Annotated in this window: 68 protein-coding genes, 2 rRNA genes and 2 other annotated features (2 of these 72 cut by a window edge); all 70 genes read left to right on the plus strand. The window is 52.2% G+C overall.

The genetic code is table 11. The features are described from left to right. A 23S ribosomal RNA gene (locus BJQ97_RS00485) occupies positions 1-2,038 on the plus strand (it extends 892 nt beyond the left edge of the window). A 276-nt stretch (positions 2,039-2,314) separates the two neighbouring features. Continuing rightward, positions 2,315-2,431: ribosomal RNA gene (gene rrf / locus BJQ97_RS00490) — 5S ribosomal RNA — on the plus strand. 265 nt (positions 2,432-2,696) lie between these two features. Beyond that, a complete protein-coding gene (gene ctsR / locus BJQ97_RS00495; protein ID WP_160155131.1) occupies positions 2,697-3,158 on the plus strand; it encodes a transcriptional regulator CtsR in 462 nt (153 codons plus the stop codon). Positions 3,159-3,173: 15 nt separating this feature from the next. Continuing rightward, entirely contained in the window at positions 3,174-3,722 is a 549-nt protein-coding gene (gene mcsA / locus BJQ97_RS00500; RefSeq protein ID WP_160155132.1) for a protein-arginine kinase activator protein McsA, read from the plus strand. Between the two features lie 5 nt (positions 3,723-3,727). Next, a complete protein-coding gene (gene mcsB / locus BJQ97_RS00505) occupies positions 3,728-4,819 on the plus strand; it encodes a protein-arginine kinase McsB (RefSeq protein ID WP_160155133.1) in 1,092 nt (363 codons plus the stop codon). Continuing rightward, entirely contained in the window at positions 4,816-7,248 is a 2,433-nt protein-coding gene (gene clpC, locus BJQ97_RS00510; protein WP_011229593.1) for an ATP-dependent protease ATP-binding subunit ClpC, read from the plus strand. The genes mcsB and clpC overlap by 4 nt, the downstream gene beginning before the upstream one ends. A 76-nt stretch (positions 7,249-7,324) precedes the next feature. Then, complete coding sequence (gene radA / locus BJQ97_RS00515) at positions 7,325-8,698, plus strand: DNA repair protein RadA (RefSeq protein WP_160155134.1); 1,374 nt, start codon at positions 7,325-7,327, stop codon at positions 8,696-8,698. Positions 8,699-9,200: 502 nt separating this feature from the next. Then, complete coding sequence (locus BJQ97_RS00520) at positions 9,201-10,295, plus strand: PIN/TRAM domain-containing protein (RefSeq protein ID WP_160155135.1); 1,095 nt, start codon at positions 9,201-9,203, stop codon at positions 10,293-10,295. A 21-nt stretch (positions 10,296-10,316) separates the two neighbouring features. Beyond that, positions 10,317-11,003, plus strand: coding sequence for a 2-C-methyl-D-erythritol 4-phosphate cytidylyltransferase (ispD, locus tag BJQ97_RS00525; RefSeq protein WP_160155136.1), 687 nt, complete (start codon positions 10,317-10,319; stop codon positions 11,001-11,003). Between the two features lie 14 nt (positions 11,004-11,017). After that, positions 11,018-11,494: a 2-C-methyl-D-erythritol 2,4-cyclodiphosphate synthase gene (gene ispF / locus BJQ97_RS00530; protein ID WP_160155137.1), complete on the plus strand. Its 477-nt coding sequence runs from the start codon at positions 11,018-11,020 to the stop codon at positions 11,492-11,494. A 201-nt stretch (positions 11,495-11,695) separates the two neighbouring features. Further along, positions 11,696-13,168, plus strand: coding sequence for a glutamate--tRNA ligase (gltX, locus tag BJQ97_RS00535; protein WP_160157506.1), 1,473 nt, complete (start codon positions 11,696-11,698; stop codon positions 13,166-13,168). A gap of 72 nt (positions 13,169-13,240) precedes the next feature. Then, positions 13,241-13,476: a binding site (T-box leader), on the plus strand. After that, entirely contained in the window at positions 13,474-14,211 is a 738-nt protein-coding gene (gene cysE / locus BJQ97_RS00540) for a serine O-acetyltransferase (protein WP_074043608.1), read from the plus strand. It overlaps the preceding feature by 3 nt. Continuing rightward, positions 14,189-15,589 carry a cysteine--tRNA ligase gene (gene cysS, locus BJQ97_RS00545; RefSeq protein ID WP_160155138.1) on the plus strand — a complete coding sequence of 467 codons (1,401 nt, stop codon included), beginning with the start codon at positions 14,189-14,191 and terminating at the stop codon, positions 15,587-15,589. The genes cysE and cysS overlap by 23 nt, the downstream gene beginning before the upstream one ends. 6 nt (positions 15,590-15,595) lie before the next feature. Then, entirely contained in the window at positions 15,596-16,021 is a 426-nt protein-coding gene (locus BJQ97_RS00550) for a Mini-ribonuclease 3 (protein WP_160155139.1), read from the plus strand. After that, complete coding sequence (rlmB, locus tag BJQ97_RS00555; protein ID WP_201451715.1) at positions 16,021-16,758, plus strand: 23S rRNA (guanosine(2251)-2'-O)-methyltransferase RlmB; 738 nt, start codon at positions 16,021-16,023, stop codon at positions 16,756-16,758. The genes BJQ97_RS00550 and rlmB overlap by 1 nt, the downstream gene beginning before the upstream one ends. A 3-nt stretch (positions 16,759-16,761) precedes the next feature. Further along, entirely contained in the window at positions 16,762-17,274 is a 513-nt protein-coding gene (locus tag BJQ97_RS00560) for an NYN domain-containing protein (protein WP_160155141.1), read from the plus strand. Positions 17,275-17,310: 36 nt separating this feature from the next. After that, entirely contained in the window at positions 17,311-17,994 is a 684-nt protein-coding gene (gene sigH / locus BJQ97_RS00565; protein WP_201451643.1) for an RNA polymerase sporulation sigma factor SigH, read from the plus strand. 92 nt (positions 17,995-18,086) lie between these two features. Continuing rightward, complete coding sequence (gene rpmG / locus BJQ97_RS00570; RefSeq protein ID WP_160155143.1) at positions 18,087-18,236, plus strand: 50S ribosomal protein L33; 150 nt, start codon at positions 18,087-18,089, stop codon at positions 18,234-18,236. A 40-nt stretch (positions 18,237-18,276) separates the two neighbouring features. Further along, the gene (gene secE, locus BJQ97_RS00575) at positions 18,277-18,459 is read left to right on the plus strand and encodes a preprotein translocase subunit SecE (protein ID WP_012820481.1); all 183 of its coding nucleotides are present in this window, start codon (positions 18,277-18,279) and stop codon (positions 18,457-18,459) included. Positions 18,460-18,571: 112 nt separating this feature from the next. Then, positions 18,572-19,105, plus strand: coding sequence for a transcription termination/antitermination protein NusG (gene nusG, locus BJQ97_RS00580; protein WP_012820482.1), 534 nt, complete (start codon positions 18,572-18,574; stop codon positions 19,103-19,105). A gap of 237 nt (positions 19,106-19,342) precedes the next feature. Next, complete coding sequence (gene rplK, locus BJQ97_RS00585) at positions 19,343-19,768, plus strand: 50S ribosomal protein L11 (RefSeq protein WP_011229608.1); 426 nt, start codon at positions 19,343-19,345, stop codon at positions 19,766-19,768. 179 nt (positions 19,769-19,947) lie between these two features. Further along, entirely contained in the window at positions 19,948-20,649 is a 702-nt protein-coding gene (gene rplA, locus BJQ97_RS00590; protein WP_012820483.1) for a 50S ribosomal protein L1, read from the plus strand. Positions 20,650-20,696: 47 nt separating this feature from the next. Further along, positions 20,697-20,860, plus strand: a sequence feature (ribosomal protein L10 leader region). Between the two features lie 47 nt (positions 20,861-20,907). Next, complete coding sequence (gene rplJ, locus BJQ97_RS00595; protein ID WP_011229610.1) at positions 20,908-21,408, plus strand: 50S ribosomal protein L10; 501 nt, start codon at positions 20,908-20,910, stop codon at positions 21,406-21,408. Positions 21,409-21,462: 54 nt separating this feature from the next. Further along, positions 21,463-21,831, plus strand: coding sequence for a 50S ribosomal protein L7/L12 (rplL, locus tag BJQ97_RS00600; protein ID WP_012820484.1), 369 nt, complete (start codon positions 21,463-21,465; stop codon positions 21,829-21,831). Positions 21,832-21,942: 111 nt separating this feature from the next. Further along, the gene (locus tag BJQ97_RS00605; protein ID WP_160155144.1) at positions 21,943-22,545 is read left to right on the plus strand and encodes a class I SAM-dependent methyltransferase; all 603 of its coding nucleotides are present in this window, start codon (positions 21,943-21,945) and stop codon (positions 22,543-22,545) included. 413 nt (positions 22,546-22,958) lie between these two features. Then, positions 22,959-26,531, plus strand: a complete 3,573-nt coding sequence (gene rpoB, locus BJQ97_RS00610; protein ID WP_160155145.1) for a DNA-directed RNA polymerase subunit beta — start codon at positions 22,959-22,961, stop codon at positions 26,529-26,531. 92 nt (positions 26,532-26,623) lie between these two features. After that, the gene (gene rpoC, locus BJQ97_RS00615; protein ID WP_160155146.1) at positions 26,624-30,223 is read left to right on the plus strand and encodes a DNA-directed RNA polymerase subunit beta'; all 3,600 of its coding nucleotides are present in this window, start codon (positions 26,624-26,626) and stop codon (positions 30,221-30,223) included. A 134-nt stretch (positions 30,224-30,357) separates the two neighbouring features. Further along, entirely contained in the window at positions 30,358-30,606 is a 249-nt protein-coding gene (locus BJQ97_RS00620; protein WP_011229615.1) for a 50S ribosomal protein L7ae-like protein, read from the plus strand. Between the two features lie 96 nt (positions 30,607-30,702). Then, positions 30,703-31,125: a 30S ribosomal protein S12 gene (gene rpsL, locus BJQ97_RS00625; protein WP_011229616.1), complete on the plus strand. Its 423-nt coding sequence runs from the start codon at positions 30,703-30,705 to the stop codon at positions 31,123-31,125. A 39-nt stretch (positions 31,126-31,164) separates the two neighbouring features. Next, positions 31,165-31,635, plus strand: coding sequence for a 30S ribosomal protein S7 (gene rpsG / locus BJQ97_RS00630; protein ID WP_011229617.1), 471 nt, complete (start codon positions 31,165-31,167; stop codon positions 31,633-31,635). Positions 31,636-31,814: 179 nt separating this feature from the next. Then, positions 31,815-33,893, plus strand: coding sequence for an elongation factor G (gene fusA, locus BJQ97_RS00635; RefSeq protein ID WP_160155147.1), 2,079 nt, complete (start codon positions 31,815-31,817; stop codon positions 33,891-33,893). 128 nt (positions 33,894-34,021) lie between these two features. Then, complete coding sequence (gene tuf, locus BJQ97_RS00640; protein ID WP_011229619.1) at positions 34,022-35,209, plus strand: elongation factor Tu; 1,188 nt, start codon at positions 34,022-34,024, stop codon at positions 35,207-35,209. A 296-nt stretch (positions 35,210-35,505) separates the two neighbouring features. Continuing rightward, entirely contained in the window at positions 35,506-35,814 is a 309-nt protein-coding gene (gene rpsJ / locus BJQ97_RS00645) for a 30S ribosomal protein S10 (RefSeq protein ID WP_008881945.1), read from the plus strand. A 20-nt stretch (positions 35,815-35,834) separates the two neighbouring features. Continuing rightward, positions 35,835-36,476, plus strand: a complete 642-nt coding sequence (gene rplC, locus BJQ97_RS00650; protein WP_011229620.1) for a 50S ribosomal protein L3 — start codon at positions 35,835-35,837, stop codon at positions 36,474-36,476. 29 nt (positions 36,477-36,505) lie between these two features. Further along, complete coding sequence (rplD, locus tag BJQ97_RS00655; protein WP_160155148.1) at positions 36,506-37,129, plus strand: 50S ribosomal protein L4; 624 nt, start codon at positions 36,506-36,508, stop codon at positions 37,127-37,129. Then, positions 37,129-37,416 (plus strand): 50S ribosomal protein L23, encoded by a 288-nt coding sequence (gene rplW / locus BJQ97_RS00660; RefSeq protein ID WP_011229622.1) that lies wholly within the window; start codon positions 37,129-37,131, stop codon positions 37,414-37,416. Before rplD ends, rplW begins: the two co-directional genes overlap by 1 nt. Positions 37,417-37,443: 27 nt before the next feature. Beyond that, positions 37,444-38,274 (plus strand): 50S ribosomal protein L2, encoded by an 831-nt coding sequence (gene rplB / locus BJQ97_RS00665; RefSeq protein WP_011229623.1) that lies wholly within the window; start codon positions 37,444-37,446, stop codon positions 38,272-38,274. Between the two features lie 33 nt (positions 38,275-38,307). Next, entirely contained in the window at positions 38,308-38,586 is a 279-nt protein-coding gene (gene rpsS / locus BJQ97_RS00670) for a 30S ribosomal protein S19 (RefSeq protein WP_011229624.1), read from the plus strand. Between the two features lie 18 nt (positions 38,587-38,604). Next, on the plus strand, positions 38,605-38,946 hold the full coding sequence (rplV, locus tag BJQ97_RS00675) for a 50S ribosomal protein L22 (protein ID WP_011229625.1): 342 nt from the start codon (positions 38,605-38,607) through the stop codon (positions 38,944-38,946). Between the two features lie 3 nt (positions 38,947-38,949). After that, the gene (gene rpsC, locus BJQ97_RS00680) at positions 38,950-39,606 is read left to right on the plus strand and encodes a 30S ribosomal protein S3 (RefSeq protein ID WP_160155149.1); all 657 of its coding nucleotides are present in this window, start codon (positions 38,950-38,952) and stop codon (positions 39,604-39,606) included. A 2-nt stretch (positions 39,607-39,608) separates the two neighbouring features. Next, entirely contained in the window at positions 39,609-40,034 is a 426-nt protein-coding gene (gene rplP / locus BJQ97_RS00685) for a 50S ribosomal protein L16 (RefSeq protein WP_011229627.1), read from the plus strand. After that, positions 40,034-40,234 (plus strand): 50S ribosomal protein L29, encoded by a 201-nt coding sequence (gene rpmC / locus BJQ97_RS00690; protein WP_011229628.1) that lies wholly within the window; start codon positions 40,034-40,036, stop codon positions 40,232-40,234. The genes rplP and rpmC overlap by 1 nt, the downstream gene beginning before the upstream one ends. A gap of 24 nt (positions 40,235-40,258) precedes the next feature. Next, a complete protein-coding gene (gene rpsQ, locus BJQ97_RS00695; protein ID WP_011229629.1) occupies positions 40,259-40,522 on the plus strand; it encodes a 30S ribosomal protein S17 in 264 nt (87 codons plus the stop codon). A gap of 49 nt (positions 40,523-40,571) precedes the next feature. Beyond that, positions 40,572-40,940 carry a 50S ribosomal protein L14 gene (gene rplN / locus BJQ97_RS00700; RefSeq protein WP_011229630.1) on the plus strand — a complete coding sequence of 123 codons (369 nt, stop codon included), beginning with the start codon at positions 40,572-40,574 and terminating at the stop codon, positions 40,938-40,940. 36 nt (positions 40,941-40,976) lie between these two features. Beyond that, positions 40,977-41,288 carry a 50S ribosomal protein L24 gene (gene rplX, locus BJQ97_RS00705; RefSeq protein WP_011229631.1) on the plus strand — a complete coding sequence of 104 codons (312 nt, stop codon included), beginning with the start codon at positions 40,977-40,979 and terminating at the stop codon, positions 41,286-41,288. Positions 41,289-41,315: 27 nt separating this feature from the next. After that, the gene (gene rplE / locus BJQ97_RS00710) at positions 41,316-41,855 is read left to right on the plus strand and encodes a 50S ribosomal protein L5 (protein WP_012820489.1); all 540 of its coding nucleotides are present in this window, start codon (positions 41,316-41,318) and stop codon (positions 41,853-41,855) included. Between the two features lie 29 nt (positions 41,856-41,884). After that, positions 41,885-42,070: a type Z 30S ribosomal protein S14 gene (locus BJQ97_RS00715; protein ID WP_003247599.1), complete on the plus strand. Its 186-nt coding sequence runs from the start codon at positions 41,885-41,887 to the stop codon at positions 42,068-42,070. Positions 42,071-42,103: 33 nt separating this feature from the next. Continuing rightward, positions 42,104-42,502, plus strand: coding sequence for a 30S ribosomal protein S8 (rpsH, locus tag BJQ97_RS00720; protein ID WP_012820490.1), 399 nt, complete (start codon positions 42,104-42,106; stop codon positions 42,500-42,502). 32 nt (positions 42,503-42,534) lie between these two features. Continuing rightward, positions 42,535-43,071, plus strand: coding sequence for a 50S ribosomal protein L6 (gene rplF, locus BJQ97_RS00725; protein ID WP_011229634.1), 537 nt, complete (start codon positions 42,535-42,537; stop codon positions 43,069-43,071). 33 nt (positions 43,072-43,104) lie between these two features. Further along, a complete protein-coding gene (gene rplR, locus BJQ97_RS00730; protein WP_011229635.1) occupies positions 43,105-43,467 on the plus strand; it encodes a 50S ribosomal protein L18 in 363 nt (120 codons plus the stop codon). A 19-nt stretch (positions 43,468-43,486) separates the two neighbouring features. Beyond that, entirely contained in the window at positions 43,487-43,987 is a 501-nt protein-coding gene (rpsE, locus tag BJQ97_RS00735; protein WP_011229636.1) for a 30S ribosomal protein S5, read from the plus strand. 13 nt (positions 43,988-44,000) lie between these two features. After that, the gene (gene rpmD, locus BJQ97_RS00740) at positions 44,001-44,189 is read left to right on the plus strand and encodes a 50S ribosomal protein L30 (RefSeq protein ID WP_011229637.1); all 189 of its coding nucleotides are present in this window, start codon (positions 44,001-44,003) and stop codon (positions 44,187-44,189) included. 20 nt (positions 44,190-44,209) lie between these two features. Beyond that, positions 44,210-44,650 (plus strand): 50S ribosomal protein L15, encoded by a 441-nt coding sequence (rplO, locus tag BJQ97_RS00745; protein WP_011229638.1) that lies wholly within the window; start codon positions 44,210-44,212, stop codon positions 44,648-44,650. Next, entirely contained in the window at positions 44,650-45,942 is a 1,293-nt protein-coding gene (secY, locus tag BJQ97_RS00750) for a preprotein translocase subunit SecY (RefSeq protein WP_160155150.1), read from the plus strand. Before rplO ends, secY begins: the two co-directional genes overlap by 1 nt. Before the next feature lie 43 nt (positions 45,943-45,985). Beyond that, positions 45,986-46,639: an adenylate kinase gene (locus BJQ97_RS00755; RefSeq protein WP_160155151.1), complete on the plus strand. Its 654-nt coding sequence runs from the start codon at positions 45,986-45,988 to the stop codon at positions 46,637-46,639. Then, positions 46,636-47,418: a type I methionyl aminopeptidase gene (gene map / locus BJQ97_RS00760; protein ID WP_160155152.1), complete on the plus strand. Its 783-nt coding sequence runs from the start codon at positions 46,636-46,638 to the stop codon at positions 47,416-47,418. Before BJQ97_RS00755 ends, map begins: the two co-directional genes overlap by 4 nt. A gap of 81 nt (positions 47,419-47,499) precedes the next feature. Beyond that, the gene (gene infA, locus BJQ97_RS00765) at positions 47,500-47,718 is read left to right on the plus strand and encodes a translation initiation factor IF-1 (RefSeq protein WP_011229642.1); all 219 of its coding nucleotides are present in this window, start codon (positions 47,500-47,502) and stop codon (positions 47,716-47,718) included. Positions 47,719-47,754: 36 nt separating this feature from the next. Beyond that, entirely contained in the window at positions 47,755-47,868 is a 114-nt protein-coding gene (rpmJ, locus tag BJQ97_RS00770; protein WP_011229643.1) for a 50S ribosomal protein L36, read from the plus strand. A 20-nt stretch (positions 47,869-47,888) separates the two neighbouring features. Then, positions 47,889-48,254, plus strand: coding sequence for a 30S ribosomal protein S13 (gene rpsM / locus BJQ97_RS00775; RefSeq protein ID WP_015373728.1), 366 nt, complete (start codon positions 47,889-47,891; stop codon positions 48,252-48,254). Between the two features lie 25 nt (positions 48,255-48,279). Further along, positions 48,280-48,669 (plus strand): 30S ribosomal protein S11, encoded by a 390-nt coding sequence (rpsK, locus tag BJQ97_RS00780; protein WP_011229644.1) that lies wholly within the window; start codon positions 48,280-48,282, stop codon positions 48,667-48,669. A 150-nt stretch (positions 48,670-48,819) separates the two neighbouring features. Further along, the gene (locus BJQ97_RS00785; RefSeq protein WP_011229645.1) at positions 48,820-49,764 is read left to right on the plus strand and encodes a DNA-directed RNA polymerase subunit alpha; all 945 of its coding nucleotides are present in this window, start codon (positions 48,820-48,822) and stop codon (positions 49,762-49,764) included. Positions 49,765-49,864: 100 nt separating this feature from the next. Beyond that, positions 49,865-50,227: a 50S ribosomal protein L17 gene (gene rplQ / locus BJQ97_RS00790; RefSeq protein WP_011229646.1), complete on the plus strand. Its 363-nt coding sequence runs from the start codon at positions 49,865-49,867 to the stop codon at positions 50,225-50,227. A gap of 123 nt (positions 50,228-50,350) precedes the next feature. Then, positions 50,351-51,190: an energy-coupling factor ABC transporter ATP-binding protein gene (locus BJQ97_RS00795; RefSeq protein WP_160155153.1), complete on the plus strand. Its 840-nt coding sequence runs from the start codon at positions 50,351-50,353 to the stop codon at positions 51,188-51,190. Further along, a complete protein-coding gene (locus tag BJQ97_RS00800) occupies positions 51,166-52,038 on the plus strand; it encodes an energy-coupling factor ABC transporter ATP-binding protein (RefSeq protein ID WP_160155154.1) in 873 nt (290 codons plus the stop codon). The genes BJQ97_RS00795 and BJQ97_RS00800 overlap by 25 nt, the downstream gene beginning before the upstream one ends. Then, positions 52,031-52,828 (plus strand): energy-coupling factor transporter transmembrane component T family protein, encoded by a 798-nt coding sequence (locus BJQ97_RS00805; protein WP_160155155.1) that lies wholly within the window; start codon positions 52,031-52,033, stop codon positions 52,826-52,828. The genes BJQ97_RS00800 and BJQ97_RS00805 overlap by 8 nt, the downstream gene beginning before the upstream one ends. Positions 52,829-52,840: 12 nt before the next feature. After that, complete coding sequence (gene truA / locus BJQ97_RS00810; RefSeq protein ID WP_160155156.1) at positions 52,841-53,617, plus strand: tRNA pseudouridine(38-40) synthase TruA; 777 nt, start codon at positions 52,841-52,843, stop codon at positions 53,615-53,617. A 178-nt stretch (positions 53,618-53,795) separates the two neighbouring features. Then, on the plus strand, positions 53,796-54,233 hold the full coding sequence (rplM, locus tag BJQ97_RS00815) for a 50S ribosomal protein L13 (protein ID WP_008881912.1): 438 nt from the start codon (positions 53,796-53,798) through the stop codon (positions 54,231-54,233). A 22-nt stretch (positions 54,234-54,255) separates the two neighbouring features. Continuing rightward, positions 54,256-54,648 carry a 30S ribosomal protein S9 gene (gene rpsI, locus BJQ97_RS00820; RefSeq protein ID WP_160157507.1) on the plus strand — a complete coding sequence of 131 codons (393 nt, stop codon included), beginning with the start codon at positions 54,256-54,258 and terminating at the stop codon, positions 54,646-54,648. A 119-nt stretch (positions 54,649-54,767) separates the two neighbouring features. After that, positions 54,768-55,208 carry a YbaK family protein gene (locus BJQ97_RS00825; protein WP_160155157.1) on the plus strand — a complete coding sequence of 147 codons (441 nt, stop codon included), beginning with the start codon at positions 54,768-54,770 and terminating at the stop codon, positions 55,206-55,208. 66 nt (positions 55,209-55,274) lie between these two features. After that, positions 55,275-55,350 carry the 5' portion of an N-acetylmuramoyl-L-alanine amidase CwlD gene (cwlD, locus tag BJQ97_RS00830; RefSeq protein WP_160155158.1) on the plus strand. The gene runs 641 nt beyond the window's last position, so the window shows 76 of its 717 coding nt (coding positions 1-76); its start codon is at positions 55,275-55,277; the stop codon falls past the right edge of the window.

Consider the following 55,350-nt stretch of genomic DNA (forward strand, 5'->3'; position numbering starts at 1 on the left):
TTAAGAGTGTTGGAGGTAGAGCACTGATTGGGCTAGGGGCCCAAACCGGGTTACCGAACCCAGTCAAACTCCGAATGCCAACGACTTATGCCCGGGAGTCAGACTGCGAGTGATAAGATCCGTGGTCGAGAGGGGAACAGCCCAGACCGCCAGCTAAGGCCCCGAAGTGCACGTTCAGTGGAAAAGGATGTGGAGTTGCAAAGACAACCAGGATGTTGGCTTAGAAGCAGCCACCATTTAAAGAGTGCGTAATAGCTCACTGGTCGAGTGGCTCTGCGCCGAAAATGTACCGGGGCTAAACGTGCCGCCGAAGCTGCGGGATGACCGTTGGTCATCGGTAGGGGAGCGTTCTAAGGGCAGAGAAGCCAGACCGGAAGGACTGGTGGAGCGCTTAGAAGTGAGAATGCCGGTATGAGTAGCGAAAACAGAGGTGAGAATCCTCTGCGCCGAAAGCCTAAGGGTTCCTGAGGAAGGTTCGTCCGCTCAGGGTTAGTCGGGACCTAAGCCGAGGCCGAAAGGCGTAGGTGATGGACAACAGGTGGAGATTCCTGTACCACCTTCTTCCCGTTTGAGCGATGGGGGGACGCAGGAGGATAGGGCGAGCAGGCGGCTGGAAGAGCCTGTCCAAGCCGTGAGGCTGATCCGCAGGCAAATCCGCGGGTCGCTAAGGCCAAGCGGTGACGGCGACGGAGCATTCCGGAAGTCCCTGATTCCACACTGCCAAGAAAAGCCTCTAGCGAGGGAAGAGGTGCCCGTACCGCAAACCGACACAGGTAGGCGAGGAGAGAATCCTAAGGCGCGCGGGAGAACTCTCGTTAAGGAACTCGGCAAAATGACCCCGTAACTTCGGGAGAAGGGGTGCTCTTTCGGGTGAAGAGCCTGGAAGAGCCGCAGTGAAAAGGCCCAAGCGACTGTTTATCAAAAACACAGGTCTCTGCGAAGCCGAAAGGCGACGTATAGGGGCTGACACCTGCCCGGTGCTGGAAGGTTAAGGGGAGCGCTTAGCGGAAGCGAAGGTGCGAACCGAAGCCCCAGTAAACGGCGGCCGTAACTATAACGGTCCTAAGGTAGCGAAATTCCTTGTCGGGTAAGTTCCGACCCGCACGAAAGGTGTAACGACTTGGGCGCTGTCTCAACGAGAGACCCGGTGAAATTATACTACCTGTGAAGATGCAGGTTACCCGCGACAGGACGGAAAGACCCCGTGGAGCTTTACTGCAGCCTGATATGGAATTTTGGTATCGCTTGTACAGGATAGGTGGGAGCCTGGGAAGCCGGAGCGCCAGCTTCGGTGAAGGCGGCGGTGGGATACCACCCTGGCGGTATTGAAATTCTAACCCGCACCCCTTAGCGGGGTGGGAGACAGTGTCAGGCGGGCAGTTTGACTGGGGCGGTCGCCTCCCAAAAGGTAACGGAGGCGCCCAAAGGTTCCCTCAGAATGGTTGGAAATCATTCGGAGAGTGCAAAGGCACAAGGGAGCTTGACTGCGAGACGGACAGGTCGAGCAGGGACGAAAGTCGGGCTTAGTGATCCGGTGGTTCCGCATGGAAGGGCCATCGCTCAACGGATAAAAGCTACCCCGGGGATAACAGGCTGATCTCCCCCAAGAGTCCACATCGACGGGGAGGTTTGGCACCTCGATGTCGGCTCATCGCATCCTGGGGCTGTAGTCGGTCCCAAGGGTTGGGCTGTTCGCCCATTAAAGCGGTACGCGAGCTGGGTTCAGAACGTCGTGAGACAGTTCGGTCCCTATCCGTCGCGGGCGGAGGAAATTTGAGAGGAGCTGTCCTTAGTACGAGAGGACCGGGATGGACGCACCGCTGGTGTACCAGTTGTCCCGCCAGGGGCACCGCTGGGTAGCTATGTGCGGACGGGATAAGCGCTGAAAGCATCTAAGCGTGAAGCCCCCCTCAAGATGAGATTTCCCACCGCGTGAAGCGGGTAAGATCCCTCGAAGATGACGAGGTCGATAGGTCCGAGGTGGAAGCGTGGCGACACGTGGAGCTGACGGATACTAATCGATCGAGGGCTTGACCTAACGAGAAAAGTGGAAGCGCCGCGGTCAGCTCTCGATGCCAAATGTTCTTCACCCGCAGGGGTGCTTGCACCCCGAGGGGGAAGGTTATTTGGCAGAAGAGAGCTAGGCGCTGGAACTGGACAACAAGAAAAGCGGCGGCGAGCCGGAGCTGGACAACGAAAAGCGCAGGCTTGCGGCTTCTTCCGACGGTTATCTAGTTTTGAAGGAATGAACATCCTGTTGACAAATCCAACAGGATGGATATAATAAGGATTGTCCATAAGTTGATGATCATTGCCTAGTGGCTATGGCGGAGGGGAAACACCCGTTCCCATCCCGAACACGGAAGTTAAGCCCTCCAGCGCCGATGGTAGTTGGGGCCAGCGCCCCTGCAAGAGTAGGTCGCTGCTAGGCAAAATGGAAAGCACGTCTTTTCTTTCTTGGGGAGAAAAGGCGTGCTTTTTCATTTATTCGGCTGCTTGACGTTTTATTGTCCCAAAAAAACGGATATTCTATAGCTAGTCTTCCTTCTTCGGTCACTCTTGAAATTTTCCGTAATACATTGTATAGTAAGAGTAAGGTCAAATATAGTCAAAGTCAACAAAGAGGCAATGGGGTGTCCTTGTCAGCGGACGGCCCATCGCCAGGTAGCTTGGTTGTAAGGAAGGTGGTAGGTAGAGTGCCGAACATTTCCGACATTATTGAGCAATATTTAAAGCAAGTGCTCAATATGAGCGACCAAGATATTGTTGAAATTAAACGAAGCGAAATCGCTAATAAATTCCAATGTGTTCCGTCGCAGGTCAACTATGTCATCAATACGAGGTTTACCCTTGAAAGAGGGTACATCGTCGAAAGCAAGCGCGGTGGCGGCGGGTATATCCGCATTATGAAAGTGAAAACAAAGAGTGAAGCACAGCTTATTGACCAGCTGCTCGAGCTGGTCGGCCACCGCATCAGCCAATCGAATGCGGAAGATGTGGTAAAACGTCTCGTTGAAGAAAAGGTAATTTCGGAGCGGGAAGCGAAAATTATGTTAAGCGCTATGGATCGTTCTGTTTTATATATCGATTTGCCCGAGCGGGACGAACTGCGGGCCCGCATGTTAAAAGCGATGCTGACGTCGCTGAAATACAAATAGGGGGAGGGGGAGGCATTGATTTGCCAAGAATGCAAGCAGCGGCCGGCCACGATGCACTTTACGAAAATTGTAAACGGAGAGAAAACGGAGTTCCATCTTTGCGAGCAATGCGCCAGAGAGCATGGCCATATGTTTACGTTCTACGGCAATGATGATTTTTCACTCAACAACTTGTTGGCGGGGCTTCTCAACTTTCAGGCGCCGATGAAAGAGATGACGGCGAACGCGTTTCCGAACCCGGATGTACTTCAATGTGAGACGTGCCAAATGACATACCATCAATTCACACAAATCGGACGGTTCGGCTGCGCTAACTGCTACCGGACGTTTGCCCGCTACTTGCCGCCGATTTTGAAACGGCTCCATAGCGGCAATACGGCTCATTCAGGAAAAATTCCGAAGCGAAAAGGCGGCGTTCTCCATTTGCGCAAGCAACTTGCTGTGTTGAAACAAAAGCTTCAGGAGCTCGTCGCTCGTGAGGAATTCGAGCGGGCGGCCGAGGTGCGCGACCAAATCCGCTCGTTGGAGGATGAACTGCGTCGACGCGGAGAGGAGGATATGTAAGCGGTATGTCGTTCGAGAAGTTTTTCAATACGGCGGTCAGCGCGTGGATGAGCCAAGAGGGGCCGGATTCGGACATCGTCTTAAGCAGCCGCATCCGACTGGCGCGCAATATCGTTGACTTTCGTTTTCCAACGCTGTTTAGCAGTGAAGAAGCGATGCAAATCGTCGCGTTGTTTGAACGGACGTTCGCCCATCGTTCTTACGGAGGGGCAGGCCGCTTCGAGTTGTTGAAAATGTCGGAGCTTCAGCCGATTGAAAAACGGGTATTGGTAGAAAAACACTTAATTAGTCCGCATCTAGCTGAGGATTCGCCGTTTGGCGCTTGTCTGCTTTCGGAAAATGAAGAAATCAGCATCATGATCAACGAGGAGGATCATATTCGCATCCAATGCCTATTCCCGGGGTTGCAGCTTGCTGAGGCGCTCGAGGCGGCGAGCGAATTGGACGATTGGATTGAAGGGCATGTCAACTATGCCTTTGACGAGCGACTAGGCTATTTAACGAGCTGTCCGACCAATGTCGGGACGGGATTGCGTGCTTCGGTGATGATGCATCTCCCAGCGCTTGTCATGACTCAGCAAATCAACCGCATCATTCCTGCCATCAATCAGTTGGGGCTCGTTGTCCGCGGAACATACGGTGAAGGGAGCGAAGCGTTGGGCAATATCTTCCAAATTTCCAACCAGATCACGCTTGGGAAATCAGAGGAAGACATTGTCGCTGATTTGCATACGATCGTCCAGCAACTGATTGCCCAAGAAAGAGCAGCTCGTCAGGCATTAGTGAAAACTTTAGGCATACAATTAGAAGACAAGGTGTTCCGTTCATACGGTATATTGGCCAACTGCCGCGTCATTGAATCGAAAGAAGCGGCGCAATGTCTGTCTGATGTTCGTTTAGGGATTGATTTAGGATATATCAAAAACATCTCGCGCAACATTTTAAATGAGCTGATGATTTTGACGCAGCCGGGATTTTTGCAGCAATATGCCGGCGGGGCGCTTCGCCCGGAAGAACGAGACGTCCGCCGTGCGGCGCTGATCCGGGAGCGTTTAAAGATGGAGGATCGAAGAAAGATGGAGGGTGATGAACGATGATGTTTGGCAGATTTACGGAACGGGCGCAAAAAGTGCTGGCGTTGGCGCAGGAAGAAGCCATTCGCCTCGGCCATAACAATATCGGCACAGAACATATTTTGCTCGGCCTCATCCGCGAGGGCGAGGGGATCGCGGCTAAGGCGCTCATGGCGCTTGGGCTCGGCCCAGATAAAATCCAAAAAGAAGTCGAATCGCTCATCGGCCGCGGCAGTGAAGTGTCGCATACGATCCACTATACACCGCGGGCGAAAAAAGTGATTGAGCTGTCGATGGACGAAGCGCGGAAGCTCGGCCATTCATATGTGGGCACAGAACATATTTTGCTCGGCCTCATCCGCGAGGGCGAAGGGGTGGCCGCCCGCGTGCTGAACAACCTAGGGGTAAGCTTGAACAAAGCGCGCCAACAAGTGTTGCAGCTGCTTGGCAGCAATGAATCGATGTCAGGCCATGGCGGCGGCGCGTCGCATGTGAGCACTCCGACGCTTGACAGCCTCGCCCGCGATTTGACAGCGATTGCCCGCGAAGGTCGGCTGGACCCGGTCATCGGCCGCAGCAAAGAAATTCAGCGCGTCATTGAAGTATTAAGCCGGCGGACAAAAAACAATCCGGTGTTGATCGGTGAGCCGGGCGTTGGGAAAACGGCCATTGCTGAAGGATTAGCCCAACAAATCGTTAATAACGAAGTGCCGGAAACGCTGCGCGACAAGCGGGTTATGACGCTCGATATGGGGACGGTCGTCGCCGGAACGAAATACCGGGGGGAATTTGAAGACCGACTGAAAAAAGTGATGGATGAAATTCGTCAAGCGGGCAACATCATCTTGTTCATCGATGAGCTGCATACATTAATTGGCGCCGGTGGGGCGGAAGGAGCGATCGACGCGTCGAACATTTTGAAACCGGCGTTGGCGCGCGGGGAGCTTCAATGCATCGGCGCGACAACACTCGATGAATACCGGAAATATATTGAAAAAGACGCTGCGCTTGAACGCCGCTTTCAGCCGATTTACGTTGATGAACCGACAGTGGAAGAATCGATCCAAATTTTGAAAGGGTTGCGCGATCGGTATGAAGCGCACCACCGCGTTTCGATTTCCGACGAGGCGATCGTGCAAGCCGTCAAGCTGTCCGACCGCTACATTACCGACCGTTTCTTGCCGGATAAGGCGATCGATTTGATCGACGAGGCTTGCTCGAAAGTGCGCCTTCGTTCGTTCACCGCACCGCCGAAATTGAAAGAACTTGAACAAAAGCTTGAGGAAGTGCGGAAAGAAAAAGACGCGGCTGTGCAAAGCCAAGAGTTTGAAAAAGCGGCGTCGCTGCGCGATATGGAACAGCGGCTGCGTGAAGAACTCGAAGAAACGAAACGAGCGTGGAAAGAAAAACAAGGCCAAGAAAATTTGGAAGTGACCGTCGAAGACATTGCTGCGGTTGTCTCGAGTTGGACCGGCATTCCAGTATCGAAGCTCGCTGAGACGGAAACGGAGCGGCTGCTCAAGCTGGAAGAAATTTTGCATTCGCGTGTCGTCGGCCAAGACGAGGCGGTCAAAGCGGTCGCCAAAGCGGTGCGCCGCGCTCGTGCTGGCCTGAAAGACCCGAAACGCCCGATCGGTTCGTTCATTTTCCTTGGTCCGACCGGCGTTGGGAAAACGGAGTTGGCCCGAGCCTTGGCAGAAGCGATGTTTGGCGATGAAGACGCTCTGATTCGCATCGATATGTCCGAGTATATGGAAAAACACTCGACATCGCGGCTCATCGGGTCGCCGCCGGGGTATGTCGGTTATGAAGAAGGCGGCCAGCTGACGGAAAAAGTGCGTCGCAAACCGTATTCGGTTGTTCTGTTAGATGAGATGGAAAAAGCGCATCCGGACGTGTTCAATATTTTGCTGCAAGTGTTGGAAGATGGGCGGCTGACTGACTCGAAAGGGCGGACGGTCGACTTCCGCAACACGATCATTATCATGACGTCCAACGTCGGCGCCGATGCGCTGAAACGGAATAAGTACGTTGGCTTCAACATTCAAGATGGGAACCAGCAATACAAAGATATGAAAAGCAAAGTGATGGATGAGCTGAAAAAAGCATTCCGTCCAGAGTTTTTAAACCGGATCGACGAAATCATCGTCTTCCATTCGCTCGAAAAAGACCATCTGAAACAAATCGTTCGATTGATGGCCGATACGCTCGTTAAGCGGCTGAAAGAGCAAGACATTGATCTTGAATTGACGGAGGCCGCCATTGAGAAAATCGCCGCCGAAGGGTTCGATCCAGAATACGGTGCCCGCCCGCTGCGCCGCGCCTTGCAAAAGCATGTTGAAGATCGTTTGTCCGAAGAATTGTTAAAAGGCACGATCGCCAAAGGGCAAAAAGTCGTCGTGGATGTCAAAGACGGGGAGTTTGTCGTATTGTCGAAACAGGCGGTCGTGTGAGAGAAGAAAAGGTATGCGGCAGCTTCCTGCCCATGCCTTTTTTTATTGGAAAACTTTACAGAAGGGGTTAAGATCGATGGCGAAGAAGAAAACGAAGTTCGTTTGCCAAGAGTGTGGATATGAGTCGGCCAAATGGCTTGGACGCTGTCCGGGATGCCAAACATGGAATTCGTTTGTTGAGGAAATGGAGCGGGAGAAATCGAATGTGCGCGGCGCATTTCTTCATTCGGAGCAGGCGGGTTCGGTCAAACCAGTCCCGATTACAGCCGTGGAGGCGGTGCAAGAGCCGCGCATCGCAACGAACAGCGCGGAGCTCAACCGCGTGTTGGGGGGCGGAATTGTCAAAGGTTCACTCATTTTGATTGGCGGCGATCCCGGCATTGGCAAATCGACGCTGCTTTTGCAAACATCGGCGCAGCTCGCCGCTCTTGGGCATAGAGTGCTGTATGTCTCCGGTGAGGAATCGGTCAAACAAGTAAAGCTGCGCGCTGAGCGTCTCCATGCAGAGTGCGATCAGCTGTATGTGTTGGCGGAAGCAGATTTGGAATACATTGTGGCATCGGTCGAAACGGTTCAACCCGCTTGTGTCATCATCGATTCGATTCAGACGATGTACCGTACGGACATCTCCTCCGCGCCGGGCAGCGTCGCCCAAGTGCGCGAATGCACGGCCGAGTTAATGAAGCTAGCAAAAACGAAAGGCATTTCTATTTTTATCGTCGGCCATGTGACGAAAGAAGGGGCGATCGCCGGACCGCGCCTACTCGAGCACATGGTGGACACCGTCCTCTATTTTGAAGGAGAGCGCCACCATACGTACCGCATTTTGCGCGCTGTGAAAAACCGCTTTGGCTCAACGAACGAAATCGGCATTTTTGAGATGCGCGACATCGGGCTAAAAGAAGTGGGAAATCCATCGGAAGTGTTTTTGGAAGAGCGGTCGCGCGGGGCGGCTGGCTCGACGGTCGTGGCGGCGATGGAAGGGACGCGGCCGGTGCTCGTGGAAATCCAGGCGCTTGTTTCACCGACAAGTTTCGGCAACCCGAGGCGGATGGCGACGGGCCTTGACCATAACCGTGTGTCGCTGTTGATGGCCGTACTCGAAAAGCGAGTTGGGTTGCTGTTGCAAAACCAAGATGCTTATTTGAAAGTGGCGGGCGGCGTGAAGCTTGATGAGCCGGCAATTGACTTGGCGGTCGCGGTCAGCATCGCTTCGAGCTTTCGCGATCGGCCGACGAATCCGACGGATGTCATTATCGGCGAAGTCGGTTTAACGGGAGAGGTGCGCCGCGTCTCGCGCATCGAACAGCGTGTGCAAGAGGCGATGAAGCTAGGCTTTTCCCGTGTCATTGTGCCAAAAAACAATTTAACGGGCTGGCAGCCGCCAAAAGGCGTTCATGTGATCGGTGTTTCGCATGTGGCCGAGGCGCTTGAGCATACAATAATTTAAACGTTTTTCACCCGCTTTTGCGTTCAAGGGATGCGGCGGGCATGAGGCATGAAAAAACGCGTGTCTCTTGAACGCAGGTGATGGAACTCAATATGAAACTCCTCCACAATATTTCTCAATTTGAGAAACTTTGCAACATCTGTTTCTCTTTTTCCATGGTCCCCATCAGTAAGGGGAAACAGTTGTTTTTCGTCGGCTCTCTTGATTTTTGATCATTTCTAACTGAAAATTCCTTCACCTTCTAAGCGTGAGTGTAGGGTAGAACGTTCACCCATTTGATCTCGGGCATCAATCGTGTCATCAAAGAACAGAACCTTTTGACGTCCATGTACGTAAAACATAACAGGGGGATTCGAAGCGGCTTCAGCGATTGAGCGAGCGGGTGCCGCTTATTGTTACAAGCAGATGACGAATGTTCAAAAACGCTTAAAAATTGCCTTCCAATTGGTTTCAAACATTGGAAACTGTTTATAATGTTAAATAGGGAGGTGAAGATGGGCTGATGGTCAAACGCATTGTGCAATTATTTTTCCTCGCCGTGGGCGGAACGTTAGGCGCCATGTTTTTTCCTGACTTGCTTAAGCTGATGAATGTGAGCGGCATGCCGCTTCTGCATAATTCTTATACGCTGGCGGTGCTGGGGGCAGTCGTTTTCTTTTTGTTGACGTTTTGGCTTGTCGATTATGTGGTCGACATGATTCGCTGGGTGGAGGAAACACTCGTGAAGGCGCCGGCCGCCGACGTGCTGTTTGGCAGTCTCGGGCTGATTTTCGGTCTTATTATCGCGTTTTTCGTTGTCATGCCGTTGCAGTCGTTTCACATTCAAGTATTGAATACGGTGTTGCCGATTTTTTTGACGGTATTGCTCGGCTACTTAGGGTTTCGCGTCGGTTTAAAGAAACGGAATGAGTTGATGAACCTATTTTCCTTGTCCAACCGCATGGCGAAGAAAAAAGGCGGAGAAGCGGAAAACGAATCGTCAAAGGGCGGTGCTGTGAAAATTTTGGATACGAGCGTCATCATCGACGGGCGGATCGCAGACATTTGCCAAACCGGGTTTTTGGAAGGGCCGCTCGTCATTCCGCGGTTTGTGCTCGAAGAATTGCAGCATATCGCCGATTCGTCCGATGTGTTGAAGCGGAACCGCGGCCGCCGTGGCTTGGATATTTTGAACCGCATCCAAAAAGAAATGGCGATGAAAGTGGAAATCCATGAAGCGGATTTCAGCGACGTCCAGGAAGTCGACAGCAAACTCGTCAAGCTGGCGAAGCAGTTGCAAGGAGTTGTCGTGACGAACGATTTCAACTTAAACAAAGTGTGTGAGCTGCAAAACGTGCGCGTTCTCAATATCAATGATTTAGCGAATGCCGTCAAGCCGATCGTCTTGCCGGGCGAGGAGCTGAACGTACACGTCATTAAAGATGGGAAGGAGCATAACCAAGGCGTGGCCTATTTGGACGACGGGACGATGATCGTCGTCGAAGATGGCAAAGAATATATCGGCAAACGGGTTGACGTTTTAGTCACCAGCGTGTTACAAACATCTGCAGGGAGAATGATTTTTGCCAAATTGAAACTGCTACAAAAAGCGTTGTAAAACGAATAGGGGAAACGGCCAATGAATTACGAAGCGATTGTCTTGGCGGCCGGGCGAGGAAAGCGGATGAACGCCGGCATGAACAAGCAATTCCTTGAGCTTGGCGGTGAGCCGCTCATCGTTCGGACGCTGAACGTGTTTGAGCGCGATGAGCGTTGCACACGCATCGTGCTCGTCGTCAACCCAGCCGAGCGAAGCCGATTTGAGCAGCTGCTCGCCCGCTTTCACATTCGAAAAGTCGCCGCGCTTACCGACGGCGGCGAGGAGCGGCAGCATAGCGTCTATAACGGATTGCAGGCGCTCGCGGGGGAGGAGATTATTCTCATCCATGACGGCGCCCGCCCGTTTGTCCGCGTCCGTCATTTGCACGAGCTGGCGGACGCTGCCATTCAATACGGGGCGGCGATCCCGGCGGTGCGGGTGAAAGATACGATCAAAAAAGTAGACGGTTTGTTTGTCGAACAGACGATGGATCGTTCCAGCTTGTGGGCGGTGCAGACGCCACAAGCTTTTCGTCTGTCTTTGATCATGGAAGCGCATGAAGCGGCGAAACAGGCTGGCTATCTCGGCACGGATGACGCCAGCCTTGTGGAGCGAATCGGCAAGCCGGTGAAGATCATAGAAGGGGATTATCGCAACATTAAGCTGACGACGCCGGAGGACCTTTTGTTTGCTGAGGCGATTTTGGCAAGCGGCATGGCCGAATAGATGGGGGTGGAGAGATGTTTCGCATTGGACAAGGGTTTGACGTTCATCAGCTTGTTGAAGGGCGTCCGCTGATCATTGGCGGCGTCACCATTCCGTATGAAAAGGGGCTGCTCGGCCACTCCGATGCCGACGTGCTGCTTCATGCGGTGGCCGACGCCTGCCTTGGGGCGATCGGCGCCGGCGATATCGGGCGGCATTTTCCCGACACAGATCCACGCTTTCAAGATGCCGACTCGGCTGAGCTGTTGGCGCACGTATGGGCGCTCGTCCGGCAGGAAGGGTATAGGCTCGTGAACGCCGACTGCACGATCATCGCACAAAAGCCGAAGATGGCGCCGTATATTGAAGAAATGAGGGCGGTGATCGCTCGGCTGCTGGAAGCCGAGCGATCGCAAGTCAATGTGAAGGCAACGACGACGGAGAAGCTTGGATTTACTGGGCGGGGGGAAGGCATTGCCGCTCAGGCGGTTGTCTTGCTGCAAAAAAGCTAATGGAGCGGCCTTTGGCAACATCATTTGGGAGCCCTCGTTCCTTAATACATAAGCGCTTTGCTCACCGTCCTGGCTAGGAGGTGTAAAGGGGGGCGTCGGCGGCGTGGTGCGGTCTAGGCGAGAGCTGTCTGTTTTGAACTTTGCTGCGATAAACGATACAATAATAAGCACAAGTTTTGATGAAAGTGGAGGGTTTGGATGATGGCAAAAGAGGTGCGCGTACGCTATGCGCCGAGCCCAACCGGCCATTTGCATATCGGCGGGGCGCGGACAGCGCTGTTTAACTATTTGTTTGCCCGCCATCACGGCGGAAAGATGATTGTCCGCATCGAGGATACGGATATTGAACGGAACGTCGAAGGCGGCGAAAAGTCGCAGCTTGAAAATTTAAAATGGCTCGGCATCGATTATGACGAATCGATTGATAAAGATGGCGGCTACGGGCCGTACCGACAAACGGAGCGGCTCGATATTTACCGGAAATATGTGAATGAATTGCTTGAGAAAGGGCATGCGTACAAATGTTTTTGCACGCCGGAAGAGCTTGAGCGCGAGCGGGAGGAGCAGCGAGCGGCTGGCATCGCCGCTCCGCAGTATAGCGGCAAATGCCGCCGCTTGACGCCGGAGCAAGTCGCGGAGCTTGAGGCGCAAGGGAAGCCGTATACGATCCGTCTTAAGGTTCCGGAAGGGAAAACGTACGAGTTTTACGATTTAGTGCGCGGCAAAGTGGTGTTTGAATCGAAAGATGTCGGCGGCGATTGGGTGATTGTGAAGGCGAATGGCATTCCGACATACAATTTTGCTGTTGTCATCGACGACCATTTAATGGAGATCAGCCATGTGTTCCGCGGTGAGGAACATTTGTCCAATACGCCGAAGCAGCTCATGGTATACGAGTATTTCGGCTGGGAGCCTCCGCAGTTCGCGCACTTGACGTTGATCGTCAACGAGCAGCGGAAAAAGCTGTCTAAGCGCGACGAGTCGATCATTCAATTTGTGTCGCAATACAAAGAGCTCGGCTATTTGCCGGAAGCGATGTTCAACTTTTTCGCCTTGCTCGGCTGGTCGCCGGAAGGGGAAGAAGAAATTTTTTCGAAGGATGAACTCATCCGCATATTCGATGTTTCGCGGCTCTCGAAGTCGCCGTCCATGTTTGACACGAAAAAGCTGACATGGATGAACAACCAATATATCAAAAAGCTCGACCTTGACCGGCTCGTCGAGCTGGCCTTGCCGCATTTAGTGAAAGCCGGGCGCCTCCCGGCGGATATGACGGATGAACAGCGGCAATGGGCGCGCGATTTAATTGCTTTGTATCAAGAGCAAATGAGCTACGGGGCGGAGATCGTCCCGCTGTCTGAGCTGTTCTTTAAAGAAGAAATCGACTACGAGGACGAGGCGCGTCAAGTGCTGGCTGAAGAACAGGTGCCGGCTGTGCTTTCCGCCTTCCTTGAGAGCGTGCGTGAGCTTGAGCCGTTTACGGCGGACGAGATTAAAGCGGCCATTAAAGCGGTGCAAAAGGCGACCGGGCAAAAAGGGAAAAAGTTGTTTATGCCGATCCGTGCGGCGGTGACGGGGCAAACGCACGGACCGGAGCTGCCGTTTGCCATTCAGCTGCTCGGCAAACAAAAAGTGATCGAACGGCTCGAGCGGGCGCTCCAAGAAAAATTTTAAGCGGCCTCTACGCACGTTTGCATGATGGATGTGGTATAATAATATAAAATTTCGATGGAACAAGTGCATAAAGAAAAAGCGTTGACGAGGAGAAGTAGGAAGCATCGGCATCCCAGAGAGAGCCGCCTTGGCTGGAAGCGGCTTATGTTCGGTGCTGTCTGAAGTGCGCCTCGGAGCCTCCTTTCGAACCGGAACAGAGACGTTCTGCAGTAGAGGGGAGCGGAGCATCTCCGTTATCGGAATCGAGTGAGCGAAACGGCGCCCCGTTTCGCTAAACAGAGTGGAACCGCGCCAAAAGCGTCTCTGTGTCTTCGGCACAGGGACGCTTTTTTATTCAAGACAACCTAGAGGGATGGAGGGAGGACATCATGTTTAAAACATTAAAAGAGGATATTGAAGTCATTTTTGAGCAAGACCCGGCGGCGAGAAGCTATTTGGAAGTCATTTTAACGTATTCCGGCCTGCATGCCATTTGGGCGCATCGGATCGCCCATGCGCTTTACAAGCGGAAATTTTACTTTCTTGCCCGTTTGATTTCGCAAATCAGCCGCTTTTTCACTGGCATTGAAATCCATCCGGGCGCCAAAATCGGCCGCCGCTTTTTCATCGACCACGGCATGGGCGTGGTGATCGGTGAAACGTGCGAAATCGGCGACAATGTCACCGTCTATCAAGGGGTCACGTTAGGCGGGACAGGGAAAGAAAAAGGGAAGCGGCACCCGACGATCAAGGACAACTGTTTGATCGCTGCCGGCGCGAAAGTGCTTGGTTCAATTACGATCGGGGAAAACTCGAAAATCGGCGCTGGGTCGGTCGTGTTAAAAGACGTGCCGCCCAATTCGACCGTCGTTGGCATTCCGGGCCGCGTCGTTGTGCGCGACGGGGTGAAAGTGAAGAAAGATTTAAACCATACCGACCTGCCCGACCCGATCGCCGACCGGTTCCGGGAGCTTGAAGAGGAAATCGCCCGGCTGAAAAGCGAGCTTGAGGCATTGAAACAACAAGAAAGGAAGAACGAGTATGAGCAACATCCGGCTTTATAATACGCTGACGCGAAAAAAGGAACCGTTTGAGCCGCTGGAGCCGAATAAAGTGAAAATGTATGTGTGCGGCCCGACCGTCTATAATTATATTCACATCGGCAATGCTCGGGCCGCCATCGTTTTTGACACGATCCGCCGCTATTTGGAGTTCCGCGGCTATGATGTGACGTATGTATCGAACTTTACCGACGTCGATGACAAGCTGATCAAAGCGGCCCGAGAGCTCGGCGAGAGCGTCCCGGCGATCGCTGAGCGGTTTATTGAGGCGTATTTTGAAGACATTCAGGCGCTTGGCTGCAAAAAAGCGGACATCCATCCGCGGGTGACCGAAAACATTGATGCAATTATCGAATTCATTCAGGCGCTCATTGACAAAGGATATGCGTACGAAGTCGACGGCGACGTGTACTATCGGACGCGCAAGTTCCGCGAATACGGCAAGCTGTCTCACCAATCGATCGATGAGCTGCAAGCAGGGGCGCGCATCGAAATTGGGGAGAAGAAAGATGATCCGCTCGATTTCGCCCTTTGGAAAGCAGCAAAAGAAGGAGAGATTTGTTGGGACAGCCCGTGGGGGAAAGGGCGGCCGGGCTGGCATATTGAATGCTCGGCGATGGCGCGCAAATATTTAGGTGATACGATCGACATCCATGCGGGCGGTCAAGACTTGACGTTCCCGCACCATGAAAACGAAATCGCCCAGTCGGAGGCGTTGACCGGCAAACCGTTTGCGAAATATTGGCTGCACAATGGGTATTTAAATATTAACAACGAAAAAATGTCGAAGTCGCTTGGCAATTTCGTGCTCGTTCACGACATCATCCGGCGGATCGACCCGCAAGTGCTGCGGTTTTTCATGCTGTCGGTGCATTACCGGCATCCGATCAACTACAGCGAGGAGCTGCTTGAGAGTGCGCGGCGCGGACTCGAGCGCCTGAAGACGGCGTACAGCAATTTGCAGCATCGCTTGCAGGCAAGCACGAACTTAACGGACAATGACGAGGAATGGGTTTCGCGCATTGCCGACATCCGCGCCTCGTTCATCCGTGAAATGGACGATGATTTTAACACGGCGAACGGCATTGCCGTATTGTTTGAATTGGCGAAGCAGGCCAATTTGTACTTGCAGGAAAAAACGACATCCGAGAAGGTCATTCACGCGTTTTTGCGCGAGTTCGAACAGCTGGCGGACGTACTTGGACTCACCTTGAAGCAGGATGAGCTGCTAGATGAGGAAATCGAGGCGTTGATCCAAAAGCGCAATGAAGCGCGGAAAAACCGCGATTTTGCGCTGGCCGACCGCATTCGCGACGAGTTGAGAGCGAAAAACATTATTTTGGAAGACACGCCGCAAGGAACGAGATGGAAACGGGGATAGCACGCGATGATGGCGGAGTTTGAAACGGTCAACAATGTGAAACAGTTAAATGGACTGGCGCTTGCCTATATTGGCGACGCCGTGTACGAGGTGTATGTGCGACGCTATTTGCTTGCTGGCGGCAGCGTGCGGCCGCATGAGCTGCATCGGCGGGCGGTGCGCTATGTGTCGGCGCGGGCGCAAGCGCAAGTGATTTTGGCGTTGCTTGACGAGGGCGTCCTGACCGAGGAGGAAAAGGACATCGTCCGCCGCGGCCGCAATGCCAAATCAGGCACCATCCCGAAAAATACGGATGTGCAAACATACCGGCATAGCACGGCCTTTGAGGCGCTCATCGGTTATCATTTTTTGGTTAATAATGAAAAGCGGGTTGATGAGCTGATCGGCCGTTCGTTTGCCATTATTGAAAGGGAAGAAAGGGCGTTGGAATGATGGACTACATTATCGGCAAAAATCCGGTCATTGAAGCGCTCAAAGCCGGGCGCGACATCAACAAAATTTGGATCGCTGAAGGGGCGCAGCGCCATACCGTCGAACCTGTGCTTGAATGGGCAAAGCGGCGGGGCGTGCTCGTCCAATATGTCCCGAAGCGCAAGCTTGATCAGATGGCTGAAGGAGCTCATCAAGGGGTGATCGCTCAGGCGGCGGCCTACCGCTACTATGAAATCGATGACTTGTTCGCTCGCGCCGCCGAGCGGGGCGAGGCGCCGTTTTTTCTCATCTTGGACGAGCTTGAGGATCCACATAATTTAGGGGCCATCATGCGCACCGCTGATGCGGTCGGGGCGCACGGCCTCATCATTCCGAAGCGGCGTTCGGTCGGGCTGACCCAAACGGTGGCGAAGGCGTCGACCGGAGCGATTGAGCACGTCCCGGTCGCGCGTGTGACAAATTTGGCGCGGACGATTGACGAGTTGAAAGAGCGCGGAGTGTGGGTAGCTGGAACGGATGCGTCGGCTCAAGACGACTACCGCTCGCTCGATGGCACGATGCCGTTGGCGCTCGTAATCGGGAGCGAAGGAAAAGGGATCAGCCGCCTAGTGCTTGAAAAGTGCGATTTCTTGTTCCGGTTGCCGATGCGCGGCCATGTCACCTCGCTCAATGCCTCTGTCGCCGCCAGCCTGCTCATGTACGAGGTGTACCGGAAGCGGCATCCGCTGGGAGAATAGCTAATGAACATTTTGATCGTCGACGGCTATAACATCATCGGAGCGTGGCCGGAGCTGCGCCGGCTGAAAGAAGAGGGCGATCTGGCGGCGGCAAGGGATTTATTGATTGAAAAAATGGCTGACTACAAAGGATTCACGGGGGACCATGTCGTGATCGTATTCGATGCCCACCTCGTGCAAGGAAACGAGAAAAAGTATAAACATTACGACGTCGACGTCATTTTTACAAAGGAACATGAGACGGCCGACGAGCGAATTGAACGATTGGCGAAAACATTGATGAATGCGCGCACAAAAGTGTATGTCGCTACCTCCGACTACACCGAACAATGGACGGTGTTCGGCCAAGGCGCCCTGCGCAAGTCGGCGCGCGAGCTATTGGATGAAGTCGAGGCGGTTGAGCGTGACATTTCCCAAAAAGTAAAAGCGATGCGGCAGCGCACTCCGATCTCCAAAGTCCCGCTAAATGATAGAATTGCTGAAATTTTTGAAAAATGGCGAAGAGGAGAAAAATGAGCGGTTGACGCTGTAAAAATTTGTCCTGTATAATACATGTTAGCGATTGATGCGGTCGGGGGGATCAGCGTGGGGGAATGCTTGAAAGCGATGAAAGAGAAAGATTATCATCAGCTGGACGATGAGCGGCTTGTTGCGCTCGTTCACGAAGGGGATGGGGAAGCACTTGATTTTTTAATCCATAAATATCAAAACTTTGTGCGCGCCAAAGCTCGCTCTTATTTTTTAGTCGGAGCTGATCGGGAAGATATCGTGCAGGAAGGAATGATCGGTCTGTATAAGGCCGTGCGTGATTTTAAGGGGGACAAGCTTTCTTCATTTAAAGCGTTTGCAGAACTTTGCATCACAAGGCAAATGATTACCGCGATTAAAACGGCGACCCGCCAAAAGCATATTCCGCTCAACTCTTACGTTTCCTTGGATAAGCCAATTTATGACGATGAATCTGACCGGACGTTGATGGATGTGTTGTCCGGCACGCAGGTGACGGACCCGGAACAATTGATTGTCAACCGCGAGGAAGTCGATGATATTGAACTAAAGATGGCGGAACTGCTCAGCGACCTCGAGCGGAAAGTGCTCGCTTTGTATTTGGATGGACGCTCATACCAGGAAATTTCCGAAGAGCTGAACCGCCATGTCAAGTCGATCGACAACGCGTTGCAACGCGTCAAGAGGAAGCTCGAGAAATATTTGGAATACCGCGAGATCAGTTTATAGCATCGCAACGTCGCATCAAAAGATGTCATTGACAGCGAAACAGCGAATATGATAAATTTTTATGGACATCTCGCAGGAACGGTGGAATGTTGATGCGCCAAAAAGTGACGCTGGCTTGCGCGCAGTGCGGGAGCCGAAACTATACGGCAACAAAACAAATACGTCTCCTTGGTGAGCGCCTTATGGCCAACAAGTTTTGCTCAACATGCAACAAACATACGATCCATCGTGAAACGAAATAGACGGTGGAGATAGTTTTGAACGATGATGGAGGTTCGAGTGATGCAGCGAGTAATCAACTTTTTAAAAGAAGTCGTACGCGAGCTGAAAAAAGTGAGTTGGCCAAACCGGAAGGAGTTGGTGAACTACACGGCGGTCGTGTTGGCCACGGTGGCGTTTTTCACCGTCTTTTTTGCCGTTGTGGACCTCGGCATTTCTGAGTTGATTCGCCTCGTGTTTGAATAAGCGGGCGAAGGATATGTTATAATGAAAGATAATCGTGCGCGTATGGAACCCGGCAACGGGTTTTTGTTTTGCGCAAAAAACAAAACGAAAACCGCCCTGGGGAGGCTTGTTGATGGAGAAAAACTGGTATGTTGTCCATACATATTCGGGATATGAAAACAAAGTGAAAGCCAATTTGGAAAAACGCGTGGAATCGATGGGAATGCAAGATAAAATTTTTCGCGTTGTCGTTCCGGAAGAGACGGAAACGGACGTCAAAAACGGAAAACGGAAAACGACGAAAAAGAAAGTGTTCCCTGGCTATGTGCTCGTTGAGATGGTCATGACGGATGATTCATGGTATGTGGTGCGCAACACGCCGGGCGTCACGGGATTTGTCGGCTCAAGCGGAGCTGGTTCGAAACCGACGCCGCTTATGGAGGAAGAAGTGAAAATGATCTTGAAGCGGATGGGCATGCCGCTTGCCGAGGTTGACGTGGACTATGAAGTAAATGAAACGGTGCGGATCAAAGAAGGTCCGTTTGCGAACTTTACAGGGAAAATTGAAGCGATTGACCCTGATAAACATAAAGTGAAGCTGCTTGTCGATATGTTTGGGCGCGAAACACGGGTGGAGCTTGAGTTTTCGCAAATAGAAAAAATCTAATGGATAAAGAACTTGCAATTGATAGGGAAAAGTGATACTATTTTAAAGTCAGTATGTCTCTTAAACGGAGACATATGGCGGTGAACTTATACACTTTTGTATAAGGGAGCCGTTTTGTTTTTACGCTGATCCTCTCAACTGAACGGGAGATTAGGAAAACGGCTCAGTAGACCGGAGCCGGATGAGTGGGAGGGGCAATCCCTAATACCACATCACGGACTTAAGGAGGTGTGTCTCGTGGCGAAAAAAGTAATCAAGGTCGTCAAACTGCAAATTCCTGCAGGGAAAGCGAATCCGGCGCCGCCAGTAGGTCCTGCGTTGGGTCAAGCCGGTGTCAATATTATGGCGTTTTGCAAAGAGTTTAATGCTCGCACGGCGGACCAGGCAGGGTTGATCATTCCGGTTGAAATTACGGTTTTTGAGGACCGTTCATTTACATTCATCACGAAAACGCCGCCAGCCGCTGTATTGCTGAAAAAAGCGGCGGGCATTGAATCGGGCTCCGGCGAACCGAACCGCAACAAAGTGGCGACAATTAAACGCGACAAAGTGCGTGAGATCGCTGAGCTGAAAATGCCGGATTTGAATGCGGCGAGCATTGAGGCGGCCATGCGCATGATCGAAGGCACGGCCCGCAGCATGGGCATTGTGATTGAAGACTAAAGCCGGTGCGTCGTTTGTAGGGGAGGTTGCGTCATTGGGCAACCTCTCTCTCCATGAACAAAAACAGCAAGACGGGCCCGATGAATGGGCACGTCCGCTTCTTCGTTTTCGAAAGAAGCGAAGAACGTTCAATGTGGGAGGTTTTTCCGCTAAAACCACAATCGAGGAGGATTTTTCACATGCCGAAAAGAGGAAAGAAATACTTAGAAGCATTGAAGCTCGTCGACCGCTCCAAGGCATACCCGATTGCTGAAGCAATCGAGCTCGTGAAAAAAACGAACATCGCGAAATTCGATGCTACGGTGGAAGTGGCGTTCCGTTTGGGCGTCGACCCGAAAAAAGCGGACCAACAAATTCGCGGCGCCGTCGTCCTGCCGCACGGCACAGGGAAAGTGGCGCGCGTGTTGGTGTTCGCGAAAGGGGAAAAAGCGAAAGAAGCAGAAGCGGCTGGCGCTGACTATGTCGGCGATACAGAATATATCAACAAAATCCAGCAAGGTTGGTTTGACTTTGATGTCGTTGTTGCTACGCCGGACATGATGGGTGAAGTCGGGAAACTCGGCCGCATTTTAGGGCCGAAAGGGTTGATGCCAAACCCGAAAACCGGAACAGTCACGTTTGACGTAGCAAAAGCAGTGCAAGAAATCAAGGCTGGTAAAGTGGAATACCGCGTCGACAAAGCGGGCAACATCCATGTTCCGATCGGCAAAGTGTCGTTTGACAACGAGAAATTGGCTGAAAACTTCGCAGCCGTTTATGAAGCAATTTTGAAAGCCAAACCCGCGGCGGCAAAAGGGACGTACGTGAAAAACGTCACGATTACGTCGACAATGGGCCCTGGCATCAAGGTTGACCCGTCCACGGTTGCTGTTGCACAATGACCGTTGACTTTTGTTTATCCGTCTGTTAAAATGCCATTTGGCTGAACAAATGAATATCATTTGTACCGTAGACAGTAGGTGCCTGTTTGAGGCTTAATTTCCTACCGAGGTATGTGGACGATAGAACAGCGCGCCCTGCGTCGGGGACGAGCAGCGGTGCGTTGAACGACACCTCCATGTCTACGCGGCATGGAGGTTTTGTATTGAGTAGACGGTATAAGTGGTATTCTCTCATTTTCCTTACAGGAGGTGCAGGACGTGTCGAGCGCGATTGAACTGAAAAAACAAGTGGTCGCGGAAATCGCAGACAAATTCCGGGCCAGCAAGGCAACCGTCATCGTTGATTACCGCGGCTTGAACGTGGCGGAAATGACCGAGCTGCGCAAACAGCTGCGCGAGGCAGGCGTTGAGTTTAAAGTGTACAAAAACACCTTGACCCGCCGTGCGCTCGCGGAAGTCGGCTTGGAAGGACTGGATGAAGTGTTCACCGGTCCAAATGCCATCGCCTTCAGCAATGAAGATGTCGTGGCGCCGGCCAAAATTTTAAGCGAGTTTGCGAAAACGCATGAAGCATTGGAAATCAAAGGCGGCGTCATCGAAGGGAACATCGCCAGCAAAGAAGAAATCGATGCGTTGGCGAAACTTCCGTCCCGCGAAGGGTTGCTTTCGATGTTGCTTAGCGTTCTTCAAGCCCCGATCCGCAACTTTGCGCTGGCGATTAAAGCGGTGGCTGACAAGCAAGAGGAACAAGGCGCGTAATGGCGCATCGATATGTGCTTAACAATCATTCAGAAAACAAAGGAGGAAGTTGTGATGACGAAAGAACAAATCATTGAAGCAGTGAAAAATATGACCGTATTGGAATTAAACGAATTGGTGAAAGCGATCGAGGAAGAATTCGGCGTAACAGCTGCGGCTCCGGTTGTTGTCGCGGGAGGTGCAGCAGCTGGCGCTGAAGCGGCGGCAGAAAAAACGGAATTCGACGTCATTCTTGCCGACGCCGGCGCGCAAAAAATCAAAGTCATCAAAGTCGTTCGCGAAATCACTGGCCTCGGCCTGAAAGAAGCGAAAGACTTGGTCGACAACACCCCGAAGCCGATCAAAGAAGGCATTGCGAAAGAAGAAGCAGAAGAAATCAAAGCAAAACTCGAAGAAGCTGGCGCGAAAGTCGAAATCAAGTAATGGCTGCGCCATTGAAAAAAGAGGCTTGCCCGAAGCAAGGGACGGCCTCTTTTTTGTTACACTATATAACGGAAGGCAGTGCATGCTGTCGACAAAGAGGAGGGGATGATGATGAGCGAGCATTATTACTCAGCCAATCCGACGTCCGAGCGAAACCCGCAAACGTGGACGTACGTGTTGCGGGGGCATGAATTCCGCTTTACGACCGACAGCGGAGTGTTTTCAAAGCGAGAAGTCGACTTTGGCACACGCCTGTTAATTGAAACATTCGAGGAGCCGGGAGTGGCTGGGGATCTGTTGGATGTCGGCTGCGGATATGGGCCGATCGGGCTTGCTTTGGCCAAATCGTTTCCAAACCGGCGCGTTCACATGATTGATGTCAACGAGCGGGCGCTCGAACTGGCGCAGGAAAACAAGCGGGCAAACGGGATTGACAATGCGGTGATTTACAAAAGCGATCTTTTTTCGGAAGTCGGAGAACAGCGATTTGCAGCGGTCGTCACCAATCCGCCGATCCGGGCTGGCAAACGGGTCGTTTACGCGATTTTTGAACGAAGCCGCGATCATCTGCTTGATCATGGCGAGCTATGGGTCGTCATTCAAAAAAAGCAAGGCGCTCCATCGGCCTTGCAAAAGCTGAACGAATGCTTTTCCACTGTAGAAGTCGTCGCGAAGAAAAAAGGATATTATATCATAAAGGCGAAAAAATGTTGACACCGTTTTTTTATTGTGGTAGCATTATAAAATGCTAAATATGCACATTTCCCGTGCAGAGGGGATGACGTATAATTTTGGACGCAATGGAAACAATGATAAAATCAATAAACAACGAACCATGTGGTTTTCTATTGGAATAGAAACCATTTTCTTTTTTTCTCCATTCAACTCAACGCCTGGTTTCCTCGCGCCGGGAGCGTGTTAAATCCCCTAAATGAAACGGCGGTGCACGCAACGAAGCCGTTTCCGCCCGGATGGCGGGGGCCGGCCGCATGCATGCCTAGTGCTTTGCCCCGGAATGACGGAGCGGCCAGTCCGCCTTGAAGGCATTGATTGCTAAGCAGAGCGGGTGACGGAGCTGTTCCGGTTCCGGTTTTCACTAATGTCTACATTTGAGGGGTGAATCACTCTTGACAGGCCGACTAGTTCAATACGGGCGACACCGCCAACGCAGAAGCTATGCACGCATCAGCGAAGTGCTGGAATTGCCGAACTTGATCGAAATTCAAACGTCCTCCTACCAATGGTTTCTCGATGAAGGGCTGCGGGAAATGTTCAGGGAGATTTCCCCGATTGAAGACTTTTCCGGCAATCTCTCGCTTGAATTTATCGACTATAGTTTAGGAGAACCGAAATATACGGTCGAAGAGGCGAAAGAACGCGACGTTACATATGCGGCGCCGCTTCGCGTCAAAGTTCGCCTGATCAATAAAGAAACGGGCGAAGTGAAGGAACAAGACGTGTTTATGGGCGATTTTCCGCTCATGACAGAAACGGGAACGTTTATTATTAATGGGGCGGAACGCGTCATCGTTTCCCAGCTCGTCCGTTCGCCAAGCGTCTATTACAGCGACAAAGTTGATAAAAACGGCAAACGCGGCTACTCGGCGACAGTGATTCCGAACCGCGGCGCATGGCTTGAATATGAAACCGATGCGAAAGACGTCGTTTACGTTCGCATCGACCGCACCCGTAAACTGCCGGTTACGGTGCTTCTCCGTGCGCTTGGGTTCAGCTCCGACCAAGAAATCATCGATCTGCTCGGCGACAACGAATACTTGCGCAATACGCTAGAAAAAGATAATACCGACAGCACGGAAAAAGCGTTGATTGAAATTTACGAGCGTCTTCGTCCGGGAGAGCCGCCAACGCTTGAGAATGCGAAAAATTTGCTGGCGTCGCGCTTTTTTGATCCGAAGCGCTATGACTTGGCGAGCGTAGGCCGTTATAAAATCAATAAAAAACTTCATATTAAAAACCGCCTGTTCAATCAGCGGCTCGCGGAAACAATCATGGACCCCGAAACCAAGGAGGTCATCGCCGAAGCTGGAGCGATGATCGACCGCCGAACGCTGAATCGACTGCTCCCGTATTTGGAAAAAGGCGTCGGCTTACAGACATACCGCCCAGCCGAAGGGGTGGTGGACGGGGACATTTCGGTGCAAACGATCAAAATTTATGCCCCGAATGACCCGGATGGCGAAAAAGTGATCAACGTCATCGGCAACGGCTTCATCGCCGAGGATGTCAAACATATTACACCGGCTGACATCATTGCGTCGATCAGCTATTTCTTCAACTTGCTCCACGGCGTCGGCGATACGGATGACATCGACCATTTAGGCAACCGCCGCCTCCGTTCGGTCGGCGAACTATTGCAAAACCAATTCCGCATCGGCCTGTCGCGCATGGAGCGCGTCGTGCGCGAGCGCATGTCGATCCAAGATACGAACACGATTACGCCGCAGCAGCTGATCAACATCCGCCCAGTAATCGCGGCGGTCAAAGAGTTTTTCGGCAGCTCGCAGCTGTCACAGTTCATGGATCAAACGAACCCATTGGCCGAACTGACGCACAAGCGGCGTCTGTCCGCGCTTGGACCTGGAGGATTGACACGTGAGCGCGCTGGGTTTGAGGTGCGCGACGTTCACTATTCGCACTATGGGCGGATGTGTCCGATCGAAACGCCGGAAGGTCCGAACATCGGGCTCATCAACTCGCTGTCCACTTACGCAAAAGTGAACAAGTTTGGCTTTATTGAAACGCCGTACCGGCGCGTCGATCCGGAAACAGGGCGGGTGACGGACCAAATCGATTATTTGACAGCCGATGAAGAGGACAATTACGTTGTAGCACAGGCGAACGTACCGCTTGCGGAGGACGGCACGTTCCTTGAAGAAAACGTTGTCGCCCGTTTCCGCGGCGAGAACATTGTCGTCAAGCGCGATCGCGTCGACTACATGGACGTTTCGCCGAAGCAAGTCGTCTCGGCAGCGACGGCGTGCATCCCATTTTTGGAAAACGACGACTCGAACCGCGCGCTGATGGGAGCGAACATGCAGCGGCAAGCCGTGCCGCTGTTGGAACCGGAAGCGCCGATCGTCGGCACGGGGATGGAGTATGTTTCGGCGAAAGACTCGGGTGCAGCGGTCATTTGCAAGCACCGGGGCATCGTTGAGCGCGTCGAAGCAAAGGAAATTTGGGTGCGTCGGCTGATTGAAGTGGACGGCAAAGAAGTCAAGGGTGATCTCGATAAATACCGGTTGCTGAAATTCGTTCGTTCGAACCAAGGCACGTGCTACAACCAGCGGCCGATCGTGAAAAAAGGCGATATCGTTGAGAAGGGTGAAATTTTGGCCGATGGTCCGTCGATGGATAAGGGCGAATTGGCGCTTGGCCGCAACGTGCTTGTCGCGTTTATGACATGGGACGGTTACAACTACGAAGACGCGATCATCATGAGCGAACGGCTCGTCAAAGAAGACGTGTATACATCAATTCATATTGAAGAGTATGAAGCCGAATCGCGCGATACGAAGCTCGGTCCGGAAGAAATTACGCGCGACATTCCAAACGTCGGCGAGGATGCGCTGAAAAACTTGGATGAACGCGGCATCGTCCGCATCGGCGCAGAAGTGAAAGACGGCGACTTGCTCGTCGGCAAAGTGACGCCAAAAGGAATGACCGAGCTGACGGCGGAAGAGCGGCTTTTGCACGCAATCTTCGGCGAAAAAGCGCGCGAGGTGCGTGATACGTCGTTGCGCGTCCCGCACGGTGGCGGCGGCATCGTCCTTGACGTGAAAGTGTTCAACCGCGAAGACGGCGACGAGCTTCCGCCGGGTGTCAATCAACTGGTGCGCGTCTATATTGTGCAAAAGCGGAAAATTTCCGAGGGCGACAAAATGGCAGGCCGCCACGGAAACAAAGGGGTTATTTCCCGCATTTTGCCGGAGGAAGATATGCCCTTCTTGCCGGATGGCACGCCGATTGACATCATGTTAAACCCACTCGGCGTTCCATCGCGGATGAACATTGGGCAAGTATTTGAGCTGCACCTTGGCATGGCGGCGAAAAAACTCGGCCTGCACATCGCCTCCCCGGTCTTTGACGGGGCGACGGAGGAAGACGTTTGGAACATCCTTGAAGAGGCAGGACTAGCGCGTGATGCAAAAACAGTGCTGTATGACGGACGGACGGGTGAACCGTTTGACAACCGTGTGTCGGTTGGGATCATGTACATGATCAAGCTCGCTCACATGGTCGACGACAAGCTTCATGCCCGTTCCACCGGCCCGTACTCACTCGTCACTCAGCAGCCGCTCGGCGGCAAGGCGCAGTTCGGCGGCCAGCGCTTTGGTGAGATGGAAGTATGGGCGCTTGAGGCGTATGGGGCGGCATACACACTTCAAGAAATTTTGACCGTCAAGTCCGACGATGTCGTCGGCCGTGTCAAAACGTACGAGGCGATCGTCAAAGGGGAAAACATTCCGGAGCCGGGTGTGCCGGAGTCGTTTAAAGTGTTGATCAAAGAGCTGCAAAGCTTGGGCATGGACGTCACGATTTTGACAAGCGATGAACAAGAAGTGAACATGGAAAGCTTTGATGATGATGATGACCATGCACCGGATGCCATCATGGTGGACGTCAAACCGGCCGAACGGGAAGAAGCCGGCGAAGAGAAAGATGCGGTGACGAAAGAATAAACCGGCCATAACGGCCAGGCGGGGAGCTGTTCCCCGCCATTGGCCGCTTGAGCGAACGGAAAACCGACGGATCAAAAAGGGAGGTATACCCCTTGCTAGATGTCAATAAGTTTGAGTACATGAAAATTGGGCTCGCTTCCCCGGAGAAAATTCGTTCTTGGTCGTATGGCGAAGTCAAAAAGCCGGAGACAATCAACTATCGGACGTTAAAGCCGGAAAAAGACGGCTTGTTTTGCGAGCGCATTTTCGGTCCGACGAAAGACTGGGAGTGCCATTGCGGCAAATATAAACGCGTTCGTTACAAAGGCGTCGTCTGCGACCGCTGCGGCGTCGAAGTGACGCGCTCGAAAGTCCGCCGCGAACGGATGGGCCATATCGAGCTGGCTGCCCCGGTTTCGCACATCTGGTATTTCAAAGGCATCCCGAGCCGGATGGGCTTGGTTCTTGACATGTCGCCGCGGGCGCTCGAAGAGGTTATTTATTTTGCATCCTATGTCGTCACCGACCCGGGTGATACGCCGCTTGAGAAAAAGCAGCTGTTGTCGGAAAAGGAATACCGCGCTTATCGTGAAAAATACGGCCAATCGTTTCAAGCGTCGATGGGGGCGGAGGCGATCAAAAAGCTGCTCCAGGACATAGACTTGGATAAAGAAGTAGCCGCGTTGAAAGAAGAGTTGAAAACAGCGCAAGGGCAGCGGCGCGCCCGCATCATTAAGCGGCTTGAAGTGCTTGAAGCGTTCCGCAGTTCAGGGAACGATCCGGCCTGGATGGTGCTTGACGTGTTGCCGGTCATTCCGCCGGAGTTGCGCCCGATGGTTCAGCTTGACGGCGGGCGGTTTGCAACATCGGATTTGAACGATTTGTACCGCCGCGTCATCAACCGTAACAACCGGCTGAAACGGCTGCTTGATCTCGGTGCGCCGAACATTATCGTCCAAAATGAGAAGCGGATGCTGCAAGAGGCGGTTGATGCTTTGATCGATAACGGCCGCCGCGGCCGTCCGGTGACCGGTCCGGGGAACCGTCCGTTAAAATCGCTTTCTCATATGCTGAAAGGGAAGCAAGGGCGCTTCCGGCAAAACTTGCTCGGCAAGCGTGTCGACTATTCCGGACGCTCCGTCATTGTCGTCGGCCCGAACTTGAAAATGTATCAATGCGGGCTGCCGAAAGAAATGGCGCTTGAGCTGTTCAAGCCGTTCGTTATGAAGGAGCTCGTGGAGCGGGGGTTGGCGCACAACATTAAGAGCGCGAAACGGAAAATCGAGCGCGTCCATCCGGAAGTGTGGGATGTGCTTGAAGATGTCATCAAAGAACATCCGGTGCTGTTAAACCGCGCTCCGACGCTGCACCGTCTCGGCATTCAGGCGTTTGAACCAACGCTTGTGGAAGGGCGGGCGATCCGTCTTCATCCGCTTGTTTGCACGGCGTACAACGCTGACTTTGACGGCGACCAAATGGCGGTGCACGTGCCGCTGTCAGCTGAGGCGCAAGCCGAAGCACGCTTGTTGATGTTGGCGGCGCAAAACATTTTGAACCCGAAAGACGGGAAGCCGGTCGTGACACCATCCCAAGACATGGTGTTGGGCAACTACTACTTGACGATGGAACGCGAGGGAGCCATCGGCGAAGGCATGGTGTTCAAAGACACGGACGAGGCGCTGCTTGCTTACCATAACGGCTACGTCCATATCCATTCGCGCATCGCCATTCATGCCGGTTCGCTGAAAAACGAAACGTTTACCGAAGAGCAAAACAACAAGCTGCTCTTAACGACCGTCGGAAAGCTCATTTTCAACGAAATTTTGCCGAATTCGTTCCCGTACATCAACGAGCCGACGACGGAAAACATTGAAGGGCGGACGCCGGACAAGTATTTCCTTGACAAAGGGGTCAATGTGCGCGAAGAAATTCGCAAGCGCGAACTCGTGCCGCCGTTTAAGAAAAAAGTGCTCGGACAAATTATCGCTGAAGTGTTCAAACGGTTCAAAATCACCGAAACATCGAAGATGCTCGACCGCATGAAAGACCTTGGCTTCCAATATTCGACGAAAGCCGGCATCACGATCGGCGTGGCTGACATCGTCGTCCTGCCGGAAAAACAAGAAATTTTGGATGAAGCGCAAGCGAAAGTCGATACGGTTTTGAAGCAGTTCCGCCGCGGCTTAATTACGGACGAAGAGCGGTACGAGCGCGTCATCTCCATCTGGAGCGCGGCGAAAGACAAAATTCAAGACCGGTTGATGAAGTCGCTTGATAAACGCAACCCGATCTTTATGATGAGCGATTCTGGAGCGCGCGGGAACGCGTCAAACTTTACGCAGCTTGCGGGGATGCGCGGTTTAATGGCCAACCCGGCCGGCCGGATCATTGAGCTGCCGATCAAGTCGTCGTTCCGCGAAGGCTTGACGGTATTGGAATACTTTATCTCGACGCACGGCGCGCGAAAAGGATTGGCGGATACGGCGCTCAAAACGGCCGACTCAGGCTATCTCACGCGCCGCCTTGTCGACGTGGCGCAAGACGTCATCGTCCGCGAAGAAGATTGCGGCACCGATCGCGGCATTTTGGCGCGGGCGCTGACGGATGGCACGGAAGTTGTCGTCAAGCTTGAAGAACGGCTTGTCGGCCGCTATGCGCACAAAACGGTGCGTCATCCGGAAACGGGCGAAGTGATCGTCCGCAAAGACGAGATGATCACCGAAGATATCGCCAATGAGATCATGAAAGCCGGCATTACGGAAGTATGGATTCGCTCCGTATTCGCCTGCAACACGCGCCATGGCGTCTGCAAAAAATGTTACGGCCGCAACATGGCGACCGGCATGGACGTCGAAGTGGGCGAAGCCGTCGGCATTATCGCCGCTCAGTCGATCGGCGAGCCGGGCACGCAGCTGACAATGCGGACGTTCCATACAGGCGGCGTCGCCGGCGACGATATCACTCAAGGTTTGCCACGGGTGCAAGAGCTGTTTGAAGCGCGCAACCCGAAAGGGCAAGCGGTCATTTCGGAAATTGACGGCACGGTCATTTCAATTAACAAAACGCGTGACAACCAATATGAAGTTGTCGTGCAAGGTGAAGTTGAGACGCGGACATATGTAGCGCCGTACAACGCGCGGCTGAAAGTCGAAGAAGGTCAGCGCGTCGAACGCGGCCAAGAGCTGACAGAAGGATCGGTCGACCCGAAACAGTTGTTGCGCGTGCGCGATATTACGTCCGTTCAAGAGTACTTGCTTCGCGAAGTGCAAAAAGTGTACCGGATGCAAGGGGTGGAAATCAGCGATAAGCATATCGAGGTCATGGTGCGGCAAATGCTGCGCAAAGTGCGCGTCATCGATGCCGGCGACACCGATGTGCTGCCAGGTACGCTTTTGGATGTCCACCAGTTTACGGATGTCAACGCCAAAGCTCTTCGCGAAGGGAAACGGCCGGCGACGGCCCGCCAAGTGTTGCTCGGCATCACGAAAGCGTCGCTTGAGACGGATTCATTCTTGTCTGCTGCTTCGTTCCAAGAAACGACGCGCGTCTTGACCGATGCAGCGATCAAAGGAAAACGTGATGAACTGCTTGGCTTAAAAGAAAACGTCATTATCGGCAAACTCGTCCCGGCTGGAACCGGTATGGCCCGGTACCGAAAAGTGAAGCCGGCCGTCAAAAAGGAAACGGCTGGCGACACGGTGTCGTCCAAATAACGCGAACCGAGCGGCCGGCTAAGGCACTCCTTGGCCGGCCATCACCTAATTAAAAATCCAGTTGACAATCGGCAAAGAAAATGGTAGTCTAATAAAGGTGTTCCAACAACCTGGTACTTTGGAGGATATGTTACATGTCTTATGAAAAAGTATTACAGGCTGGAAAAATTGTCATTGGAACCAAACAAACGATAAGGGCTTTAAAGGAAGGAAAAGCAGCGGAAGTGATCGTGGCGGAGGATGCCGACTTGCCGATCATCGAGAAAGTGACCGCCGCCGCCAATGAGGCAAACGTGCCGGTCACAAAAGTCGATTCGATGAAAAAGCTTGGCAAGGCGTGCAAAATCCAAGTCGGCGCGGCCGCGGTGGCGATCCTTCGGTAACGTTTTGCCTTTCTCCCCTAAACCCTTTATTTGCATAAACGATGAACCACCTGGATATGTGGGCTTAAACGATACATGCGAAAGGAGGATCTTTTCATGCCTACAATCAACCAACTGGTCCGCAAAGGACGCGAGAAAAAAGTCGTTAAATCGAAATCCCCTGCGTTGAACAAAGGGTATAACAGCTTCAAAAAAGAGCAAACGAATGTGTCGTCTCCGCAAAAACGCGGCGTTTGCACGCGTGTCGGCACGATGACGCCGAAAAAACCGAACTCGGCGTTGCGGAAATACGCCCGTGTCCGCTTAACAAATGGGATTGAAGTTACGGCGTACATTCCGGGAATCGGCCATAACTTGCAAGAACACAGCGTTGTGCTCATCCGCGGCGGACGTGTCAAAGACTTGCCGGGGGTGCGCTATCACATCATTCGTGGGGCGTTGGATGCTGCAGGCGTAGCGAACCGGATGCAAGGTCGTTCGAAATACGGCGCGAAAAAACCGAAAGCAGCGAAAAAATAATGAAATGAAGAGAATGTTTTCCTGAAGGGAGGAAACACTATGCCACGTAGAGGCCCTGTTGCTAAACGTGACGTACTGCCGGATCCAATTTACAATTCGAAGCTTGTTACCCGTTTGATCAATAAAATTATGATCGACGGCAAAAAATCAAAAGCGCAAAAAATTCTTTACACTGCGTTTGATATTATCCGTGAGCGCACGGGTAAAGATCCAATGGAAGTGTTTGAGCAAGCGTTGAAAAACGTTATGCCGGTGTTGGAAGTGCGCGCTCGCCGTGTTGGTGGGGCGAACTACCAAGTTCCGGTCGAGGTTCGTCCGGACCGTCGCGTTTCTCTCGGTTTGCGCTGGCTCGTGCAATATGCACGTCTTCGCAACGAAAAAACGATGGAAGAGCGCTTGGCAAATGAAATTATGGACGCTGCCAACAACACGGGTGCAGCGGTGAAAAAACGCGAAGATACACATAAAATGGCTGAAGCGAACCGCGCGTTTGCCCATTACCGCTGGTAAGGAGCGTCGCCGAAAGGAAATAGGTGAGGAGGCACTGCGGTTGCCTATTCACCTATCTTCCTATATATTGCGGCCTTTCTGGTCGCGTGTGGGACAACTTCAAAGACAAGGGGATTGCGCCTCGGTGGCGGCGCCATCTACTTATATTTCATATTTGAAGGAAGGAGAAAATAACCACTATGGCAAGAGAGTTCTCCTTGGAAAAGACTCGCAACATAGGGATTATGGCGCACATTGACGCCGGGAAAACGACGACGACTGAACGGATCTTGTTCTATACCGGCCGCGTTCATAAAATCGGGGAAGTGCATGAAGGTGCGGCAACGATGGACTGGATGGAACAAGAGCAAGAGCGCGGAATTACGATCACGTCGGCGGCGACAACGGCGCAATGGAAAGGCCATCGCATCAATATCATCGACACGCCGGGGCACGTCGACTTTACGGTCGAGGTTGAGCGTTCATTGCGCGTATTGGACGGGGCCATCACGGTCTTAGACGCGCAATCGGGTGTTGAACCGCAAACGGAAACCGTTTGGCGCCAAGCGACGACATATGGTGTTCCGCGGATCGTGTTCGTCAACAAAATGGATAAAATCGGCGCCGATTTCTTGTATTCGGTGAAAACGCTCCATGACCGCCTGCAAGCGAACGCCCATCCGGTGCAACTGCCGATCGGCGCTGAAGATCAGTTCTCCGGCATTATCGACTTGGTTGAAATGTGCGCGTACCATTACCATGATGAGCTTGGCAAAAACATTGAGCGCATTGACATTCCGGAAGAATACCGCGATATGGCAGAAGAGTACCATAACAAGCTGATTGAGGCGGTCGCTGAGTTGGACGAAGAATTAATGATGAAATATTTGGAAGGGGAAGAAATCACGGCGGAAGAGCTGAAGGCCGCGATCCGCAAAGCGACGATCAGCGTTGAATTCTTCCCGGTCTTCTGCGGTTCGGCATTCAAAAACAAAGGTGTTCAGCTGCTTCTTGACGGCGTTGTCGACTACTTGCCGTCTCCGGTTGACATCCCGGCGATTCGCGGCGTCGTTCCGGATACCGAAGAAGAAGTGACGCGTGAAGCAAGCGATGACGCTCCGTTTGCCGCTTTGGCATTTAAAATCATGACTGACCCGTATGTCGGGAAATTGACGTTTATTCGCGTCTACTCTGGAACGCTTGATTCCGGTTCATATGTGATGAACACGACGAAAGGGAAGCGCGAACGGATCGGCCGCTTGTTGCAAATGCACGCGAACCACCGTCAAGAAATTTCGAAAGTCTATGCCGGCGATATTGCCGCGGCAGTAGGTTTAAAAGATACGACAACCGGCGATACTCTATGCGATGACAAGCATCCTGTCATTCTCGAATCGATGCAGTTCCCGGAACCGGTCATTTCGGTGGCAATCGAGCCGAAGTCGAAAGCCGACCAAGACAAAATGAGCCAAGCGTTGCAAAAATTGCAAGAAGAAGACCCGACTTTCCGCGCTCACACCGACCCGGAAACGGGACAAACGATCATCTCCGGAATGGGCGAGCTGCATCTTGACATCATCGTCGACCGGATGCGCCGTGAATTCAAAGTCGAAGCGAACGTCGGGGCGCCGCAAGTTGCCTACCGCGAAACGTTCCGCAAATCGGCGCAAGTCGAAGGCAAATTCATCCGTCAGTCCGGCGGCCGTGGCCAATACGGCCACGTTTGGATCGAATTCTCGCCGAACGAGCGCGGCAAAGGCTTCGAATTCGAGAACGCCATCGTCGGCGGGGTCGTTCCGAAAGAGTATGTGCCGGCCGTTCAAGCTGGACTGGAAGAAGCGATGCAAAACGGCGTCTTAGCCGGCTATCCGGTTGTCGACATTAAGGCGAAACTGTTTGACGGATCGTACCACGATGTCGACTCGAGCGAAATGGCGTTCAAAATCGCTGCTTCCTTGGCGTTGAAAAACGCGGCGACGAAGTGTGATCCGGTTCTGTTGGAACCGATCATGAAAGTCGAAGTCGTCATCCCTGAAGAGTACCTCGGTGACATCATGGGTGACATTACGTCCCGTCGCGGCCGCATCGAGGGGATGGAAGCGCGCGGCAACGCCCAAGTCGTCCGGGCGATGGTGCCGCTGGCTGAAATGTTCGGTTATGCGACATCGCTCCGTTCGAACACGCAAGGACGCGGAACGTTCTCGATGGTGTTTGACCACTATGAAGAAGTTCCGAAAAACATCGCCGATGAAATTATCAAAAAAAATAAAGGCGAATAATTGATTTCTCTTGCTAGTTTCGCTATAAATACTTATGTAAGTAAGACTTGGGAACATTTTGTTCCCAAGCATCCTATACTTACCCAACCATATAAATTCATATCTTACTTTTAAGGAGGATATCTCTCATGGCTAAAGCGAAATTTGAGCGCACGAAACCGCACGTCAACATTGGCACCATCGGCCACGTTGACCACGGGAAAACGACGTTGACAGCTGCCATTACGACGGTTTTGGCGAAACAAGGCAAAGCCGAAGCAAAAGCGTACGACCAAATCGACGCTGCTCCGGAAGAGCGTGAACGCGGGATTACGATTTCGACGGCGCACGTCGAGTATGAAACAGATGCTCGCCACTATGCGCACGTTGACTGCCCGGGCCACGCTGACTACGTCAAAAACATGATCACAGGCGCGGCGCAAATGGACGGCGCGATCCTTGTTGTATCGGCGGCTGACGGTCCGATGCCGCAAACGCGCGAACACATTCTTCTCTCCCGCCAAGTCGGTGTTCCGTACATCGTTGTATTCTTGAACAAATGCGACATGGTGGACGACGAAGAATTGCTTGAACTTGTTGAAATGGAAGTTCGCGATCTTCTCTCTGAATACGACTTCCCAGGCGATGAAGTGCCGGTTATCAAAGGTTCGGCATTAAAAGCGCTTGAAGGCGACCCTCAATGGGAAGAAAAAATCATTGAATTGATGAATGCGGTTGACGAATACATCCCGACGCCGCAACGTGAAGTGGACAAACCATTCATGATGCCAATCGAGGACGTCTTCTCGATCACGGGCCGCGGTACGGTTGCAACAGGCCGTGTTGAACGCGGTACGTTGAAAGTTGGCGACCCGGTTGAAATCATCGGTTTGTCGGATGAGCCGAAAACGACGACCGTGACAGGTGTAGAAATGTTCCGCAAACTTCTCGACCAAGCGGAAGCCGGCGACAACATCGGTGCGCTTCTCCGCGGCGTATCTCGTGATGAAGTCGAGCGCGGCCAAGTGTTGGCGAAACCTGGTTCGATCACGCCTCACACGAAATTCAAAGCGCAAGTATACGTCCTGACGAAAGAAGAAGGCGGACGCCATACTCCGTTCTTCTCGAACTACCGTCCGCAATTCTACTTCCGTACGACGGATGTAACGGGCATTATCACGCTTCCGGAAGGCGTCGAAATGGTTATGCCTGGCGACAACGTTGAAATGACGGTGGAACTGATCGCCCCGATCGCGATTGAAGAAGGCACGAAATTCTCGATCCGCGAAGGCGGCCGTACGGTCGGCGCTGGCTCTGTATCGGAAATCATCGAGTAATCACGGCAAAAAAGGGTGTCCAGCAATGGACATCCTTTTTTTGATGCCATCTTGACCGTCAGATTGGCGGCTGTGTTGAAAACGGGATGGCGGCTATGTATAATAGAAGAAGTGTGGGAAAAGCAAAGAAATCACTTGCAATCTTGCTTACATACCAGTATAATATCAAATGTTGGTCTTTGACTGCGATGAAGCGGAAGGTTGCTGACACACCCGGCCGCTTTGCCACGGCGGTGTGCAGGAAATTTCCGTGGAGAAGTCTATTTTCAAAATAGGCGAAGAAGGAGGGAAACCAAATGGCAAAAGAAAAAATTCGCATTCGTTTAAAAGCTTACGATCATCGAATTTTAGACCAATCGGCGGAGAAAATTGTGGAAACCGCAAAACGTTCCGGGGCAAAAGTGTCGGGGCCGATCCCGCTGCCGACGGAAAGAACGGTGTATACGATCTTGCGCGCCGTTCATAAGTACAAAGACTCCCGTGAACAATTCGAAATGCGGACGCATAAACGTTTGATCGACATCATCAACCCGACTCCGCAAACGGTTGATTCGTTAATGCGTCTCGATTTGCCGTCGGGCGTTGATATTGAAATTAAACTTTGATCGACTGGGAGGTGTGACACATGACGAAAGGAATCTTAGGAAGAAAGATCGGTATGACGCAAATATTTGCGGAAAATGGCGATTTGATTCCGGTAACCGTCATCCATGCGACGCCGAACGTCGTCCTGCAAAAGAAAACGATCGAAAACGACGGTTACGAAGCGATCCAATTAGGTTTTGAAGATATTAGCGAAAAACGCGCCAATAAACCGCAAATTGGCCATGCTGCCAAAGCTAACACGGCACCTAAGCGCTTCATTCGTGAAATCCGCGGCGCCAACATCGATGAATATGAAGTTGGCCAAGAAGTGAAAGTTGACATTTTCAGCGAAGGCGAAATTGTCGATGTCACGGGCATTTCGAAAGGGAAAGGCTTCCAAGGGGCGATTAAACGCCACGGTCAATCACGCGGGCCAATGGCTCACGGTTCCCGTTATCATCGCCGTCCGGGGTCGATGGGGTCCATCGCGCCAAACCGCGTTTTCAAAACGAAAAACTTGCCGGGCCGCATGGGCGGTGAGCGCGTGACGATCCAAAACTTGAAAATCGTGAAAGTGGATCCGGAACGCAACTTGCTGCTCATTAAAGGCAATGTGCCGGGGCCGAGAAAAGGCTTAGTCATCGTTAAAAGCGCCGTGAAAGCGGCGAAGAAGGCGAAATAACATCCGGCCAAGAAAGGAGGAACTACGTAATGCCAAAAGTAGCATTATACAACCAAAACGGTCAGACGATCGGCGAAATCGAGTTGAACGACGCCGTTTTTGGAATTGAACCGAATAGACATGTGTTGTTCGAAGCAGTGATTATGCAACGCGCCTCGATGCGTCAAGGAACGCATAAGACGAAAAACCGCGCTGAAGTGAGCGGCGGCGGCCGCAAGCCATGGCGCCAAAAAGGGACAGGACGCGCCCGTCAAGGTTCGATTCGCGCTCCGCAATGGCGCGGCGGCGGTACGGTCTTTGGTCCGGTTCCGCGCAGCTACAGCTACAAACTTCCGAAAAAAGTTCGCCGTTTAGCGATCAAATCGGCATTGTCTTCGAAAGTGCTCGAAAACGACATCGTTGTATTGGATCAATTGTCGCTTGAAGCACCGAAGACGAAGGAAATGGTCAAAATTTTAAACAATCTCGCAGTGGATCGGAAAGCACTCATTGTGACCGACGAGCTGAATGAGAATGTATATCTGTCGGCGCGCAACATTCCGGGCGTCAAAGTGGTGGCAGCCAACGGCATCAATGTGCTCGATGTGCTCAACCATGACAAACTCGTCATTACGAAGGCGGCCGTGGAGAAAGTAGAGGAGGTGCTTGCATAATGAAAGACCCTCGCGACATTATTAAGCGCCCCATCATCACGGAAAATACAATGAATTTGATCGGGCAAAAAAAATATACGTTTGAGGTCGACGTCAAAGCGAACAAGACGGAAGTGAAAGACGCCGTCGAGAAAATTTTTGGCGTTAAAGTAGCCAAAGTGAACATCATGAACTATAAAGGGAAATTTAAACGCGTCGGCCGCTACAGCGGCTATACGAACCGCCGCCGCAAAGCGATCGTCACGCTGACGCCGGACAGCAAAGAGATCGAACTGTTTGAAGTGTAACATAAACGATGAAGGAGGGACATTCCGATGGCGATCAAAAAGTACAAACCGACATCGAACGGCCGTCGCGGCATGACGGTGCTTGATTTCTCGGAAATTACGACGGATCAGCCGGAAAAATCGTTGCTTGCCCCGTTAAAGAAAAAGGCGGGCCGCAACAATCAAGGGAAAATTACGGTGCGCCATCAAGGCGGCGGCCATAAACGCCAATATCGGATTATCGACTTTAAACGCGACAAAGACGGAATTCCAGGACGCGTTGCTACGATTGAATACGATCCGAACCGTTCTGCCAATATCGCGCTCATCAACTATGCAGACGGTGAAAAACGCTACATTATCGCGCCGAAAAACTTGAAAGTCGGCATGGAAATCATGTCCGGTCCGGATGCGGACATTAAAATCGGCAATGCGCTTCCGCTTGAGAACATCCCAGTCGGTACGCTCGTCCACAACATTGAGCTGAAACCGGGCCGCGGCGGACAACTGGTGCGTGCAGCTGGTACATCGGCGCAAGTGCTCGGGAAAGAAGGAAAATACGTCATCGTTCGTTTGGCTTCCGGCGAAGTGCGCATGATTTTAGGCAAATGCCGTGCAACGGTTGGTGAAGTCGGCAACGAGCAACACGAACTTGTCAACATCGGGAAAGCAGGACGCGCCCGCTGGTTGGGGATTCGCCCGACAGTTCGCGGTTCGGTCATGAACCCGGTTGACCATCCGCACGGCGGTGGTGAAGGCAAAGCGCCAATCGGACGCAAATCGCCGATGACACCATGGGGCAAACCGACGCTTGGATACAAAACACGCAAAAAGAAAAACAAATCGGATAAATTCATCATCCGTCGCCGCAAGAAATAATGAACGAGCGCAATTCAGAAGGGAGGTTCACTTATGGGTCGCAGCTTGAAAAAAGGTCCGTTTTGCGATGAGCATTTGATGAAAAAAATCGAAAAACTGAATGCAACAGGGCAAAAACAAGTGATCAAAACGTGGTCTCGCCGTTCGACGATCTTCCCGCAGTTTGTCGGGCATACGATCGCGGTGTACGATGGCCGCAAACACGTTCCGGTCTACATCACAGAAGATATGGTCGGGCACAAACTCGGCGAATTTGCGCCGACGCGCACGTTCCGCGGCCATGCTGGCGATGACAAGAAAACGAAACGGTAATGAGAGGAGGTTCTAGATATGCAAGCTAAAGCTGTTGCAAGAACCGTTCGCATCGCTCCTCGTAAAGCGCGCTTAGTCATTGACTTGATTCGCGGGAAAGAAGTGGGCGAAGCGTTCGCTATTTTGCGCCATACACCAAAAGCAGCTTCCCCGATCATTGAAAAAGTGTTGAAATCAGCAGTTGCCAACGCTGAACACAACTATGACATGGACGTCAACAACTTGGTCATCACTCAAGCGTATGTCGACGAAGGCCCGACGCTGAAACGGTTCCGTCCGCGCGCCATGGGACGGGCAAGCGCCATTAACAAACGCACAAGCCATATTACGATCGTCGTTTCAGAAAAGAAGGAGGGATAATCCGTGGGTCAAAAGGTCAACCCGATCGGTCTGCGCATCGGCATCATTCGTGATTGGGAATCGAGATGGTATGCGGAAAAAGACTATGCAGATCTGTTGCTCGAAGACTTGAAAATCCGTGAATACATTAGCAAACGCCTGCAAGACGCGGCCGTCTCCCGCGTGGAGATTGAACGGGCAGCCAACCGCGTCAACGTAACGATCCATACCGCTAAACCGGGCATGGTCATCGGGAAAGGCGGTTCGGAAGTGGAAGCGCTCCGTAAAGCGCTCGCGCAATTGACCGGTAAACGCGTCCATATCAACATTGTAGAAATCAAAAAACCAGACTTGGATGCACGTCTTGTTGCTGAAAACATCGCTCGTCAGCTTGAAAACCGAGTATCGTTCCGCCGGGCGCAAAAACAAGCGATCCAACGTGCGATGCGCGCTGGGGCGAAAGGCATCAAAACGATGGTATCCGGCCGTTTGGGCGGGGCTGACATCGCTCGTTCGGAGCATTACAGCGAAGGGACGGTTCCACTCCATACGCTGCGCGCTGACATTGACTATGGAACGGCAGAAGCCGATACGACGTACGGAAAAATCGGCGTGAAAGTATGGATTTATCGTGGAGAAGTCCTTCCGACCAAGAAAAAAGCTGAGGAAGGAGGAAAATAATCATGTTAATGCCAAAACGCGTCAAATATCGCCGTGAACATCGCGGACGGATGAAAGGCCGGGCGAAAGGCGGCACGGAAGTTCATTTCGGTGAATTTGGGTTGCAAGCATTAGAATCAGCTTGGATTACGAACCGGCAAATCGAAGCAGCCCGCCGGGCGATGACCCGTTACATGAGACGGGGCGGGAAAGTATGGATCCGCATTTTCCCTTCCAAACCGTATACGGCAAAACCGCTTGAAGTGCGGATGGGTTCTGGTAAAGGGGCGCCGGAAGGCTGGGTCGCCGTTGTCAAACCAGGCAAAGTGATGTTTGAAGTGGGCGGTGTTTCTGAGGAAGTGGCACGTGAAGCATTGCGTCTCGCTTCTCACAAACTTCCGATCAAATGCAAATTTGTAAAACGTGAAGAAACTGGTGGTGAAGCGTAATGAAAGCGAAAGAAATCCGTGAGTTGACCACTGCCGAGATCGAACAAAAAATTAAAGCATTGAAGGAAGAATTGTTCAACCTTCGCTTCCAACTGGCCACAGGTCAATTGGAAAACACGGCGCGCATCCGCCAAGTGCGCAAAGACATCGCCCGCATGAAAACGATTATTCGCGAACGTGAGCTCGCTGCCAATAAATAATGTGTTTGAGAGGAGGTTTGTGGAATGAGCCAACGCAATCAACGCAAAGTGTACGTTGGGCGGGTTGTATCAGACAAAATGGACAAAACGATCACCGTGTTGGTCGAAACGTACAAAAAACATCCGCTGTACGGCAAACGCGTGAAATATTCGAAAAAATATAAAGCGCATGATGAACATAACATCGCTAAAGTCGGTGATATCGTGAAAATTATGGAAACTCGCCCGCTGTCGGCCACAAAACGCTTCCGCTTAGTGGAAGTCATCGAAAAAGCGGTTGTTCTGTAATCGTTCTTCACTGAGTTCGGAGAGATAATTCCGAAAGGAGGTTTCGTCGATGATTCAACAAGAATCTCGCTTGAAAGTAGCTGATAACTCTGGTGCACGCGAAGTGCTTGTCATTAAAGTGCTCGGAGGCTCGGGTCGCCGCTATGCGAATATCGGCGACGTCGTTGTGGCGACGGTCAAAGATGCGACACCAGGTGGCGTTGTTAAAAAAGGTCAAGTCGTGAAAGCAGTTGTTGTTCGTACGAAACGCGGGGTGCGCCGTCCGGACGGTTCGTACATCCGCTTTGACGAAAACGCCTGCGTCATCATCCGTGATGACAAAAGCCCGCGCGGCACGCGGATTTTCGGACCGGTTGCCCGCGAATTGCGCGATAAAGACTTCATGAAAATCATTTCTTTAGCCCCGGAAGTTATTTAATGGAACGGAACAGCGTTTCAAGGAGGTGCGAATGCGATGCATGTAAAAAAAGGCGATAAAGTGCAAGTAATCTCCGGCAAAGACAAAGGCAAACAAGGCGTCATCCTAGCGGCGTTTCCGAAGAAAAATCGCGTCATCGTTGAAGGCGTCAACATCGTGAAAAAGCATGCGAAACCGTCACAAGCCAACCCGCAAGGCGGCATCATTGAGAAGGAAGCGCCGATCCACGTCTCGAAAGTCATGCCGCTCGACCCGAAAACGGGTGAGCCGACGCGCATCGGCTACAAAATTGTCGACGGCAAGAAAGTGCGCTATGCGAAAAAATCCGGTGAGATTTTGGATAAATAACCGTGAAGCAGGAAGGGAGGTACTTTTATGAACCGCCTGAAAGAGAAGTATGTAAACGAAGTCGTACCTGCTCTCATGAGCAAGTTCAACTATAAATCGATCATGCAAGTACCAAAAATCGAAAAAATCGTCATCAACATGGGTGTCGGCGATGCGGTGCAAAACCCGAAAGCATTAGACAGCGCCGTTGAAGAGCTGACGCTGATCGCCGGTCAGCGTCCGGTGGTGACGCGTGCAAAAAAATCGATCGCCGGCTTCCGTCTTCGCCAAGGGATGCCGATCGGTGCGAAGGTGACGTTGCGCGGCGAACGGATGTATGAGTTTCTCGATAAGTTGATTTCGGTCTCGCTTCCGCGCGTGCGCGACTTCCGCGGCGTATCGAAAAAGTCGTTTGACGGCCGCGGCAACTATACGCTCGGCATTAAAGAACAGCTCATTTTCCCTGAGATTGACTACGATAAAGTGAACAAAGTGCGCGGCATGGACATCGTGATCGTCACAACGGCCAACACGGATGAAGAAGCTCGTGAACTGCTGGCGTTGCTCGGCATGCCATTCCAAAAATAATGATCCCATAACGCAAGGGAGGCGAAATCGTGGCTAAAAAATCGATGATCGCGAAACAAAAACGGACGCCGAAGTTTAAAGTGAGAGCGTACACCCGTTGCGAGCGCTGCGGCCGCCCGCACTCGGTCTATCGCAAATTCAAATTGTGCCGTATTTGTTTCCGTGAGCTCGCATACAAAGGTCAACTTCCAGGCATCAAAAAAGCCAGCTGGTAATCAACCCATTGATTGGGAAGGAGGTAAAACATAATGGTGATGACAGATCCAATTGCTGATATGCTGACTCGCATCCGCAATGCGAATATGGTGCGTCACGAAAAGCTCGAAGTCCCGGCTTCGAAAATCAAGCGGGAAATCGCGGAAATTTTAAAGCGCGAAGGGTTTATTCGTGATTATGAATATATCGAAGACAACAAACAAGGCATTCTCCGCATCTTCTTGAAATACGGTCCGAACAACGAACGTGTCATTACCGGGCTGAAGCGCATCAGCAAACCGGGGTTGCGCGTTTACGTCAAAGCCCATGAAGTGCCGCGCGTCCTGAACGGCTTAGGGATCGCGATTCTTTCGACATCGCAGGGCATCTTAACAGACAAAGAAGCACGGCAAAAAGGCACGGGCGGCGAAGTAATCGCCTACGTTTGGTAATCTATCTGCTTAAGAATGGAGGTGTTTTTGACATGTCACGTGTCGGCAAAAAACCAATTGAAATTCCTGCCGGTGTCACCGTTACGGTCAACGGCAACACGGTTACGGTCAAAGGGCCGAAAGGAGAGCTGACCCGCACGTTCCATCCAGATATGACGATCACGGTTGAGGGCAATGTCATCACGGTTACGCGTCCAAGCGATGAAAAACATCATCGCGCGCTCCATGGCACGACGCGCAGCTTGCTCGCCAACATGGTCGAAGGTGTTTCGAAAGGTTATGAAAAAGCGCTCGAACTCGTTGGTGTCGGGTACCGGGCGTCGAAACAAGGGAAAAAGCTTGTATTGAGCGTCGGTTATTCTCATCCGGTAGAAATTGAGCCGGAAGAAGGGCTTGAAATTGAAGTGCCATCCCAAACGAAAATCATCGTCAAAGGGGCAGACAAACAGCGCGTCGGCGAACTGGCCGCCAACATTCGCGCGGTTCGTCCGCCAGAGCCGTATAAAGGCAAAGGCATCCGCTACGAAGGTGAACTTGTGCGCCTGAAAGAAGGCAAAACTGGTAAATAACGCGGCATAGCGAAGCGAAAGGAGTGACATTCGATGATCACGAAAGTGGACCGAAACGCGGTTCGGAAGAAAAGACACGCGCGCATCCGCAAAAAAATCTTCGGCACGGCTGAACGTCCGCGGTTGAGCGTGTTCCGTTCAAATAAACATATTTACGCGCAAATTATTGATGATACAAAGTCGTCAACGATCGTCAGCGCCTCCACGTTGGATAAAGAGTTTGGCTTAGATTCGACGAACAACATTGAGGCAGCGAAAAAAGTCGGCGAACTTGTCGCCAAACGTGCGTTGGAAAAAGGTATTAAAAAAGTCGTGTTCGATCGTGGCGGGTATTTATATCACGGACGGGTAAAAGCTTTGGCAGACGCCGCCCGCGAAGCCGGCTTGGAATTCTAATTACAAAGGAGGGACAACGATGCGTCGTATCGATCCAAACAAACTTGAATTGGAAGAGCGTGTAGTCGCGGTCAACCGTGTAGCAAAAGTCGTGAAAGGCGGACGTCGCCTACGCTTTTCAGCTCTCGTCGTTGTCGGCGATAAAAACGGCCATGTCGGATTTGGCACTGGAAAAGCACAAGAGGTTCCAGAAGCGATCCGCAAAGCGATTGAAGATGCGAAGAAAAACTTAATTGAAGTGCCGATCGTCGGCACAACGATTCCGCATGAAGTCATCGGCCATTTCGGTGCCGGGGAAATCATTTTAAAACCCGCTTCCGAAGGTACCGGGGTCATCGCTGGGGGTCCGGCGCGTGCGGTGTTGGAGCTGGCGGGCATCAGCGACATCTTGTCGAAATCGATCGGCTCAAACACGCCAATCAACATGGTGCGCGCAACGTTTGATGGGCTGAAACAATTAAAACGCGCCGAAGACGTAGCGAGATTGCGCGGCAAAACAGTCGAGGAACTGTTAGGATAAGGAGGGAACGATCATGGCAAAAAAACTGGCGATTACCCTCACGCGCAGCGTGATTGGCCGTCCGGAAGACCAACGCGTTACCGTCAGAACGCTCGGCCTGCGAAAAATGCACCAAACGGTCATCCACAATGACAATCCTGCGATCCGCGGGATGATCAACAAAGTAGCCCACCTTGTCAAAGTGAAAGAAATCGAGGAATAATCATAAGGAGGTGCTTTGCCATGAAACTTCATGAATTGCAACCAGCGCCGGGATCCCGAAAGAAAGCTGTGCGCGTCGGCCGCGGGATCGGTTCGGGCAACGGCAAAACGTCCGGCCGCGGTCAAAAAGGTCAAAATGCCCGCTCGGGTGGAGGAGTTCGTCTTGGGTTCGAAGGCGGTCAAACCCCGCTGTTCCGCCGCTTGCCGAAACGCGGGTTTACGAACATCAATCGGAAAGAATATGCGGTCGTGAATCTGGAAAAACTAAACCGCTTTGAAGACGGAACGGAAGTAACGCCTGAATTGCTCCTTGAAACAGGCGTCATCAGCAAGCTGAAATCGGGCGTGAAAATTTTGGGCAAAGGCCAAATCGAGAAAAAGCTGACGGTCAAAGCGCATAAGTTCTCGGCATCGGCGAAAGAGGCCATTGAGGCGGCTGGCGGTAAAACTGAGGTGATTTAATGTTTCGGACAATCTCCAACTTTATGCGCGTCAGTGATATTCGAAACAAAATTATTTTCACTCTTCTTATGTTGATCGTGTTCCGCATTGGAACGTTCATTCCTGTTCCGGGCGTGAACGCGGATGTGTTGAAACTGCAAGATGAATTGAATGCATTCGGCGTCCTGAACATTTTCGGCGGCGGGGCGCTGCGAAACTTTTCGATTTTTGCCATGGGGGTTATGCCCTATATCACGGCATCGATTATCGTCCAGCTGCTGCAAATGGACGTTGTTCCAAAATTTACAGAGTGGTCGAAGCAAGGCGAGGTTGGCCGGCGTAAATTAGCTCAGTTTACCCGCTATTTCACGGTCGTGCTCGGGTTTATCCAAGCCATCGGCATGTCGTACGGCTTTAACAATTTAGCCGGGGGGATGTTGATCAAAAATCCGGGCATCGGCACGTATTTGCTGATCGCGGTTGTCTTGACCGCCGGCACCGCATTTTTAATGTGGCTCGGCGAACAGATCACCGCGAAAGGCGTGGGCAATGGCATTTCGATCATTATTTTCGCCGGGATTGTCTCAGGCATTCCGACGGTCTTGAACCAAATTTACGCCCAACAGTTTGAAAATGTCGGGGAAGATGTGTTTTTGCGCATCATCCGGCTCCTGCTTGTGGCGTTGGCAGTCGTTGCCGTCATCGTTGGTGTCATTTACATCCAGCAGGCGTTCCGGAAAATTCCGATTCAATACGCGAAGCGGCTTGAGGGCCGAAGCCCGGTGGGCGGCCACTCGACGCATTTGCCGCTCAAAGTGAACCCAGCGGGAGTCATTCCGGTCATTTTCGCTGTATCGTTTTTGATTGCACCACCGACAATTGCATCGTTTTTTGGCACGAATGATGTAACATTGTGGATTCGCCGAACGTTTGATTATACGCACCCGGTTGGGATGATCATTTACGTCGTGCTTATCATTGCGTTTACGTACTTTTATGCGTTTGTTCAAGTCAATCCGGAGCAGATGGCGGACAACTTGAAAAAACAAGGCGGCTACATCCCAGGGATTCGTCCTGGGAAAAACACACAAGAGTACGTGACGAGAATTTTATACCGGCTAACGCTTGTCGGATCAATCTTTTTGGCGGTTGTCGCTGTGCTGCCGGTGTTCTTTGTGAATTTTGCCAACTTGCCATCTTCCGCACGAATCGGCGGTACGAGCTTGCTTATTGTCGTCGGCGTGGCGCTTGAGACGATGAAACAGCTTGAGAGCCAGCTGGTGAAACGCCATTACCGTGGATTCATCAAATAAAGAAGGCAAGAACGGACGTCCCTTGCCGATAGGGGGAGTAAGGATGAATTTAGTGCTGATGGGGCTGCCGGGTGCCGGCAAAGGCACGCAAGCCGAGAAAATTGTCGAGGCTTACGGAATTCCGCACATATCAACGGGCGATATGTTTCGAGCGGCGATCAATGAAGGGACGCCGTTAGGGCTTCAGGCGAAGCAGTATATGGATCGCGGCGATCTCGTGCCGGATGAAGTGACGATCGGCATCGTCCGCGAACGGTTGAGCAAAGAAGATTGCCAAAATGGTTTTTTGCTCGATGGATTCCCGCGCACGGTTCCTCAGGCGGAAGCGCTCGAAACAATGTTGGCGGAAATCCGGCGCAAGCTTGACTATGTCATCCATATCGACGTTCGCCAAGAGGTCTTAATGGAGCGTCTGACCGGCAGACGCATTTGCCGCAATTGCGGAGCAACGTACCATCTCGTTTTTCATCCGCCGGCCAAACCAGGCGTATGCGATAAGTGCGGCGGCGAGCTGTACCAGCGCCCCGATGATAATGAAGCAACAGTGGCCAACCGGCTTGAAGTGAACATGAAACAAATGAAGCCGCTCCTTGATTTTTACGAGCAAAAAGACTATTTGCGCCACATTAACGGTGAACAGGAAATGGAAAAGGTGTTTGCGGATATTCGTGAATTGCTCGGGGGACTTGCTCGATGATTCGCTGCAAAACCGCGCAGGAAATTGCTTTGATGCGCGAGGCGGGAAAAATCGTTTCCCTTACGTTGAAAGAATTGCAAAAGCACATTCGCCCGGGAATCACGACAAAGGAACTGGACGCCATCGCGGAGGAAGTGATTCGTTCCCATGGCGCCATTCCGTCGTTTAAAGGATATCAAGGATTTCCGGGAAGCATTTGCGCCTCGGTGAATGAAGAGCTCGTGCACGGGATTCCCGGCGACCGCGTGCTGCAAGACGGCGATATTATTACGATCGATGTCGGCGCGCAGTATGAAGGCTATCACGCCGACTCGGCCTGGACGTATCCGGTTGGGGACATCGACGCCGAGACGAAGCGGCTGCTTGACGTGACAGAGCAATCGCTGTACGTCGGGCTCGCCGAGGCCAAACCGGGCGTTCGTTTAACGAACATCTCCCATGCGATTCAAACGTATGTCGAAGCGCACCACTTTTCCGTTGTCCGCGAGTATGTCGGGCACGGAATTGGTCAACACTTACATGAAGACCCACAAATCCCACATTATGGGCCGCCGAACAAAGGCCCCATTTTGCGGCCGGGAATGGCTCTGTGCATCGAGCCGATGGTCAATGCCGGCAGCCGTTACGTGAAAACGTTGGCCGACGATTGGACCGTCGTCACGGCCGATGGAAAACGGTGCGCCCATTTCGAACATACGATTGTCATTACAGAAGATGGCTGCGAAATTTTAACACATTGTGGAAATGAGTCTCCCACTTCATTAAGTGGGAAGGGGTAAACGTCTTCTCGATCATCATGGATATCGCGTTCGGTTTTGCGTAACACAATGTTACTCATTCGAAGGAGGGAGAGCCGCTCGATGGCGAAAGATGATGTAATCGAAGTGGAAGGCACCGTCATCGAAACATTGCCAAATGCGATGTTTCGTGTAGAATTAGAAAATGGGCATACGGTGTTGGCCCATGTGTCCGGCAAAATCCGCATGCACTTCATCCGCATTTTGCCTGGCGACCGGGTGACGGTGGAGCTGTCGCCGTACGATTTGACGCGTGGACGAATTACGTATCGGTATAAATAAAGGAATGCACTCCGTTCAATTAGGGAGGTAAACAACATGAAAGTAAGACCATCTGTCAAACCGATTTGCGAAAAGTGCAAAGTTATTCGCAGACGCGGTAAAGTCATGATCATTTGTGAAAATCCGAAACACAAACAACGCCAAGGGTAATTTCTAAGGAGGTGTATCATATGGCACGCATTGCTGGTGTCGATATTCCGCGTGATAAACGGGTAGTCATTTCGTTAACATACATTTATGGGATCGGCAAACCGACCGCACAAAAAATCTTAAAAGAAGCCGGTGTATCGGAAGACACACGCGTTCGCGACTTAACGGAAGAAGAGCTTAGCCGCATTCGTGAAATCGTCGGCCGCTTAAAAGTGGAAGGCGATTTGCGCCGGGAAGTATCGTTAAACATTAAACGTTTGATGGAGATCGGCTGCTATCGTGGTCTTCGCCATCGCCGCGGATTGCCGGTTCGCGGCCAAAACACGAAAAACAATGCCCGCACGCGCAAAGGTCCGCGCCGCACGGTAGCGAACAAGAAAAAATAATCACGCAAAGGAGGTCATTTGACGAATGGCACGCAGAACAAACACTCGTAAACGCCGGGTAAGAAAAAATATTGATACAGGCATCGCCCATATCCGTTCAACGTTCAACAACACGATCGTGACGATTACGGATGTTCATGGCAACGCCATTGCTTGGGCGAGCGCTGGCTCGCTGGGGTTCAAAGGTTCGCGCAAATCAACGCCGTTTGCGGCGCAAATGGCGGCTGAAGCAGCAGCGAAAGCGTCGATGGAGCATGGCATGAAAACGGTCGAAGTGAACGTCAAAGGTCCGGGGGCTGGCCGCGAGGCAGCGATCCGTGCATTGCAAGCAGCCGGGTTGGAAATTACGGCGATCAAAGACGTCACTCCAATCCCGCACAATGGATGCCGTCCGCCAAAACGTCGCCGCGTGTAACGCCCCTGTATAGAATTTGGGCCATTGTCAATAATGGGATATGATAAAGACCATGGCAGGCAAGCGTAAAGAGAGATTCATGGGGGAATGTTGTTAGGCGTGTACCGTTTGATCGGGGTTTCGACGTTTTGAAGGAGGGTATAATAATCGATGATTGAAATTGAAAAGCCGAAAATTGAAACGGTCGAACTGAGCGAAGATGCCAAATATGGCAAATTCGTCGTCGAACCGCTTGAGCGTGGATATGGTACAACCTTAGGGAACTCCTTGCGTCGTATCCTATTGTCTTCACTCCCTGGTGCAGCTGTAACATCGGTGCAAATCGACGGCGTCTTGCATGAGTTTTCAACGATTGACGGCGTCGTTGAAGATGTGACAGCCATCATTTTGAATATCAAAAAACTAGCGTTGAAAATTTATTCAGATGAAGAGAAAACGTTGGAGATTGATGTGCAGGGTGAAGGAGTTGTCACGGCTGCCGATATCACTCACGACAGCGATGTCGAAATTTTAAACCCGGACCTTCATATCGCGACGCTGGCGGAAGGCGGCCGCCTGCGCATGCGCATGACTGCCAAGCGGGGGCGCGGATATGTCCCGGCTGAGGCGAATAAGCGCGAAGACCAGCCCATCGGCGTCATTCCGATCGATTCTATTTATACGCCGGTCTCCCGAGTTTCTTATCAAGTCGAGAATACAAGGGTCGGCCAAGTGACGGACTATGACAAGCTGACCATTGATGTGTGGACGGATGGAAGCATCGGGCCGAAAGAGGCCATTTCCCTTGGAGCGAAAATTTTAACGGAGCACTTGAACATTTTTGTCGGCTTGACGGATGAAGCGCAAAACGCGGAGATCATGGTCGAGAAAGAGGACGATCAAAAAGAAAAAGTGCTCGAAATGACGATCGAGGAACTCGATCTTTCGGTTCGTTCCTACAATTGCTTGAAGCGGGCCGGCATCAACACTGTTCAAGAACTGACGCAAAAAACGGAAGAAGATATGATGAAAGTACGCAACCTCGGCCGCAAGTCGCTTGAGGAAGTGAAAGCGAAACTGGCTGAACTTGGTCTCAGCCTGCGCAAAGACGACTAAGCGCCGGCCTCCGCCGGCAAGCCGGAAACACACTTTCACCATATCGTTTTGATGATGACCACCATGAGGAACACATCACTTTAAAAGGGAGGGACATTTGATGTCGTACAGAAAATTAGGACGCACGACTTCGCAACGAAAAGCACTGCTTCGCGACTTGGCAACAGACTTAATCATCAACGAACGCATTGAAACGACGGAAGCGCGGGCGAAAGAACTGCGCTCGGTCATGGAAAAAATGATTACGCTCGGCAAACGCGGCGATTTGCATGCCCGCCGCCAAGCAGCGGCATTCATCCGCAAGGAGGTCGCCAACAGCGAAACCGGCCAGGATGCACTGCAAAAGCTGTTCAGCGACATTGCGCCGCGCTACCAAGATCGCCAAGGCGGCTATACGCGCATTATGAAACTTGGTCCTCGCCGCGGCGACGGGGCGCCGATGGTCATTATTGAACTCGTGTAACGGTTTCATTTCAACAAGGGCGAGACAGTTTCGTTTGAACTGGATCTATGCCCTTTTTTTGTTTACCATCATTTAGTAAGCCGCGTTTGCAACGCGGCGAAGGCGAAGCAAGGGGAAACGATCATGGCCGAACCAATCTTGTCGATCGAGGGAGTGTCCTTTCGCTATCCCAATCAATCCGACTATGCGGTGCAAAACGTCAGTTTCACGGCCGAGCGCGGGGAGTGGCTGGCGATCGTCGGCCATAACGGATCCGGCAAATCGACTATCGCTCGGATGCTGATGGGTTTGCTTCGGCCGGAGCGGGGCGCCATTCGCTTGTTTGGGCGCCTTTTGAACGACGCAACTGTTTGGGAGGTGCGCCGCCGCGTCGGCCTTGTGTTCCAGAATCCGGACAACCAGTTTGTCGGCGCGACCGTTGAAGACGACATCGCTTTTGCCCTGGAAAACAACGGCATTCCGCGCTCGGAAATGGTCGAGCGCATTCGCGAGGCCATTCGCCAAGTCCATATGGAACCGTTTCTCCATTATGAGCCGCACCGGCTGTCCGGCGGACAAAAGCAGCGCGTCGCCATCGCTGGCATTTTGGCGCTCCGCCCCGATATGATCATTTTGGACGAAGCGACATCGATGCTTGACCCGCGCGGAAGGGAAGAAGTGCTTGAGACGGTTCGCCGCCTAAACCGCCAGCAGCGCATTACGGTGTTGTCGATCACCCATGATTTGGAAGAAGCGGCGAAGGCAGACCGCCTCATTGTGATGAACAAAGGCGAAGTGATGGCAGAAGGGACGCCGGAGCAAATCTTTCGGCTCGGAAGCAAGCTCGAGCGCATCGGTCTTGATTTGCCGTTTGCCGTGAAAATGGGCAGCCGTTTGCGGGAACAAGGCATTCCGCTTCGGGTTGGATATTTTACGACAGAGGAGTTGGTCGAGGAGTTATGGACATTGTATTCGAAAAAGTAGAGCATGTGTACAACGCCCGTTCACCGCTTGCCCGTCGGGCGCTCTATGATGTCAATGTCGCAATCCGAAGCGGGGCGTACGTCGCCGTGGTTGGGCATACGGGCTCGGGAAAATCGACCCTCCTTCAGCATTTAAACGGCTTGCTGCAGCCGACAAGCGGCGCGGTGAAGATCGGCGAAGAGACGATCACGAGCAATAAGCGGCCAAAGCAGCTGAAACCGCTGCGCAAAAAGGTCGGGATCGTCTTCCAGTTCCCGGAGCATCAGTTGTTTGAAGAAACAGTGGAGAAAGATATTTGTTTTGGCCCGCTCAATTTTGGAGTGCCGGAAGACGAGGCGAAGCGGAAGGCGCGGGAGCTCATCAGGATTGTCGGATTGAGTGAAGATGTATTGGCGAAGTCCCCATTTGATTTGAGCGGAGGACAAATGCGGCGCGTCGCCATCGCTGGCGTGCTCGCGCTTGAACCAGAAGTGCTCGTGCTCGATGAACCGACCGCGGGCCTTGATCCGCGCGGTCGAAAAGAGATAATGGAGATGTTTTATCGCCTCCATCGTGAGAAGCAGTTGACAACCGTTCTCGTCACCCACAGCATGGAAGATGCAGCTCGGTACGCTGATGAGATCATCGTCATGCATGAAGGGACGGTATGGGGGCATGGAACGCCAGAAGAGATGTTTCGCGATGCTGACAAACTGGCTGCGATCGGTTTGAGCGTGCCGGAAACGGTCAAATTGAAACAGCAGCTCGAAAAGCGGTTCGGCGTTGTCATTCCGTCGCCATGCTTGACGTTGGAACAGACAGCGGAAGCCATCCAGCAATTGCTCTCCAAGGTGAGCGTCCATGACTAATCATTTGATTATCGGTCAATATGTGCCTGGTCATTCCGTCATTCATCGCTTAGACCCGCGCGCCAAACTATTGATCGTGTTTGCTTACGTCCTGATCGTCTTTTTGGCGAACAATGCGGCGACGTATGCACTGCTGTCGCTGTTTGCGTTTGCCTTTGCAACGCTGTCTCGCATTCCGTTTTCGTTCATTGCCCGCGGCTTGAAACCGATTTTATGGGTCGTTTTGTTTACATTGCTGTTGCATCTATTCATGACGAAAGAAGGAGACGTCATCTACCAAATCGGTGCGCTCTCTGTATATGAAGACGGCATCAAGCAAGGGATCTTTATTTCCCTAAGGTTTTTGCTCCTTGTATTGATGACGACGATGTTGACGTTGACGACGACGCCAATTGAAGTGACCGACGGCGTCGAAAGTTTGCTCGGGCCGCTCAAAAAGATGCGCGTTCCTGTCCATGAGCTCGCCTTGATGATGGCCATTTCGCTTCGATTCATTCCAACATTGATGGAAGAGACGGAAAAAATTATGAAAGCACAGGCGGCCCGCGGTGTGGATTTTTCTGGAGGCCGTTTTTCCGAACGGATGAAAGCCATTGTCTCACTGCTTGTGCCCCTGTTTATCAGCTCGTTCAAACGAGCCGATGAGCTGGCGATAGCCATGGAGGCGCGCGGCTACCGCGGCGGGGAAGGGCGGACGAAATTCCGCCAGCTCGCTTGGAAGCCGGTGGACATCGCGTTTTTAGCGGCCGTGGCGCTCTTGGCCGTATTGCTTTGTTTATTACGCTCATAGCGGAGGAAGGCCATGACACAACGGATCAAATGCATCATCGCCTATGATGGCACCCACTTTTCCGGCTACCAAATCCAGCCGGGAAAACGGACGGTGCAAGGCGAGTTTGAGGAAGTGCTTCGGCGGATGCATAAAGGGACGGAAGTGCGTGTGGCGGCTTCCGGAAGGACGGATGCCGGCGTTCATGCCTATGGGCAAGTGATCCACTTTGATACGCCGCTTTCCCTTTCCTCGGAGCAGTGGAAAAAGGCGTTGAACGCCCAGCTGCCGGATGATATCGTCGTTCGCTTTGTCCAGGAGGCCGATGCAGACTTCCACGCCCGTTTTTCGGCGAAAGCGAAAGAATACCGCTATAAAGTATGGACGGCTGCCGAGCGCGACGTGTTTCGCCGCCATTACTGCGCATGGCATCCATATTCGCTTCATATCAGCGCGATGAACGAGGCGCTTCGTTTGCTTCATGGAACACACGATTTTACAAGCTTTTGTTCCGCCAAAACGTCGATCGAAGACCGGGTGCGCACCATGTATCGGGCTGAAGTGAAGGCCGACGGCCCGATGCTCGAGTTTCGGTTTATCGGCAGCGGCTTTTTATACAACATGGTGCGCATTGTCGTTGGCACGGTGTTGGAGATCGGCCGAGGGAAGCGTTCTCCCGCCGACATTTCGACACTGCTTGCGGCGAAAGATCGGCGCCTCGCTGGTCCAACCGCGCCAGCCGAAGGTCTGTATTTATGGCGTGTATACTATGCGGATGAATGGTTAGAGCGTCAATTGGCGGATGGCTGATGTTTTCACCCTTATTTTCTAAGGCAACGAATCCTTGTGTAACATTTTCTTGACATTGGCGCGCCGGCAAGCTATTATATCATATGGCATGTATTTTCCACGATTAGCCCCGGACAATAATCGTGTTGAAATAAACGACCATTTGTTTGTTCATTTTTTATTTTAGGAGGGAACTGCATTGCGTACGACTTACATGGCGAAACCGAACGAAGTAGAGCGGAAATGGTACGTTGTCGACGCAGCTGGCAAAACGTTAGGCCGTTTAGCCAGCGAAGTAGCAGCGCTGTTGCGCGGCAAACATAAACCGACGTTCACTCCGCATGTTGACTGCGGGGACCACGTCATCGTCATCAATGCCGACAAAGTCGAACTGACAGGGAAAAAATTGACGAAAAAACTGTACTATCGCCACAGCTTACATCCAGGCGGTTTAAAAGTAAGAACAGCGCTGGAAATGCGTACGAACTACCCGGAACAAATGATCGAACGTGCCGTGCGCGGCATGCTTCCAAAAGGCAGCCTCGGCCGGCAAATGTTCAAAAAGTTGCACGTATACCGTGGAAGCGAACATCCGCATCAAGCGCAAAAACCAGAAGTGTACGAACTTCGCGGATAATTGACAAGGGAGGGTATTGATGTTGGCACAAGTACAATATTACGGCACAGGTCGTCGCAAAAGCTCGGTTGCCCGCGTCCGCCTCGTTCCAGGCGATGGACGCATCATCGTCAATAAACGAGACATTCGCGAATACATCCCGTCGGAAGCGCTCATCGAGATGGTGAAGCAGCCGCTCGTATTGACGGAAACGCTTGGCAACTATGACGTTTTGGTGAACGTCCAAGGCGGCGGATTTGCTGGCCAAGCCGGCGCCATTCGCCACGGCATCGCCCGCGCGTTGCTTGAAGTTGATCCGGAATTCCGCACGGTGCTGAAACGGGCCGGCTTGCTGACGCGCGATGCTCGCGTCAAAGAACGGAAAAAATACGGGCTCAAAGGCGCCCGCCGCGCTCCGCAATTCTCGAAACGTTAATCGCACGATGTTTCAACCCAGCCAATTCGGCTGGGTTTTTTGCTTATTTCTGCCTTTGGCCCGCGCGTATGATTGTGAGCGATCGTTAGACACTACATCATAAAGGAGCGTGAAAGACGATGGCAGTCATCACTTCATTGGCGGAAAAAAGGCAGGAAAAGCAGCTCCGTTACGAACGGAACATGTTGCGCGAACTCTCCCTTGAGAAGTTGCGGAACAAAGCGCTTGAGCACTTTGTTCCGTTTTATACGGCGTATCAAATGTTTCCGTCCGTTGTTGAGGAAGGCTGCATTGATCTGGCCATTGAAGCGTATTTGCTCGGCGCTCGCTACAGCCGATTCGGCTATTATGGGGAGCCGGCGGCCAGCGTACGCTGTCGATGTGCTCAAGAAGAAAAATATTTGATCGATACGCTGTTTGATTTTCTTTGCTTTTGGGGCCATATTGACGACGATTTCCTCAGCCAGTCGCTGTATGACGCGTGTGAACAATATATCGGCAGCTGGTGGACGGAAGGATTTGAGCGGGGCAAAAAACGGCGTCGTCTAAAACTTCGCTGAATGAGTTCTATTCCCGCGCCTTGTCCCATATAAGATAGAGAAGGGAAACGCGCGGGAGGAGAAACAATGAGAGAAAAATGGAAGTGGCTGGTCGCTTTTGCTGCCGTGGCCCTTATGAGCATTTTGCTGTTTCCACCCTTAT

This window comes from Geobacillus sp. TFV-3, from assembly GCF_009901865.1.
GTDB lineage: Bacteria > Bacillota > Bacilli > Bacillales > Anoxybacillaceae > Geobacillus > Geobacillus thermoleovorans_A.

Excerpts from the sequence above, each read along its gene's own strand:
- mcsB (WP_160155133.1), top strand. The coding sequence starts at position 3,728 with ATGTCGTTCGAGAAGTTTTTCAATACGGCGGTCAGCGCGTGGATGAGC.
- clpC (WP_011229593.1), top strand. The coding sequence starts at position 4,816 with ATGATGTTTGGCAGATTTACGGAACGGGCGCAAAAAGTGCTGGCGTTG.
- radA (WP_160155134.1), top strand. The coding sequence starts at position 7,325 with ATGGCGAAGAAGAAAACGAAGTTCGTTTGCCAAGAGTGTGGATATGAG.
- BJQ97_RS00520 (WP_160155135.1), top strand. The coding sequence starts at position 9,201 with ATGGTCAAACGCATTGTGCAATTATTTTTCCTCGCCGTGGGCGGAACG.
- ispD (WP_160155136.1), top strand. The coding sequence starts at position 10,317 with ATGAATTACGAAGCGATTGTCTTGGCGGCCGGGCGAGGAAAGCGGATG.
- ispF (WP_160155137.1), top strand. The coding sequence starts at position 11,018 with ATGTTTCGCATTGGACAAGGGTTTGACGTTCATCAGCTTGTTGAAGGG.
- gltX (WP_160157506.1), top strand. The coding sequence starts at position 11,696 with ATGGCAAAAGAGGTGCGCGTACGCTATGCGCCGAGCCCAACCGGCCAT.
- cysS (WP_160155138.1), top strand. The coding sequence starts at position 14,189 with ATGAGCAACATCCGGCTTTATAATACGCTGACGCGAAAAAAGGAACCG.
- BJQ97_RS00550 (WP_160155139.1), top strand. The coding sequence starts at position 15,596 with ATGATGGCGGAGTTTGAAACGGTCAACAATGTGAAACAGTTAAATGGA.
- rlmB (WP_201451715.1), top strand. The coding sequence starts at position 16,021 with ATGGACTACATTATCGGCAAAAATCCGGTCATTGAAGCGCTCAAAGCC.
- BJQ97_RS00560 (WP_160155141.1), top strand. The coding sequence starts at position 16,762 with ATGAACATTTTGATCGTCGACGGCTATAACATCATCGGAGCGTGGCCG.
- sigH (WP_201451643.1), top strand. The coding sequence starts at position 17,311 with ATGTTAGCGATTGATGCGGTCGGGGGGATCAGCGTGGGGGAATGCTTG.
- rpmG (WP_160155143.1), top strand. The coding sequence starts at position 18,087 with ATGCGCCAAAAAGTGACGCTGGCTTGCGCGCAGTGCGGGAGCCGAAAC.
- secE (WP_012820481.1), top strand. The coding sequence starts at position 18,277 with ATGCAGCGAGTAATCAACTTTTTAAAAGAAGTCGTACGCGAGCTGAAA.
- nusG (WP_012820482.1), top strand. The coding sequence starts at position 18,572 with ATGGAGAAAAACTGGTATGTTGTCCATACATATTCGGGATATGAAAAC.
- rplA (WP_012820483.1), top strand. The coding sequence starts at position 19,948 with ATGCCGAAAAGAGGAAAGAAATACTTAGAAGCATTGAAGCTCGTCGAC.
- rplL (WP_012820484.1), top strand. The coding sequence starts at position 21,463 with ATGACGAAAGAACAAATCATTGAAGCAGTGAAAAATATGACCGTATTG.
- BJQ97_RS00605 (WP_160155144.1), top strand. The coding sequence starts at position 21,943 with ATGAGCGAGCATTATTACTCAGCCAATCCGACGTCCGAGCGAAACCCG.
- BJQ97_RS00620 (WP_011229615.1), top strand. The coding sequence starts at position 30,358 with ATGTCTTATGAAAAAGTATTACAGGCTGGAAAAATTGTCATTGGAACC.
- rpsL (WP_011229616.1), top strand. The coding sequence starts at position 30,703 with ATGCCTACAATCAACCAACTGGTCCGCAAAGGACGCGAGAAAAAAGTC.
- rpsG (WP_011229617.1), top strand. The coding sequence starts at position 31,165 with ATGCCACGTAGAGGCCCTGTTGCTAAACGTGACGTACTGCCGGATCCA.
- fusA (WP_160155147.1), top strand. The coding sequence starts at position 31,815 with ATGGCAAGAGAGTTCTCCTTGGAAAAGACTCGCAACATAGGGATTATG.
- tuf (WP_011229619.1), top strand. The coding sequence starts at position 34,022 with ATGGCTAAAGCGAAATTTGAGCGCACGAAACCGCACGTCAACATTGGC.
- rpsJ (WP_008881945.1), top strand. The coding sequence starts at position 35,506 with ATGGCAAAAGAAAAAATTCGCATTCGTTTAAAAGCTTACGATCATCGA.
- rplC (WP_011229620.1), top strand. The coding sequence starts at position 35,835 with ATGACGAAAGGAATCTTAGGAAGAAAGATCGGTATGACGCAAATATTT.
- rplD (WP_160155148.1), top strand. The coding sequence starts at position 36,506 with ATGCCAAAAGTAGCATTATACAACCAAAACGGTCAGACGATCGGCGAA.
- rplW (WP_011229622.1), top strand. The coding sequence starts at position 37,129 with ATGAAAGACCCTCGCGACATTATTAAGCGCCCCATCATCACGGAAAAT.
- rplB (WP_011229623.1), top strand. The coding sequence starts at position 37,444 with ATGGCGATCAAAAAGTACAAACCGACATCGAACGGCCGTCGCGGCATG.
- rpsS (WP_011229624.1), top strand. The coding sequence starts at position 38,308 with ATGGGTCGCAGCTTGAAAAAAGGTCCGTTTTGCGATGAGCATTTGATG.
- rplV (WP_011229625.1), top strand. The coding sequence starts at position 38,605 with ATGCAAGCTAAAGCTGTTGCAAGAACCGTTCGCATCGCTCCTCGTAAA.
- rplP (WP_011229627.1), top strand. The coding sequence starts at position 39,609 with ATGTTAATGCCAAAACGCGTCAAATATCGCCGTGAACATCGCGGACGG.
- rpmC (WP_011229628.1), top strand. The coding sequence starts at position 40,034 with ATGAAAGCGAAAGAAATCCGTGAGTTGACCACTGCCGAGATCGAACAA.
- rpsQ (WP_011229629.1), top strand. The coding sequence starts at position 40,259 with ATGAGCCAACGCAATCAACGCAAAGTGTACGTTGGGCGGGTTGTATCA.
- rplN (WP_011229630.1), top strand. The coding sequence starts at position 40,572 with ATGATTCAACAAGAATCTCGCTTGAAAGTAGCTGATAACTCTGGTGCA.
- rplX (WP_011229631.1), top strand. The coding sequence starts at position 40,977 with ATGCATGTAAAAAAAGGCGATAAAGTGCAAGTAATCTCCGGCAAAGAC.
- rplE (WP_012820489.1), top strand. The coding sequence starts at position 41,316 with ATGAACCGCCTGAAAGAGAAGTATGTAAACGAAGTCGTACCTGCTCTC.
- rpsH (WP_012820490.1), top strand. The coding sequence starts at position 42,104 with ATGGTGATGACAGATCCAATTGCTGATATGCTGACTCGCATCCGCAAT.
- rplF (WP_011229634.1), top strand. The coding sequence starts at position 42,535 with ATGTCACGTGTCGGCAAAAAACCAATTGAAATTCCTGCCGGTGTCACC.
- rplR (WP_011229635.1), top strand. The coding sequence starts at position 43,105 with ATGATCACGAAAGTGGACCGAAACGCGGTTCGGAAGAAAAGACACGCG.
- rpsE (WP_011229636.1), top strand. The coding sequence starts at position 43,487 with ATGCGTCGTATCGATCCAAACAAACTTGAATTGGAAGAGCGTGTAGTC.
- rpmD (WP_011229637.1), top strand. The coding sequence starts at position 44,001 with ATGGCAAAAAAACTGGCGATTACCCTCACGCGCAGCGTGATTGGCCGT.
- rplO (WP_011229638.1), top strand. The coding sequence starts at position 44,210 with ATGAAACTTCATGAATTGCAACCAGCGCCGGGATCCCGAAAGAAAGCT.
- secY (WP_160155150.1), top strand. The coding sequence starts at position 44,650 with ATGTTTCGGACAATCTCCAACTTTATGCGCGTCAGTGATATTCGAAAC.
- BJQ97_RS00755 (WP_160155151.1), top strand. The coding sequence starts at position 45,986 with ATGAATTTAGTGCTGATGGGGCTGCCGGGTGCCGGCAAAGGCACGCAA.
- map (WP_160155152.1), top strand. The coding sequence starts at position 46,636 with ATGATTCGCTGCAAAACCGCGCAGGAAATTGCTTTGATGCGCGAGGCG.
- infA (WP_011229642.1), top strand. The coding sequence starts at position 47,500 with ATGGCGAAAGATGATGTAATCGAAGTGGAAGGCACCGTCATCGAAACA.
- rpmJ (WP_011229643.1), top strand. The coding sequence starts at position 47,755 with ATGAAAGTAAGACCATCTGTCAAACCGATTTGCGAAAAGTGCAAAGTT.
- rpsM (WP_015373728.1), top strand. The coding sequence starts at position 47,889 with ATGGCACGCATTGCTGGTGTCGATATTCCGCGTGATAAACGGGTAGTC.
- rpsK (WP_011229644.1), top strand. The coding sequence starts at position 48,280 with ATGGCACGCAGAACAAACACTCGTAAACGCCGGGTAAGAAAAAATATT.
- BJQ97_RS00785 (WP_011229645.1), top strand. The coding sequence starts at position 48,820 with ATGATTGAAATTGAAAAGCCGAAAATTGAAACGGTCGAACTGAGCGAA.
- rplQ (WP_011229646.1), top strand. The coding sequence starts at position 49,865 with ATGTCGTACAGAAAATTAGGACGCACGACTTCGCAACGAAAAGCACTG.
- BJQ97_RS00795 (WP_160155153.1), top strand. The coding sequence starts at position 50,351 with ATGGCCGAACCAATCTTGTCGATCGAGGGAGTGTCCTTTCGCTATCCC.
- BJQ97_RS00800 (WP_160155154.1), top strand. The coding sequence starts at position 51,166 with ATGGACATTGTATTCGAAAAAGTAGAGCATGTGTACAACGCCCGTTCA.
- BJQ97_RS00805 (WP_160155155.1), top strand. The coding sequence starts at position 52,031 with ATGACTAATCATTTGATTATCGGTCAATATGTGCCTGGTCATTCCGTC.
- truA (WP_160155156.1), top strand. The coding sequence starts at position 52,841 with ATGACACAACGGATCAAATGCATCATCGCCTATGATGGCACCCACTTT.
- BJQ97_RS00825 (WP_160155157.1), top strand. The coding sequence starts at position 54,768 with ATGGCAGTCATCACTTCATTGGCGGAAAAAAGGCAGGAAAAGCAGCTC.